Origin of the sequence: Helicobacter pylori (assembly GCF_003637665.1) — a bacterium.
In the GTDB taxonomy this organism is placed as follows: Bacteria; Campylobacterota; Campylobacteria; order Campylobacterales; family Helicobacteraceae; genus Helicobacter; species Helicobacter pylori_CK.
In genome coordinates, this window is sequence record NZ_MVWR01000009.1 from 1 (window position 1) to 57671 (window position 57671).

The window sequence follows — 57671 nt, forward strand, 5'->3', positions numbered from 1 at the left end:
ATACTATAACATAGACTTGAAACCGGACGAGTTGTTAGTTAGAGTGCCACACAACCGACTAAACAACACCGAGATCAACAATTTAGCGGCTTCAAGCAATCAAGGACGCTTTAATAGCGAGAGCGATCATGCGATAGCGGTTTTAAGCCACTATGAAGCGAAATTGAAAGAATTAAACCAAAAATTAGACGCTGATAGCATTTATTCACTTAAAAACATCGTTGCTAAAAACCTTAATTTTGATAAGGCTACTCATCCTAATGTAGGCGATAGTAATTTAGCGTTGCTTATGTTTAACATGCCAAGGACTAAAACGCAAGGGATAGAATTACTTAACCGCTGGCAGAAAGAATTTTCTAACGACATTAAAAGCTATGAAAAAGTCAAAAAAATGTTTGTAGATAACGCCGGAAGCTTTCATAATTTAATCCACGATATGAATTTCCCTAAGGTAAGCCTGAACGCTTATTTAAGCGATATTATGGATCGCAGTTTTGCCAATTTAAAGAATTATCAAACAACAAGCGAAAGCCTGAAAGATTTGAGCGAGAAATTTTATAAAACGAGTTCTTTAGAGATGTTTGAAAAGAGCGATCAAGCGACTAGTGATATCAGCGAGATTTTAGGAGGAGCGATCGCACGATTTGCGAGGTTTGATGATCCGAGCAAAGCGTTATTTGAAGCCTTAAGAAGCGATAACATTAAAAAAGGCTTGAAAGAATTTAAGATCGCAGATGTTACGAAGGATATGTTTAACCCTGATAGTAAAGAGTTTAAGGATATTGATATTTACGATTTTGCGCATTACCTTTTAATGGCCAATAGAGATCCGAACGAAAATAACCATACCTTAAAACGCTTGATAGAAGCCGTCAAGGACATGCAAAAAGAGAGCGAGAAAGGGAGTAAAAAACCAAAACTTGAAACGCAATGGGGACCTAATTATAGCGAGTTTAAAAATGATGGATTAGGAGCGATTAACAAGCTTTTAGAAACTAAAAAAGGTTTTGTAGCAGGAGCGTTTTATAAAGAAGGTTTAGGGTATATTGATTTAGTTTGGGGAACGCCAAAGACTAAAGAGAGCAACGGTTATGGATTAGCGCACATCTTAGAAAAGAGAGAAAAACAATACACAAGATTAGGATTAAACACAGAGAAAATTAAAGAAAGAACCGATGAGCTATTAAAATCTATCCCTGAAGTCATTGAGAACGGAACATTATTAAAAGACGATTTAGGGCGCGTTCGCGTGGAATTAAATAACATAAGAGTGTGGCTAAAAAACACATGGGATAATAACAACCTAAATAATCATTTTGTGGTTACTAGCTACGAGAGGGATGGAAAAGTATTAAGGGAGTTAGAAACCAAACCGCCACTTTCTAACGATTATAAAGACAATAGCAACTATAGTGCCTTAAACCTTAATGAAAACAATCCTACTAAAGAAAGCTTAGCGAGTCAAGAACCGCCCTTATCTATATTAGAAAAAAGCCAACTAGAGAAGAAAAAGAAACTAGAAAGCGAAAGATTAGCTAAAGCAGAAAAAGAACGCGCCCAAAAGATTAAAGATAAAGAAGAAGCCGAATTGAGAGATAAAATCAGAGCGCAAAAAAACGCCACGCTAGGTAAAAGCGAATTAGACAGAGAAATCGCCAAAAGTGAAAACATACCTTATAAAGAGCCAGAAAACGCCCCTAAAACGAGCGTTAGCTTAAACGATGATGAAATACACCCCTTAAAGTTTGTAATCGTCAATAAGACCGATTTAAAGCCCAATTTCAAAAACACAGGTACGCAAACACGCACCTCAGTGGATAGCAAGAAAGTAGAAGAGATAGCCAAGCGCTTTGATCCTAAATTGATTATAGGACGCGGGGGTTTTGATGATTTGCCCATTATCTTAAGAGACGGGCAAGTGATCGCAGGAAACCACCGCATCCAAGGCATGCTAAACTTTAACGCAGAAAGCCGAAAAAAATACGAACAAGCGATTAAGGAAAATTTCAACATTGAATTGAAGCCTGATGAACTTTTAGTTAGAATGCCAGAGCAGGAATTAAACGATAAAGAAATTTTCAAGTTAGCGAGCAAATCTAACGAAAACCGAGCGAACAGCTTTAGCGATACGCTTTTAAGCGCGATGAGCAGCTATAACGACAAATTGAAGCATTTAGCGCCTAAATTTGAAAGCGACAGCGTGGAGAATTTAGCTAATCAGGTTGCAAGAGTGTTAGAAAGAGACGCTAAAATCCCAAGTCATAACCAAGTAGAAAACGCTAACCTAGCCCTTTTAAGCCATTACGCCAGAAACACCCCTAATAATAGCTTTTTAGAAGTGTTTGATAACGCTTATAAAAATCTAGACAGAGATCAGTTTAAAGCGTTTAAGGAAATGTTTTCCTATAACAGCGCGAATTTTCACAATCTCAATAACGACACCACGATTAAAAATTTCACGATTTCACCTTATCTAACCGATGCGCTAGACACTACCGCTAAAATGCTTGAAAGCGGTAACAGAGCCGATAATTTCAGCAAGTTAGCGCATGATATTGACTACTTAGTCAATAGCACAGATGAAAACGGCATGAATGCTTTCATTAAAGAAAACAAGGACGCTTACCACAGCGTGATAAGCGAATTATTAGGGAGTTCTTTTGCACGCTTTTTGCGCCTTGAAAACCCTAGCGCGCAGTTTTATGAGTTTTTAGTAAAAGCTAAAGACCGAATGATAGAAAACGCAGCCGATATTTTTTCAGGAACGAGCAAGCCTATTCATCAAATCAATATATTTGATTTCATTAAATACGGCATTGAAAGCGGCAAAAGCAGCAAGGAGAGCAGGGAATTACTGGATCTATTGCCAGAGTTAGAAAAAAAGTTTAACGCTCATGAGAAGTTTTTAAAAGGAGATAAAAAATGAATTACCCTAATCTACCTAATAGCACTTTAGAGATTACCGAGCAACCACAGGTCAAAGAAATCACTAACGAGCTTTTAAAGCAACTACAAAACGCCTTACATAGCAACGCGCTTTTTACGGATCAAGTGGAACTAAGCCTTAAAGGCATCGTTAGGATTTTAGAAGTGCTTTTGAGTTTGGATTTTTTCAAGAACGCGAATGAGATCGATAGTAGTTTAAGAAATTCTATTGAATGGCTATCTAACGCCGGCGAGAGCTTGAAATCAAAAATGAAAGAATACGAGCGCTTTTTTAACGAGTTCAATACGAGCATGCGATCTAACGAGCAAGAAGTAACCAACATCTTAAACGCTAACGCTGAAAACATCAAAAACGAGATTAAAAAGCTAGAAAATCAAATGATAGAAATCACGACAAGGCTTTTAACGAGCTATCAAATCTTTTTAAACCAAGCCAGAGATAACGCTAATCATCAAATCACAGAAAACAAGACCCAAAGCCTTGAAGCGATTACGCAAGCTAAAACAAGCGCTAACAACGAAATCAACACCAATAAAACACAAGCGCTAAACAACATTAACGAAGCGAAAGAAAGCGCTACAACGCAAATTAACGCTGACAAACAAGAAGCTTTAAACAACATCACGCAAGAAAAAAACCAAGCCACAAGCGAGATTACTGAAGCGAAAAAAACCGCATTTAACGAACTTTTAGAAACCTTAAAGCCGAAGTTTAGCGGCTTATTCATAGGAGCTTATTATATACGCAATGTTATTTATATCCAAGGCGGATGGGAGCAGAAAATCAAAGACTTGAGCGACTATGCGCTAGATAAAAGCAAGAAAGGAGAGTAAAATTTTAGATTGGGAGATTAATGAAGATTTATTTTGCACGAAATTTAGGGTAACGCTTCAAAAATGCAATGATTTTAGGAAACAAATCACAGAACAAATTAAAACATGGTTTAAAAAAGTTTAAAAATCCTCTCAACAAAGAGGGATTTAAAAGGGTTGTAACATTAACTCTCATTGAGCGTATGGGTGTGAGAAAAATAAGCCTCAAATCCGTTTAAATCTTGGATCTGTTCTCATCAAACATGAATGGCTAAAATTTTTTGACTAACGCCAAGCTCTTTGCTATTGATTGTAAAAAATGTTTTTAGTATTTTAGATTTTATTATCCGTATTTGATGAGAACTAAGCCTTTTTAAAAAGGGCTGTATCAATCACAATGAAATGTAATCCACTTCTTTGGGTCTTTGATGGTTAGCGATGAGTTGCTTGCAGGTCGCAACGCCTTCTGAAGTGCCAACCATTAATAGCTTGGATTCGCTTGCAATGATCGTTTCTCCATCGGGCATAGGGATGTATTTGCCATCTTTTTGAGTGATACCAATCACAAACGCTTTAGCGATCTCTCTAAAATGGGCTTCTTTTAATTTCCTTAACACAAGCCAGCTGGTTTTAGGGACAATCACTTCCTCTAAGTCTAAAAGCGTGTCTTTTTTATTGATAAAGCGCTCTAAGATATTTTCCATATCCGGACGCACCGCCATGGCACTCACTCTCTGCGCCATGAGCTTTGTAGGGGAAACCACCATATCAGCCCCTAATTTTTTTAATTTTTCTAAGCCTTCATCGCTATGCGCGCTCGCAATGATGTAGTAAGGTTTGCGCTTTAATTCCTTTTCAAACAAGCGCACGCTCACCATTAACGCCACATTCACCGGTAAAATCTTAGACAAAGCCACAACACCCCTAGCGCTGCTTAAGTGGGTTTTTAGCATGGCTAAATTGGTGTGCGGATCGCCTATGATGTAGTAGGGGTATTTGTGTTTAATGGCTTCTTCTTCAAAACTAGGGTCATTATCCACGACCACAAAAGGGATTTGAGCGGAGCGGAACTGCTTGCTCAATTCAATGGTGTATTCGTTGTGGTAACAAATCACATAATGATCCTTAAGGCGCGCGATTTTATAAATCATACCTTTCTCCTTAATCAATCTGGTAAGCGTGCCTTTATTGACCACGCTAACTAAAATAGCCACGCTAAAGGCAATGATTCCTGCCCCAAAAAACATTAAAATGGAAGTTAAAAAAATACTTATAGGCCCAAACTGGCTTTCATTTAAAGCGCCAAACCCTGTAGCTGTCATGGTGTAAGTCGTTTGAAAGAAAGCTTGCATAAGGCTATAATTTTCTAGGGCGAAGTATCCCAGAGTGCCTAAAAGCACAAGCAGTTGGATTAAAATAAGCGGAAGTCTAAAGACCTTAAATTGCTCATAGATTTCAGAATTTAAATTGACTTCTGGCTGGATTTCATCGTCTTTTTTGATTTTAAAAAATTTCAACTTTTCAAACAAAACCAATTCCTAGATCAAAATAAATTCTTTTGAAAGCGTTTACCTCTAAATTTAATCAAAACGCTAACCTAATTTAGGCTGTGTTTTAATCTCAAAAAGAAGTTTAGATCTCAAGGGGAGTTTTAAAAAGGTTATCAAAAACACCAAAACCACCCCTACAATCAAAATGGATAGAAATTCTAAAAACTAAGCCCCTTTACGCATGGTTCTTAAAGTGGAAGCAGCCACTTTAATGCGTTTAGTCGTGCCGTCGTCTAATTGGATCTTAATCGATCGCAAGTTAGGGAGTAAGCGACGCTTATTTTTGTTGTTCGCATGACTGACATGATTGCCTATCATAGGCCCTTTAAAAGTTAAAGCGCATCTTTTTGCCATTGTGTATCCTTAATTATTGAAATAAACTTTGCATTATACTTAAAATAGCCTTTAAAAAGACTGATTTTAAGGCTAATTTTTAAATGGTTCGTTTAAGAACTACTTTTTTTGAGGCATAGAACTTTTAAAGCCTTTCATTCTGTCAATAGTATCTCGGTATTTGGCAATATTTTCTTCTGTAAGTTCTGTTACAGCTTTTTTCATGACAACGGCATACATTCTGTTTAAAATCTTATGCGTCGCGTCTTCTTTATTTTTTTCTAAATCTTCATGGATAATGTTGTTTGAAGAATTAAGCCCTCCAGAATTGCTATGCTTGTAAGTATAGGTCATTGCCTGAAAAGTTCCCACTTCCACAGCAAAATCATGGACTACACGATTGCTTTCTGGCTCATAAAAATTAAACCACACAGAGCCTGAGCTTTGATCCACTAGCGTGTCTAAATTAGGATTATTGGGATCTTTTAAATTCATTTTCAAATCTTCTAAGATTCCTACCCACCCTTTCAAATCCAAAACGGAAAAAAGCTTTCTCTTATCTTGCGCGCTTAAAGCCTTTTCATCTTGAAAACGCAACACTTGATAGCCTCTTTTTTCAAAAATAGTTTGGATTTGATTGACTAAAGCGTCTTGAAACTTGTCAATATAGGGTTTTAGATTATCGCTCACTTGAATGTGTGGCGCTAAAATACCTACAACATGATGGTTTTGTGGGGCTTGAACGATATGTATCGGATAATTAAAATCTAGCGGCGTAACATATTCAGAGCTTGTTTTCATTCTTTCATGAGTTTGAACTGGTTGTTGTTTTTTGGTGCCATTTGGTGTTTTTGTTTCAGCGCTTGGATTCACCGTGCAACCGATCAACACGCTTGAAAGCCCTAAAGCAACCAACATTTTAGAATAAACTCTAACTTTTTTAAAAATAAGCGAACGCTCCATAAAAGACTCCTAAAAATTAAATTGGATTTCTATCATACCTTATTCATGCTATTTTTAAGTAAACCAATTGGCGCTACTTTGCGCTACAATTTTCTTTTTTTCTAAATTTCAAGCATGGCGATTTTACCACAAGGGATTTTATGCTCTATTCTTTATTATATGGCTATTTTAATATCAATCTTTTCCAGTATTTGACTTTTAGAGCAGGGTTAGGGTTTTTCATAGCTTTTTTCCTCACGCTTTTTTTAATGCCTAAATTCATTCTATGGGCCAAGGCTAAAAAGGCTAACCAGCCCATTTCTAGCTTCGTGCCAAGCCACCAGAATAAAAAGGATACCCCTACAATGGGGGGGATTGTGTTTGTTTTTGCAACCATTGTTGCGAGCGTGTTGTGTGCGTCTTTGGGCAATCTTTATGTGTTGTTGGGGATAATCGTGTTAGTGGGTTTTAGTTTTGTGGGTTTTAGAGACGATTACACTAAAATCAACCAGCAAAATAACGCCGGGATGAGCGCGAAAATGAAATTTGGCATGCTTTTTATCCTTTCGCTTATGGTGTCTGTTTTATTGAGCCTTAAAGGGTTAGACACTTTTTTATACGCGCCGTTTTTGAAAAACCCCTTGTTTGAAATGCCCACGATGTTAGCGGTTGGTTTTTGGGTGTTGGTTTTTTTATCCACGAGCAATGCGGTGAATTTAACCGACGGCTTAGACGGATTAGCGAGCGTGCCTAGTATTTTCACCCTCTTAAGCCTTTCTGTCTTTGTGTATGTGGCAGGGAATGCGGAATTTTCTAAATACTTGCTTTATCCTAAAGTCATAGATGTGGGGGAATTGTTTGTGATTTCGCTAGCGTTAGTGGGATCGCTCTTTGGCTTTTTGTGGTATAACTGCAACCCAGCAAGCGTGTTTATGGGCGATAGCGGGAGTTTGGCAATAGGAGGGTTTATCGCTTATAACGCTATTGTTTCGCATAATGAAATCTTACTCGTTTTAATGGGATCTATTTTTGTAATAGAAACTCTGTCTGTGATCTTGCAAGTAGGGAGTTATAAAACCCGTAAAAAACGCCTTTTTTTAATGGCACCCATCCATCATCATTTTGAGCAAAAGGGCTGGGCAGAAAATAAGGTGATCGTGCGTTTTTGGATCATTTCCATGCTGAGTAATTTAGTCGCTCTTTTAAGCTTGAAGGTGCGTTAAAATGAAAATCTCTTTATTGGGGCATGGCAAAACCACTCTAGCCCTGGGGCGTTTTTTTAAAAAAAACCCTAACGAAGTCAAATTTTTTGACGATCAATTCACTGCATTTTTTAAGGATAGCGAGGGTTTTCTTTGTTATCCCAGTAAGGATTTTAACCCTAATAATTCCCAACTAGAGATAGTCAGCCCGGGCATTAGTTTCACGCACCCTTTAGTCATAAAAGCCAAGCATTTAATGAGCGAATACGATTATATTGATAGCTTGTTTGATCATTCCTTCACGCCTACGATGATAAGCATTAGCGGCACTAATGGTAAAACCACCACGACAGAAATGCTCACCACGCTTTTAGAAGATTTTAAGGCTGTGAGTGGGGGGAATATCGGCACGCCCTTGATTGAATTGTTTGAAAAACGATCGCCCTTGTGGGTGTTAGAAACAAGCTCTTTTTCTTTGCATTACACTAACAAGGCTTACCCTTTAATCTACTTGCTCATCAATGTGGAAGCCGATCATTTGACTTGGCATTGCAATTTTGAAAATTATTTGGACGCTAAACTCAAGGTTTTATCGTTGATGCCTAAAACTTCGCTCGCTATCCTCCCTTTAAAATTCAAAGAACACCCCATTATTCAAAACTCGCAAGCGCAAAAAATCTTTTTTGACAAAAGCGAAGAGGTTTTAGAGCGTTTAGAAATCCCTTCCAACGCTCTTTTTTTTAAGGGAGCGTTTTTATTAGACGCTGCTTTAGCCCTTTTAGTTTATGAGCAATTTTTAAAAATAAAGAATTTAAAATGGCAAGACTACAAAGAAAACGCCCTTAAAAGACTGAACGCTTTTAAAATCGGCTCGCACAAAATGGAAGAATTTAGGGATAAAGAAGGGCGTTTGTGGGTAGATGACAGCAAGGCCACGAATATTGATGCCACCTTACAAGCCCTAAAAACCTTTAAGAACCAAAAAATCCATTTGATTGTAGGGGGCGATATTAAAGGAGTCAATTTAACCCCCCTTTTTGAAGAATTTAAAAACCATGAAGTAAGCCTTTATGCCATAGGATCAAGCGCTTTTATCATCCAAGCCTTAGCGTTAGAATTTAATGTTTCTTGTCAGGTTTGTTTGGAGTTAGAAAGAGCGGTTCAAGAAATTAAAAGCGTTTTATTACAAAATGAAGTCGCTTTGCTTTCACCCAGCGCAGCCAGTTTGGATCAATTTTCTTCGTATAAAGAAAGGGGTGAAAAATTTAAAGCGTTTGTTTTAAAGGATTAAAGCGCATGCGCCACAACATCTAATTGTGAAATTTTTTGAAAAATCTCGTTCCGTTCTGCTTCGTTTGAAACTTCCATAGAAACATTAAAGCTGTAAAATTTAGCGTTTTTAGAAGTGTTTTTTAATTCCAATGTATAGGGGCGTTGGTAGGTTTCTAAAAGCTCTTTTAGCACGCTTGTATCTTTAGTGGTCATAATCACCCTATAATCCCAAAGGCAAGGGTAAATAATGGTGGGTTTTTCTGAATCAGACGGCACTAAGAAGCTCCTTAAATAATTTAGGAATGGCAATAGGGCTGTATGTAGAGCGGTTGACAAAGCCAAACTTGATTTCTGAAGCAAAGACTTTAAAAGGCTTCATAGGCTCTAAAGAAGCGTTTTGGATGCAATAAATTTCTTGAAAAAGCACCACAAAAACCTTTCTTAATTCTTTAATTTGCGTTCTTATTTCTAAGACCTGGCCAAGGCTTGCGGGGGTGAAAAAATCCGCTTTGATAGAGCGGATGACAAACACGCCTTCTTCATTTTCTGGCAAGACATTTTGTTTAAAAAAAAACTCGCTCCTAGCCCTTTCGCAATATTTCAAATAATTCGCATGATAGACCACGCCTTCAGAGTCGGTATCTTCGTAATATACCCTACAGCGCATTAATTCCCCTTACTTAAATAATGAAATTTTCTTAAAATTATACAATATGTAACTTAACTATAGTATAATCTAGGGGCGTTGCTCTATATTTTTTAGGTATTTTTAAAGTGGGTTTTTTCTTAAATCTTAAGATCTTTAAAGATTTTAAAAAACTGATACAGCAATAGTTGGACGATTAAGGACATCGCTCTTTAATTTTAATCATTGACAAGGAGTTTGGTAGTTAAGATATGGGTAATCATTTTTCTAAATTAGGATTTGTTTTAGCCGCATTAGGGAGCGCGATAGGTTTAGGGCATATCTGGCGTTTCCCCTATATGACTGGGGTGAGTGGTGGGGGTGCTTTTGTCTTATTGTTTCTATTTTTATCTTTAAGCGTTGGTGCGGCGATGTTTATCGCTGAAATGCTATTAGGACAAAGCACGCAAAAAAATGTAATAGAAGCTTTTAAAGAACTTGACCTTAACCCTAAAAAACGCTGGAAATACGCAGGGCTTTTACTTATTTCTGGGCCTTTAATACTGACTTTTTACGGCACGATTTTAGGCTGGGTGATTTATTATTTGGTGAGTGTTAGTTTTAATTTGCCTAACAATATCCAAGAATCTGAACAAATTTTTACTCAAACTTTGCAGTCTATAGGGTTACAATCCATTGGGCTTTTTAGCGTTTTATTCATAACCGGATGGATTGTTTCTAGAGGGATTAAAGAAGGGATTGAAAAACTCAATCTAGTCTTAATGCCCTTGCTCTTTGCCACTTTTTTTGGTTTGCTTTTCTATGCGATGAGCATGGATTCTTTTTCTAAAGCTTTCCATTTCATGTTTGATTTCAAGCCAAAAGATTTGACTTCTCAAGTGTTCACTTATTCCTTGGGGCAGGTTTTCTTTTCTTTAAGCATCGGTTTAGGGATCAATATCACTTATGCTGCGGTTACGGATAAAACGCAGAATTTGCTTAAAAGCACCATTTGGGTGGTTTTATCAGGGATTTTAATTTCTCTTGTGGCAGGGCTTATGATTTTTACTTTTGTGTTTGAATATGGGGCGAATGTCTCACAAGGCACAGGGTTAATTTTCACTTCTTTACCGGTGGTTTTTGGCCAAATGGGAGCGATAGGCGTTCTTGTTTCAATTCTTTTCTTGCTCGCGCTCGCTTTTGCTGGCATCACTTCTACGGTGGCTTTATTAGAGCCAAGCGTGATGTATCTTACCGAAAAGTATCAATACTCTCGTTTTAAGGTTACTTGGGGTCTTGTAGCGCTAATTTTTGTGGTAGGCGTGGTGTTGATTTTCTCGCTCCATAAGGATTATAAAGACTATCTCACTTTCTTTGAAAAAAGTCTTTTTGATTGGTTGGATTTTGCCTCAAGCACCATTATCATGCCTTTAGGCGGGATGGCAACCTTTATTTTTATGGGTTGGGTTTTGAAAAAAGAAAAATTGCGTCTTTTGAGCACGCACTTTTTAGGCCCTAAATTGTTTGCAACTTGGTATTTCTTGCTTAAATACATCACCCCTTTAATTGTGTTTTCTATTTGGTTGAGCAAGATTTATTAAAATATTTGGCATGGGAAAATTTTCTAAGTTAGGCTTTATTTTAGCCACTTTGGGTAGCTCTATCGGTTTAGGGCATATTTGGCGCTTTCCTTATATGGTAGGCCATAATGGGGGGAGCGCGTTTGTGCTTTTATATCTGGTGCTAACCTTGAGTTTAGGCATTGCTATGCTTTTAGTGGAAATGCTGATTGGGAATTTGGGTAAAAAAGATGTTGTTTCTAATTATCAAATCTTAGATCCTAAAAGGAAAAAATATTACCCTTTCACTTCTTTTTTTATTTTAGGCGGCCCTCTCATTTTATCCTTTTATGCGGTGGTGTTAGGCTGGGTGCTTTACTATCTTTTTGTGGTAACTTTTGATTTGCCTAAAGATTTAGAGCAAGCCAAAATGCAATTTAGCATGCTCCAAAATGGCAGTTTAATCTGGCCTGTTATTGGCTTTAGTGCATGCTTGTTGCCGACAATATGGTTTGTTTCTAGGGGGATTGAAGAGGGGATTGAAAAATTAAATGTAGTGCTGATGCCCTTATTGTTTGTGATTTTCATAGGGCTTTTAATCTATGCGATGACTTTAGAAAGCATGCCTAAAGCTTTGCGCTTTTTGTTTAATTTTGAGATTCAAAAGATTGATTTTAAGGTTGTTATGGACGCTTTGGGGCAGATGTTCTTTTCTTTGAGTTTGGGGGTAGGCACGATTATTACTTATTCAGCTTTTACGCCCAAAAAAGAAAATCTGTTCAAAAGCTCTTTATTTATTGTCTTGCCCGGTATTTTAATCTCTTTGATTGCTGGGGTGATGATTTTCACCTTTGTGTTTGAATACCATGCAGATGTGTCTCAAGGGCCAGGGCTTGTTTTTATTTCCTTGCCTTTGACTTTCGCTAAAATGGGGATAAGCGGGCAGATTGTCTCGCTCTTTTTCTTTATGGCGCTTGTTTTTGCCGGGATCACTTCTACGGTTTCTTTGATAGAGCCTTTAGCGCTTTATCTAATCAATCGTTTTAATTTTTCACGCCTTAAAGCGTCGCTATGGATAGGGATTGTTGTGTATGTTTTAGGCGTTTTAGTTATTCTTTCTATGAATGAACGATACGCTAAGTTTTTAAGCCTCGCTCATAAGAGCGTGTTCGGATGGCTGGATTTCATCACTTCTTCATTTTTAATGCCTTTGGGAGGCTTGTTTTCAGTCTTGTTTATAGGATGGATTTTAAATAAAAAGCGTTCTTTTTTAGCCACAAAGCATTTTTTTAATGCAAACGCTTTCAAAGCGTGGCATTTTAGCGTTCGTTTTATCGCGCCTGTAGTGATTTTAGCGATTTTCATCTTGCAATTTAAGTGAAATAAGGATGCTTGATGAAAAGCATTTGGCTCTTTATGATTTTTGTAGTTTGTCAGTTAGAAGGCAAAAAATTTTCACAAGATAATTTTAAGATAGATTATAACTACTATTTGCGCAAACAGGATTTGCACATTATTAAAACGCAAAACGATTTGTCCAATGCCTGGTATCTCCCTCCACAAAAAGCCCCAAAAGAACATTCTTGGGTGGATTTTGCTAAAAAATATTTAAACATGATGGATTATCTAGGCACTTATTTTCTGCCTTTTTATCATAGTTTCACCCCCATTTTTCAATGGTACCACCCCAATATCAACCCCTATCAACGCAATGAGTTTAAGTTCCAAATCAGTTTTAGAGTGCCTGTATTTAGGCATATTCTTTGGACTAAAGGCACGCTTTATTTGGCTTATACCCAAACTAACTGGTTTCAAATTTACAATGACCCCCAATCCGCTCCCATGCGAATGATCAATTTCATGCCTGAACTCATCTATGTTTATCCTATTAATTTTAAACCTTTTGGGGGTAAAATAGGGAATTTTTCTGAAATTTGGATAGGTTGGCAACACATTTCTAATGGCGTGGGAGGCGCGCAATGTTACCAGCCTTTTAATAAAGAAGGTAATCCTGAAAACCAATTCCCAGGAGGGCCTGTAATCGTTAAAGATTATAACGGGCAAAAAGATGTGCGCTGGGGGGGGTGTCGTTCGGTGAGCGCGGGGCAACGCCCTGTGTTTCGTTTGGTGTGGGAAAAGGGAGGCCTAAAAATCATGGTCGCTTATTGGCCCTATGTCCCTTATGATCAATCCAACCCTAATTTGATTGATTACATGGGGTATGGTAACGCTAAAATTGATTACAGGAGAGGGCGCCATCATTTTGAATTGCAACTTTATGATATTTTCACGCAATACTGGCGTTATGATCGCTGGCATGGAGCTTTCCGCTTAGGCTATACCTACCGCATTAACCCTTTTGTGGGGATTTATGCGCAGTGGTTTAACGGCTATGGCGATGGCTTGTATGAATACGATGTTTTTTCCAATCGTATAGGGGTAGGAATACGCTTGAACCCTTAAAAAAGCGTTCTTTTATGCTATAATTAAGACCAAAAATTCAAGGGGATTATTCAGCTATGAAAATCAGTGTTAGTAAAAACGATTTAGAAAATACTTTGCGCTACTTGCAAGCTTTTTTGGATAAAAAGGACGCTTCTTCTATCGCTTCACACATCCATTTAGAAGTCATTAAAGAAAAGCTTTTTTTAAAAGCCAGCGATTCAGATATTGGGCTAAAAAGCTATATTTTTACGCAATCTAGCGATAAAGAGGGTGTTGGCACGATCAATGGGAAAAAGTTTTTGGATATTATCTCATGTTTAAAAGACTCTAACATTATTTTAGAGACTAAAGATGACAGCTTGGTGATCAAACAAAATAAAAGCTCTTTCAAACTCCCCATGTTTGACGCTGATGAGTTCCCTGAATTCCCTGTTATTGAGCCAAAAGTGAGTTTAGAAGTCAATACCCCTTTTTTGGTAGATGCGTTTAAAAAGATCGCTCCTGTGATTGAGCAAACCAGCCATAAAAGGGAATTAGCCGGTATTTTAATGCAATTTGATCAAAAACATCAAACCCTTTCAGTAGTAGGCACGGATACCAAACGGCTCTCTTACACGCAGTTAGAAAAAGTCTCTATCCATTCCACTGAAGAAGACATCTCTTGTATTTTACCTAAAAGGGCTTTATTAGAAATCCTTAAGCTTTTTTATGAAAATTTCAGTTTTAAAAGCGATGGCATGTTAGCGGTGGTTGAAAACGAAACGCACACTTTTTTCACCAAGCTCATTGATGGGAATTACCCTGATTATCAAAAAATCCTCCCCAAAGAATACACTTCTTCTTTCACTTTAGGCAAGGAAGAATTTAAAGAGAGCATTAAGTTATGCAGTTCTTTAAGCTCCACCATTAAACTCACTTTAGAAAAAAACAACGCTTTGTTTGAATCTTTGGATTCTGAACATAGCGAAACGGCTAAAACCTCTGTTGAGATTGAAAAAGGTTTGGATATTGAAAAAGCCTTTCATTTGGGCGTGAACGCTAAATTTTTCCTTGAAGCCTTGAACGCTTTAGGGACAACGCAATTCGTTTTAAAATGCAATGAGCCTTCTTCGCCTTTTTTGATCCAAGAGTCTCTTGATGAAAAGCAAAGCCACTTGAGCGCTAAAATTTCCACTTTGATGATGCCAATCACATTATAAAGGCTTGATTGAATGCAAAATTACCAGAGCCATAGTATTAAGGTTTTAAAAGGCTTAGAGGGGGTTAGGAAACGCCCTGGAATGTATATTGGTGATACCAATGTGGGTGGGTTGCACCACATGGTGTATGAAGTCGTGGATAACGCTGTAGATGAGAGCATGGCGGGTTTTTGCGATACGATTAATATCACTTTGACTGGTGAGGGTTCATGCATTGTAGAAGATAACGGGCGAGGTATTCCTGTAGATATTCACCCCACGGAAAAAATCCCCGCTTGCACCGTGGTTTTAACGATTTTGCATGCGGGAGGCAAGTTTGATAATGATACTTATAAAGTTTCAGGCGGTTTGCATGGCGTGGGCGTTTCGGTTGTGAACGCTTTGAGCAAACGCTTGATTATGACCATTAAAAAAGAGGGTCAAATCTATCGCCAAGAGTTTGAAAAGGGTATCCCCATTAGCGAGCTTGAAATCATTGGCAAAACCAAAAGCGCTAAAGAAAGCGGCACAATTATTGAATTTTTCCCTGATGAAAGCGTGATGGAGGTCGTTGAATTTCAAGCGGGTATTTTGCAAAAACGCTTCAAAGAAATGGCGTATCTTAATGATGGCTTAAAAATTTCTTTTAAAGAAGAAAAAACCCAACTGCAAGAAACTTATTTCTATAAAGACGGCTTGAAACAATTCGTTAAAGACAGCGCTAAAAAAGAATTGCTCACCCCCATTGTTGCGTTTAAAAGCATGGACGAAGAAACGCGCACTTCTATAGAAGTCGCTTTAGCGTATGCTGATGATTACAATGAAAACACTTTAAGCTTTGTGAATAACATTAAAACTTCTGAGGGCGGCACGCATGAGGCGGGCTTTAAAATGGGCTTGTCTAAGGCGATCTTACAATATATTGACAATAATATTAAAACCAAAGAGTCGCGCCCCATCTCTGAAGACATTAAAGAGGGGTTGATCGCTGTTGTGAGCTTGAAAATGAGCGAGCCGTTATTTGAGGGGCAGACTAAATCCAAACTCGGCAGTTCGTATGCGCGCGCGTTGGTTTCAAAATTGGTCTATGATAAAATCCATCAGTTTTTAGAAGAAAACCCTAACGAAGCTAAAATCATTGCCAATAAAGCCCTACTAGCTGCAAAAGCCAGGGAAGCCAGCAAGAAAGCCAGAGAGCTTACCAGGAAAAAAGATAATTTGAGTGTCGGCACCTTGCCTGGAAAATTAGCCGATTGCCAGAGTAAAGACCCCTTAGAGAGTGAAATCTTTTTAGTGGAGGGCGATAGTGCTGGCGGGAGCGCTAAACAAGGGCGCGATAGGGTTTTTCAAGCGATCTTGCCCTTAAAAGGTAAGATTTTAAATGTGGAAAAAAGCCATTTGTCAAAGATCCTAAAATCAGAAGAAATTAAAAACATGATCACGGCTTTTGGGTGCGGCATTCAAGAGAGTTTTGATATAGAAAGATTGCGCTATCATAAAATCATTATCATGACCGACGCTGATGTGGATGGGAGCCATATCCAAACCTTGCTGATGACTTTTTTCTATCGTTATTTACGCCCGCTGATTGAGCAAGGGCATGTTTATATCGCTCAAGCCCCTCTTTATAAATACAAGAAAGGCAAGACAGAAATTTATCTTAAAGACAGCGTCGCTTTGGATCATTTTTTAATTGAACATGGCATCAATTCGGTGGATATTGAAGGGATTGGCAAGAACGATTTGATGAATTTGTTAAAAGTGGCGCGCCATTACCGCTACGCGCTTTTGGAATTAGAAAAACGCTACAACTTGCTAGAAATTTTACGCTTTCTCATTGAGACTAAGGACGCTTTAAGCCTTGATATGAAAGTTTTAGAAAAAAGCATTTTAGAAAAATTAGAGGGCTTGAATTATCAGATCTTACGCTCTTTTGCTACTGAAGAAAGCTTAAATTTGCATGCACAAACCCCTAAGGGCTTGGTGGAATTTAACCTAGATGACAACCTTTTTAAAGAAGTGTTGTTTGAAGAAGCGCATTACACTTACCAAAAGCTTATGGAGTATAATTTAGATTTCTTAGAAAATAAGGATATTTTGGCGTTTTTAGAAGAAGTGGAAAACCACGCTAAAAAGGGAGCGAATATCCAGCGCTATAAGGGGCTAGGCGAGATGAACCCTAATGATTTGTGGGAAACAACCATGCATAAAGAAAACCGCAGTTTAATCAAACTCAAAATTGAAGATTTGGAAAAAACCGATGCAGTCTTTTCGCTTTGCATGGGCGATGAAGTAGAGCCTAGAAGAGCCTTTATCCAAGTGCATGCTAAAGATGTGAAACAGCTAGATGTGTAAGGGATTTTGATTAGAACCCCTAAACATTTAACCAAGCAAGAGAGCGTGAATTTAGGGGCTTACTACACGCCCCCTTATTTAGTGGATTATGCTTACAAGCTTTTAAAAAAGCATGTTGGTATTGAAAACTACACACTTTTAGACACCGCCTGTGGCAATAAAGAGTTTTTAAAACTCCACCACCCTAAAAAAATAGGAGCGGATATTGACCCTAAGTGTGGTGCTTTAATGATAAACGCTTTAGCCAATCCTAGAAGAGAAAATTATGGCGTTAGCCAAGATGAGCCTTTAATCATTGTGGGCAATCCTCCCTATAACGATAGAACCTCCTTTATCAAACAAGATATTAAAAATAAAGATTTCATTTTTGAAATAGACAACGATTTGAAATCTAGGGATTTAGGGATAAGTTTTTTAAAATCTTTCGCAATTTTAAAGCCGGCGTTTATTTGCGTGTTACACCCTTTATCTTACCTCATCAAAGAAGCCAATTTTAAACAATTAAAGCTATTTAAGGATCATTACAGGCTTTTAGACGCTTTGGTTGTTTCTTCTAAATCTTTCACTAAAAGTAACGAATTTCCTATTGTGATAGCTTTATATGAGCGAGGGCGAATGGACTATGCAGATATTAGGCGTTTTATTTTTCCAACTGATTGCGATACGACGCTATGCTTAAACGATTTTGACTATATAGTTAACTATGTGGATAAATACCCTAACGCTAAAAAGGTTGGGGCATGCGTAGGCTATTTTTTCCCTATGCGAGACATTAATGCTCTCAAACGCAACAAAACTTTTTTAAACGCGCCAAGTGCTAATGCGGTGTATATCAGTCAAGACAAATTGATTTATTACCAATATATCCATTATTTTAAGGAAATCGCTCCTAAAATCCCTTATTATTTTGGTAATTTGGATATTATTATTGATCATTTCGCTTTTTTAGAAATTAAAGACGCTTTTTTAAAAGATAAAAGAGCGCGTTTAGAATATTTTAAAAAATTGTTTCAAGGACACCCTTGTGAGTTTGATTAAGATTGATGATGATAAAAAAGCGATTGAGGTTTCTATTCCTTTAACTTCAATTTCAGGCAAAGTGCGTGTGAAAATCAGACATGCCTTTAGCGATTATGGTATTTCAACAGCGACTAGAAAAATCCCTTTTAGTTTAAAACATTATGTAGAGTGGCAAATCGGTTATGATGTCCCCATTAAAGATAAAGAAAAATTTGAGCTCACTACCCTAAAAGATGAAAAATATCATTTTTTAGGGGCTAATAATAAAATAAAAACCCTTTATGAATTGAGCGAAATGATTTATTACGCTAAGCAATTAAATTTAATCAGTTTAGAAAATTTAGAAAATACTTTAAAATATTTAGAAAAACAAAAACAATTTATAGAAGATAATTTTATGATTACAAGAGAAAGATTTAGATCGCATCAATTTGGTGGCATGGATTTTGAACTTTCACGCATTTCTTATCCTTTGCTCATTCATTCTTTTAATGATAATCAATTGAGCGAAATCGTTATTAGAGAGCAACAATATGGCTCTAAAACCCAAGCCATGCTGTATTTTTGCTTTTCTATTTTGGAATTAAAAACCGCTACCCCCTTATTAAATAGAACGGCTGCACTCAAAGAACATGCCCTTTTAACTATCCATAAAACCAACGCTCTTATGTTTTTAGAAATGCTTAAAATTTTTGGACTTTTAAGCCAAGCGCACCATAGCGATGTGTTAAAGATTTTAGAAAAAATACTTCAAAATTAACAATGATACGAATTGTTAGAAAGGGAATATCCAACGCTATAAAGGTCTAGGCGGGATAAAACCATTTATGAGAAACCACCATGCATCAATAAAACGCGCTTCATAAAGCTATAAAAACAAGGTTAGGCTTTAAACTTGTATCGTTTTTCTTTAATGGCTTATGTTATACTAATAAAATATAGATTTGATTGAAGGCATTAAACGACTGCATGGTATTTTTTCATAAGAAAATTATTTTAAATTTTATCTATTCTTTAATGGTTGCTTTTTTATTCCATTTATCCTATGGGGTTCTTTTAAAAGCCGATGAAATGGCTAAAAAGCAAACTTTATTGGTGGGTGAAAGGCTTGTGTGGGATAAGCTCACGCTGTTAGGGTTTTTAGAAAAAAACCATATCCCCCAAAAACTCTACTACAACCTGAGCTCTCAAGATAAAGAATTGAGCGCTGAAATCCAAAGCAATGTTACCTACTACACCTTAAGAGATGCTAACAACACGCTCATTCAAGCCCTTATCCCTATAAGCCAGGATTTGCAAATCCATATTTACAAAAAAGGGGAGGATTATTTTTTAGATTTTATCCCCATTATCTTCACTCGTAAAGAAAAAACTTTGCTTCTTTCTTTACAAACTTCGCCCTATCAAGATATTGTCAAAGCCACCAATGACCCCCTTTTAGCCAACCAATTGATGAACGCGTATAAAAAAAGCGTGCCTTTTAAACGCCTGGCAAAAAACGATAAAATCGCTATCGTTTATACAAGAGATTATCGTGTGGGGCAAGTGTTTGGCCAGCCGACTATCAAAATGGCAATGGTTAGCTCTCGCTCTAACCAATACTATCTCTTTTCCCATTCAAACGGGCGTTATTACGATTCAAAAGCACAAGAAGTGGCAGGGTTTTTACTAGAAACCCCGGTGAAATACACCCGCATTTCTTCGCCTTTTTCTTATGGGAGATTCCATCCTGTCTTAAAAGTCAAACGGCCTCATTACGGCGTGGATTATGCGGCTAAACATGGCAGTTTGATCCATTCTGCTTCAGATGGTCGTGTGGGTTTTATAGGGGTTAAGGTGGGGTATGGGAAAGTGGTTGAAATCCATTTGAATGAATTGCGCTTGGTGTATGCTCACATGAGTGCGTTCGCTAAGGGGTTGAAAAAAGGATCGTTCGTTAAAAAAGGGCAAATCATAGGCAGAGTGGGAAGCACCGGTTTAAGCACCGGGCCGCATTTGCATTTTGGCGTGTATAAAAACTCCCGCCCGATTAATCCTTTAGGCTATATCCGCACCGCTAAAAGCAAATTGCATGGCAAGCAAAGAGAGATTTTTTTAGAAAAAGCTCAGCATTCTAAGCAAAAATTAGAAGAACTTTTTAAAACCCATTCCTTTGAAAAAAATTCATTTTATCTTTTAGAGGGTTTTTAATGTCTTATTTTAAGAATGCTTTCAATCAAAAATCTTTAATAGATGATTCTAGTGTGTATTTAGAGCCTTGTTCTAGCTCTAATTTCATAGAATTAAAACGCATGCATTATAATGAAGAGAATACTAAGAAAACATGGGATATTATTAAGTCTTTAGACAGCGTGGCGGTTTTACTCTATGAAAAAGAATCCGATTGCTTTGTGATTGTGAAACAATTCCGCCCAGCCATTTATGCACGCCATTTTCATTTTAAGCGCGATCAAGATCAAAATATTGACGGATACACTTATGAATTGTGTGCGGGGCTTGTGGATAAAGCTAATAAGAGTTTAGAAGAAATCGCTTGCGAAGAAGCGCTAGAAGAATGCGGTTATCAAATTAGCCCCAAAAATTTAGAAACCATAGGCCAATTTTATAGCGCGACCGGGTTGAGTGGGAGTTTGCAAACGCTCTATTACGCTGAAGTGTGCGCGGATTTGAAAGTTTCAAAGGGTGGGGGGATTGATACAGAAAAGATTGAAGTGCTGTTTTTAGAGCGATCAAAAGCTCTTGATTTTATAATGGATTTTCAATACGCTAAAACCACCGGATTGTCTTTAGCCATTTTATGGCATTTAAAAAAATTTAAAAATGTTTAAAAGGAATTGTATGTTAAGGCTTTTGATAGGACTTCTTCTAATGAGTTTTATAAGCTTGCAATCAGCCTCTTGGCAAGAACCCTTAAGAGTGAGTATAGAATTTGTGGATTTGCCTAAAAAAATCATTCGTTTTCCGGCTCATGATTTGCAAGTGGGGGAGTTTGGTTTTGTCGTTACTAAACTTTCAGATTATGAAATCGTTAATTCTGAAGTGGTCATTATTGCCGTTGAAAATGGCGTCGCAACGGCTAAATTCAGAGCGTTTGAGTCTATGAAACAAAGGCATTTACCCACTCCAAGAATGGTCGCTAGAAAGGGGGATTTAGTCTATTTTAGGCAATTCAACAACCAAGCGTTTTTAATCGCTCCTAATGATGAACTCTATGAGCAAATCAGAGCGACTAACACCGATATTAATTTTATTAGTTCTGATTTGTTGGTTACTTTTTTGAATGGGTTTGACCCAAAAATCGCTAATTTAAGGAAAGCGTGCAATGTTTATAGCGTGGGGGTGATTTATATTGTAACCACGAACACGCTCAATATTTTAAGCTGTGAGAGTTTTGAAATTTTAGAAAAAAGAGAGCTGGATACAAGCGGCGTTACTAAAACTTCTACGCCGTTTTTTTCTAGGGTTGAGGGCATTGATGCAGGCACGCTAGGGAAACTTTTTTCAGGCAGTCAGTCTAAAAATTACTTCGCTTACTATGACGCTTTAGTGAAAAAAGAAAAACGCAAAGAAGTGAGGATTAAAAAGCAAGAAAGAAGGATTGATTCTAGAGAAATTAAACGAGAAATCAAGCAAGAAGCCATTAAAGAGCCTAAAAAAGCCAATCAAGGTGCAGAAAACGCTCCCACTTTAGAAGAGAAAAACTACCAAAAAGCAGAGCGCAAACTTGATTCTAAAGAAGAAAGGCGCTATTTAAGAGATGAAAGGAAAAAAGCCAAAGCCACCAAAAAGGCTATGGAATTTGAAGAAAGAGAAAAAGAGCATGATGAAAGAGACGAAAAAGAGACTGAAGGAAGAAGAAAGGCTTTAGAAATGGATAAAGGCAATGAAAAAATCAATGCCAAAGAAAATGAGCAAAAAATCAAGCAAGAAGCCATTAAAGAGCCAGATAATGGAAATAACGCCACCCAACAAGGCGAAAAACAAAACGCTCCTAAAGAGAACAACGCTTCTAAAGAAGAGAAAAAACCAAATTCTAAAGAAGAAAAACGCCGCTTGAAAGAAGAAAGGAAAAAAGCCAAAGCCGAACAAAGAGCGAGAGAATTTGAACAAAGAGCGAGAGAGCATCAAGAAAGAGATGAAAAAGAGCTTGAAGAGCGAAGAAAGGCGCTAGAAGCGGGTAAAAAATAACATGTTAGACCAACAACACATCCAATATTTTAAAAACTTGGTAGGGGGAGAGGATTTTTTCACCGATTTAGCGCATTTGAACGCTTATTGCTATGACGCTACTAAAGAAAGACATTTGCCTAGCGGCGTGATTTTCCCTAAAAACGAGCAAGAAATCAGCCAGATTTTAAAATATTGCAACGAGCACCGCATCATCGTTGTGCCTAGGGGGGCTGGGAGCGGTTTTACAGGGGGGGCGTTGAGCGTGAGCGGGGGGCTAGTTTTAAGCGTAGAAAAGCATTTGGATAAGATTTTAGAGATTGACACTAAAAATTTAATCGCTAGAGTCGAGCCGGGCGTGATTAACAAGCATTTCCAAAACGAAGTGGAAAAATTGAATCTCTTCTACCCCCCAGATCCAGCGAGTGAAAATCAAAGCACTTTGGGGGGGAATGTCGCTGAAAATGCCGGTGGCATGCGCGCGGCTAAATACGGCATCACTAAAGACTATGTCATGGCTTTAAGGGTGGTTTTAGCGAATGGTGAAATCATAAGGGCAGGCAAAAAAACGATCAAAGATGTCGCCGGTTTTAATGTTGCAGGGCTGATGATCGCTAGTGAGGGGTGTTTGGGCGTGATTTCTGAGATCACTTTAAAGCTTTTAGCCAAACCGCCCCTAAAACAAAGCGCGATGGGGGTTTTTAACCATATTGAAGACGCCATGAACGCCGTTTATAAGACAATGAGCAGCGGCGTTACACCTGTGGCGATGGAATTTTTGGATAATTTGAGCATCAAGGCGGTTGAAGAACGATTCTCTAAAGGCTTACCCAAAGACGCTGGAGCGATACTCATCACTCAAGTGGATGGCGTGGTTAAAGAGCAGATTGCATGGCAACTCAATGAGATAGAAAAGCATTTCAAAGCCAATAGTTGCGTGGATTTTAAGGCCGCTCAAAACGAACAAGAAGAGCAGGATTTATGGTTTTCAAGGCGTAACGCTTCTCAAAGTATTAGCGTTTATGGTAAAAAGAAATTGAATGAAGACGTAACCGTTCCTAGGGCAAGTTTGCCGAGTTTGTTGCAAGAAGTCGCTAAAATAAGCCAAAAATACGGCTTTAAAATCCCTTGTTTTGGGCATACGGGCGATGGCAATGTGCATGTGAATATCATGCTAGAAGATCCTAAAAGGGATTTAGAAAAAGGGCATAAGGCTATGGAAGAGATTTTTCAGGCTGCTATTAGTTTGGAGGGGACTTTAAGCGGGGAGCATGGCATAGGCTTGTCTAAAGCCAAATTCATGCCTTTAGCGTTCAATCATAGTGAAATGGAGCTTTTTAGGAATATTAAAAAAGCCCTTGATCCTAATAATATTTTAAACCCTTTTAAAATGGGGTTGTAAGATTTAAAAGCAAGGAAAGTGCATGAAAATCGGTGTTTATGGAGCGAGCGGTCGTATAGGGAAACTGCTCTTAGAAGAATTAAAAGGGGGGTATAAGGGATTAGCGCTATCTAGCGTGTTTGTCAGGCAAAAATGCGAAACGGATTTCAGTTCTTTTTCACACGCCCCTTTAGTAACCAATGATTTAAAAGCGTTTGTGAGGGCATGCGAATGCGTGATTGATTTTTCTTTACCTAAAGGCGTGGATCATTTGCTAGAGGCTCTTTTAGAATGCCCTAAAATTTTAGTTTCTGGCACGACCGGTTTAGAAACAGAAACGCTAGAAAAAATGCAACAATTAGCCTTAAAAGCACCGCTTTTGCATGCACACAACATGTCTATTGGGATTGTGATGCTCAATCAATTAGCCTTTTTAGCTTCTTTGAAATTAAAAGATGCAGATATTGAAATTGTAGAAACGCACCACAATCTTAAAAAAGACGCCCCGAGCGGCACTGCATTGAGTTTGTATCAAACTTGCGCTAAGGCTAGGGGGTATGATGAAAAAAACGCTCTTATCACTCATAGAGAGGGTTTGCGCTCTAAAGAAAGCATTGGTATAGCCGCTTTAAGGGGGGGCGATGTCGCTGGGAAGCACACGATAGGGTTTTATTTAGAAGGCGAATACATAGAGCTTAGCCACACAGCGACTAACCGATCTATTTTTGCTAAAGGGGCTTTAGAAGTGGCGCTATGGCTTAAGGATAAAGCCGCTAAAAAATATGAAATCAGCGAAATGTTTGGTTGAATGTTTGAACTCTTTTTGTATAGATGACTCACGCTTCTATAATGAAATACCGCCCTTTATTAGCCTTATTAAAGGGCTTTTACTGCTATAAGGGATGTTGCTGACAATCAAGCTGTATTGGAAAGGTTTGTTTTTTTAAGGATTGATCTTGTCTTGTGCGGTTAATAACACAAGGTGGGTGTAACAAGACCTACTATAATTCTAATTCAAGAAGCCTAACCAAAATAAAAGGAGAAATTTCAGTTAGGGCTTTATTATAGCAAAAATTATCAAGGATTACAAAGGGTAGCGTTTCTGGTTGGGATTTAGAGTGCTATTTTAGTTGCTTTGAGTTCCATTTACTTTTTTTTCATAATAAATCTTAATTATCATAAACGCATGATTAAAGTATTTAAGTTATTAAAAAATTTTAGAACAAAAGGATATAAAATGAAAACCATTAGAAATAGCGTGTTCATTGGATCTTCTTTACTCGGCGGTTGCGCTAGTGTTGAGACTTATTTTGACGCTTTGCGTGTCGCTTGCATTAAAGACGCTTGTTTGTAGAGAAAGAAGTGTGCTACACGCCCAAAGATTTTAGTAGCCCTTACCACACTGACTAAACCGGCACTGGGTTTTAGGTGGGTTTCTTAAAAGATAAAAAATACTAAAAGCATTTTTATAATTAAGAATTAAAGAGCTTGATACCAAGTCAGGTGGTATCTTCTTAAGCGGTCTTGGGTTTTTAGGGGTGTTATTTTAGATACCCTCTGTTCCCTTAAAGAAAATAAATTTCTACCATAAAATAAAATCTTAAATTAAGGCGACTAAAACCCCACTTTTAAAAAATTAAAAAGCGTTAAGTAAGACTTATCCAAAAAGCAAAGAAAATCAATTTTTCCAACCACTCTTTTTAAAAATAAGGTATTTTTTCCTTATTCTAAACTTTTAGAGCGAGATTATTAACCCACTCATTGTTTTAGCATGAATAAGTGGTGATAAATTCAAAGGGATGGGGCTTGCTCTCCCATGGGAACACTTCAGCGTTGAATTTAAGAGACTGATAAGCTTGAATAAATTCTTCGCTAAAGACCTGACCTTCTTTCAAATACTGCTTATCGGCTAGCATTTCTTCTAACGATCGCCTTAAAGTGTGGGGCATTTGTTTGATACCTTTTTCCCTAATTTCATCTAAAGTCAATTTGAAAAGGTTGATATCCATCGCTTCGCCGGGATCAATTTTATTTTTAACGCCATCAATGCCCGCCATTAAAATCGCTGCAAAAGCCAAGTAGGGGTTTGATGAGCTGTCAGGAAACCTGAATTCAAACCTCGCGCTGTTTTTAGAAATCCCATAAGGGATACGCACGCTCGCACTCCTGTTATTAGCCGAATAGGTCAAAATAGATGGGGCTTCATATCCCGGAATCAGGCGTTTGTAAGAATTAGTGGAAGCGTTAGTGAAAGCGGCTAACCCTCTAGCGTGGCGCAACACGCCCCCTAAAAAATGCAACGCCAACTCACTCAAGCCCTTGTAAGTTTCGCCGCTAAAAAGGTTTTCGTTATTTTTCCAAACACTCACATGGGTGTGCATCCCGCTCCCGTTATCCCCGTATAGGGGTTTTGGCATGAAAGTGGCGGTTTTCCCGTTTAAATGAGCGACCATTTTAACCACGTATTTGAGTTTTTGGACATTATCAGCGGCTTCCACTAAATCCCCAAACTTCACGCCCACTTCGCCTTGCGCTTGCGCGACTTCATGATGGACGACAAAAGTTTCTAACCCCACTTGGTTTAAAACTTTCACAATTTCAGTGCGAATATCCATCATCGTATCCGTTGGCGGCACAGGCATATAGCCCCCTTGCTTGCCCGGTCTATGCCCAAAATTCACGCCATTTTCAAAACTCTTATCCCGATTCCATTCGCCCTCTTCGCTATCCACTTCGTAGTATTGGGAATTGGAAGCGTCTTTAATCTTAATGGAATCAAAGATGAAAAATTCGCTCTCTGCGCCAAAATAAGCCACATCGCCCAAACCCGAATCTTTTAAATGCTGTAAGGCTTTTTTAGCGATACTTCTGGGGCATTTTTCGTAAGGCTGGTTTTTATACACATCATACACATCGCAAAACACGACCACGCTCACATCCGCGCTAAAAGGATCAATGAAATAACGCACCAAGTCGGGGGTTAAAATCATATCGGAGTGTTCAATGCCTTGCCAGCCTTTAAAACAACTCGCATCAAAAGGAATCCCCTCTTTAAACATGCCATGCGTTAAAGCCCCAAAAGAATAAGCGATGTGATTCCAAGTGCCTTTAATATCACTGAATCTAAAATCCACAAATTCCACTTCATTTTCTTTGCAAAATTCAAAAAATTCTTTGATCTTGCTTTCACTATTTTGAGTTCTTACTATCATTAACCACCTTTAATTGTTATGAGTAATTGTTATGAGTTTGATTGATAGGGTGATTATAGCATTTATGGGGTAAAAAAGTAAAATTGACGCCCTAAATTTTTAGAGACTAAAAACCACCTTTTTTAAAATTTTGGCATTCTGTTTTCTTTTTTTGTGGTAATATTCGTTCGATAGCTATTAGGTATAGTTAGCCATATCCTAGAAATAGGGGTATGATTTTAAATTTCATATAAGGAAATATTATGAAAAAAAATAAAGATAACTTTACTGTTTCAGATGGCGTTTACTATGATAGATACGGCAACCCTTTAAAAGGTGGTGCTATACAAGTTTGTAGAGCCAAACATTTGAATGGTGGTCTTAAGCAGACTTTAGATCAAAATGAAGAACTTAAGAAAGCACTCTTTTATTCACTTTCTCTTCTTTCTACTATGGGTATTAGATTTCAATAAAAAAGTATCATAGTTAAACTCTTGCATCCACATGGGTGCGAGTTGGTCAAGGCAATTAGCTTTTGTAGTTAAGAAAATGCCTTTAAAGGTTTTTAAATCAATGTTTTGTTGAATATGGAGTTTTTATTTTGACTCCGCTCCAATCAAGCGTTGATAATAAAATTTAAATTAAACAATGGAGAACTTGACTTTAATTTTAATTTTAATTTTAGCCAAGCGATAACTTCTTAAAGCGTTCGTATGGTTTTAGGGGATTTTGAGAGGGGGATTATTTCAAAATACCCAACTACCCCCTTAAAGTTTTATAAAAACATCATTAAAAAGCTTAAAAACAAACTTCTTTCAAAAAAATTAAAAAAATTTTAGCGATCAATATTTGATGAGAATAGAGCCTTTTTTATTATAAAAAGAGTATAATTACAAATTACTTACAACTTAAAGGGGATATCATGAAGGTTCTATTACTAGAAGATGTGAAAAATTTAGGCAAAGCGGGTGAAGTGTGCGAGGTGAAAGATGGCTATGGGAATAATTTTTTAATCGCTAACCAAAAAGCCAAACTCGCCACTAACGAAGTGATCAACAAATACAAAGCCGAAGTTAAAAAGAAAGCGGAAAAAGAAGCCCTAGAAAAGGCGCAAAAATTGCAAATGGTAGAAACTTTACAAACCATCACGCTGACTATCCATAAAAAAGTCGGTGCGAACGGCTCTTTATTTGGAGCGATCACTAAGGAAGAGATCACAGAGCGTTTGAAAGAACAGCATGCGAGTTTAAATTTAGATAAAAAAGACATTGAGCTCAAACACCCGATTAAAAGCACAGGGATTTATGAGATTGAAGTCAAGCTTGGATTTGGGGTTGTGGGCGCGTTTAAAATTGATGTGGTGGCTGAGTAGAAAATGTTTGAAGCGACGACGATCCTAGGCTATAGAGGGGAGATGGGGGGCAAGAAGTTCGCGCTCATTGGAGGCGATGGGCAGGTAACTTTGGGTAATTGCGTAGTTAAGGCCAATGCGACAAAAATCAGAAGCTTGTATCACAACCAGGTTTTAAGCGGGTTTGCCGGGAGTACTGCGGACGCTTTTAGTTTGTTTGATATGTTTGAACGCATTTTAGAGAGCAAAAAAGGGGATTTGTTTAAAAGCGTGGTGGATTTCAGCAAAGAATGGCGCAAAGATAAGTATTTACGCCGACTGGAAGCGATGATGATCGTTTTAAATTTGGATCACATTTTCATTTTGAGCGGCACGGGCGATGTTTTAGAGGCTGAAGACAATAAGATCGCTGCTATTGGGAGTGGGGGGAATTACGCTTTAAGCGCAGCTAGGGCATTAGATCATTTCGCTCATTTAGAGCCTAGAAAACTTGTAGAAGAGTCCTTAAAAATCGCAGGGGATCTTTGCATTTACACCAACACGAATATTAAAATTTTGGAGCTTTAATGTCTAAATTGAATATGACCCCAAGAGAAATTGTCGCTTATTTGGATGAATACATCATTGGGCAAAAGGAAGCTAAAAAGTCTATCGCTATCGCTTTTAGGAATCGTTACAGGCGTTTGCAACTGGAAAAATCCTTACAAGAAGAAATCACGCCTAAAAATATTTTAATGATTGGTTCTACTGGTGTGGGTAAAACGGAAATCGCAAGAAGAATAGCAAAAATCATGGAACTCCCCTTTGTGAAAGTGGAAGCGAGCAAATACACAGAAGTGGGTTTTGTGGGGCGCGATGTGGAGTCTATGGTGAGGGATTTAGTCAATAACAGCGTGCTTTTAGTGGAAAATGAGCATAAAGAAAAATTAAAAGATAAGATTGAAGAGGCGGTTATAGAAAAAAAAGCTAAAAAAATCCTACCCCCATTGCCTAGTGGCGTGAGCGAAGAAAAAAAACAAGAATACGCCAACAGTCTTTTAAAGATGCAACAAAGAATCGCGCAAGGCGAGTTGGATAGTAGAGAAATTGAAATTGAAGTGCGTAAAAAAAGCATAGAGATTGATTCTAATGTGCCGCCTGAAATTTTAAGGGTTCAAGAAAACTTGATTAAAGTTTTCCATAAAGAACGGGATAAAGTCAAAAAAACTTTAAGCGTTAAAGAGGCTAAAGAAGCCCTAAAGGCAGAAATTAGCGACACGCTTTTAGATGGCGAAGCCATTAAAATGGAGGGTTTGAAGCGTGCGGAAAGTTCAGGGGTGATTTTTATTGATGAAATTGATAAGATCGCTGTAAGCTCTAAAGAAGGAAGCCGTCAAGATCCTAGTAAAGAGGGGGTTCAAAGGGATTTGTTGCCGATTGTGGAGGGGAGTGTGGTGAATACGAAGTATGGTTCTATTAAAACGGAGCATATTCTATTCATTGCAGCAGGGGCTTTTCATCTTTCTAAACCGAGTGATTTGATCCCTGAATTGCAGGGGCGTTTCCCTTTAAGGGTGGAGTTAGAGAATTTAACCGAAGAAATCATGTATATGATTTTAACCCAAACTAAAACCTCTATCATCAAGCAATACCAAGCCCTTTTAAAAGTGGAAGGCGTAGGAATTGCGTTTGAAGACGATGCGATCAAAGAGTTAGCCAAACTTTCTTATAACGCCAATCAAAAAAGCGAAGACATAGGCGCTAGAAGGTTGCACACCACCATTGAAAAAGTGTTAGAAGACATTAGCTTTGAAGCGGAGGATTATTTTGGGCAAAATGTTACTATCACTAAAGAATTGGTCCAATCAAAGTTAGAGGATTTAGTGGCTGATGAAAATTTAGTGAAGTATATTTTATAATGAAAACTAAGGCAGGCTTTGTAGCTCTCATAGGCAAACCAAACGCTGGAAAAAGCACTCTTTTAAACACTTTATTAAACGCTCGTTTAGCCCTTGTTTCGCATAAGGCTAATGCGACCAGAAAATTAATGAAATGCATCGTGCCTTTTAAAGATGAAGAAGGGTATGAGAGCCAAATCATTTTTTTAGACACACCAGGGCTCCATCATCAAGAAAAATTACTCAACCAGTGCATGCTCTCACAGGCTTTAAAGGCGATGGGCGATGCTGAATTGTGCGTTTTTTTGGCTTCTGTGCATGATGATTTGAAAGGGTATGAAGAGTTTTTAAATTTGTGCCAAAAACCCCATATCTTGGCTTTGAGTAAGATTGACACAGCCACGCATAAGCAGGTTTTACAAAAATTACAAGAGTATCAACAATACGATTCGCAATTTTTAGATCTAGTGCCTTTGAGTGCGAAAAAATCTCAAAATTTAAACACGCTTTTAGAATGCATCAGTAAGCATTTAAGCCCTAGCGCATGGCTTTTTGAAAAGGATTTGATGAGCGATGAAAAAATGCGCGATATTTATAAGGAAATCATTAGGGAGAGTTTGTTTGATTTTTTGAGCGATGAAATCCCTTATGAAAGCGATGTGATGATTGATAAATTTATAGAAGAAGAACGCATAGACAAGGTGTATGCGCATATTATCGTAGAAAAAGAAAGCCAAAAAAAAATCGTGATAGGCAAAAACGGGGTGAATATCAAACGCATCGGGACTAGCGCTAGATTGAAAATGCAAGAAGTGGGCGAAAAAAAGGTTTTTTTAAACTTGCAAGTGATCGCTCAAAAATCATGGAGTAAGGAAGAAAAGAGCTTGCAAAAACTGGGTTATATCTATCAAAGGAATAGAGATTGAAAAAAATATTACCGGCTCTGTTAATGGGGTTTGTGGGATTGAATGCTAGTGATCGTTTGTTAGAAATCATGCGCCTTTATCAAAAACAAGGCTTGGAAGTTGTGGGTCAAAAGCTGGATTCTTATTTAGCGGATAAATCTTTTTGGCTAGAAGAGCTTCAAAATAAGGATACGGATTTTGGCTATTATCAAAACAAGCAGTTTTTATTTGTCGCTGATAAGTCTAAACCCAATCTAGAATTTTATGAAATCAATGACAACATGCTTAAAAAAATCAACAGCTCTAAAGCCCTCGTAGGCTCTAAAAAGGGCGATAAAACTTTAGAGGGCGATTTGGCCACGCCTATTGGAGTGTATCGTATCACGCAGAAATTAGAGCGTTTGGATCAATATTATGGCGTTTTGGCTTTTGTAACGAATTACCCTAATTTGTATGACACCTTGAAAAAACGCACTGGGCATGGCATTTGGGTGCATGGAATGCCTTTAAATGGCGATAGGAATGAATTGAACACCAAAGGTTGCATTGCGATTGAAAACCAACTTTTAAGCTCTTATGATAAAGTATTGAAAGGCGAAAAAGCGTTTCTTATTACTTATGAAGACAAGTTTTTCCCTAGCACCAAAGAAGAATTGAGCATGATTTTAAGCGCCCTTTTTCAATGGAAAGACGCTTGGGCTAAAGGCGATTTTGAACGCTACATGGGTTTTTATAACCCCAATTTCACTCGCTATGACGGCATGAAATTCAACGCTTTTAAAGAGTATAAAAAAAGGGTGTTTGCAAAAAACGAAAAAAAGAATATCGCTTTTTCCTCTATCAATGTGATCCCTTACCCCAACTCTCAAAACAAACGCTTGTTTTATGTGGTGTTTGACCAAGATTACAAAGCCTACCAGCAAAACAAACTCTCTTATAGATCCAATTCTCAAAAAGAACTCTATATAGAGATTGAAAACAATCAAGTGTCTATTATAATGGAAAAATAAGAAAAATAAGGCTCTGTTTTAATGAGGGTAATCTAAGCGGATTTTTCTAACCCATTCAAAGTCAAGCCTAATACAAGTTTGATTAAAACTACAGAGCTTCCATAGCTTTTTCGTAGCCAAATTCTGCGGATTTTTGTAGGAATTTTTTAGCCCTATTTTTTTGTTTTCTAACGCCAAGCCCTTCTTTATAAGCGATTCCAATTCTATAAAGGATCTCCCCCATTTGTTGTTTGAGTAAAATAATATTGCTTGAAATTTCAGCAATGTCTTCCCAAAGAAGTGTCCTATCTTTGATTTGAGTGGATTTCTTAACAAGTATTCCAAACTTCTTTCCAAATTTTATAGGATTCGCGCTCAAACCTGAAAGATCAATGAATCGCGATCCAATAAGCATACTAGTGAACGCAAGGTTTGGTAATCTAAAATTGTTAGCAAAATAATTTGTGCTTTTATTAGAAAATATGCGAACCACATACCTGTAAGTCTTAAGCGCTTGTTTCAAATCCTTTTTCATCCCTAAACCTTCTGCTTGCATGCGTCCTAAAATTAAAGCGCCCCCTAGCATGCCACTCCCATACCCTTTGATAGCGTTTTGTGCATAGAATTGCACTTTTTTGTAATCCACTTTCACGCCCTTTCCCTCCAAATACATTTTGGCTAAATAAACGCTGCCAAGCCCAATGCTGTATTCTTGCGCCAATTTAAAATCTTTAAAGGCTTGTTTGTATTGGCCTTGATTAAAATGGTCTAAACCATTTTCAAAATAATATGTCTTATGATTTCGTGCAATTTCATCCCACTGATTTCGCGCCCTTTCATCCCAATCATCACTTATGCTAATATATTCATCAGCTATACAAAGTGAAAACGGCAACAATAAAACTAGTAAAAGCAATAAAGGCTTTAAAAAAGAGAGAGTGGTGCGATAAAAATCTTTAAACATTCTAGATCCTTTTACAATTTGAGCCATTCCTTAGCTTGTTTTTCTAGCCAGATCACATCGCCGCTCGCATGAAATTCCACTTTAGGGAATGCGTGTGCATTTTTCTTAAGGGCGTATTTTTGCTGCAAATATCCCACAATAGCATCGCCCGAATGGATGAGTAGGGGGGGCGTTGAAAGGGCAAAATGCTCCATAAAATAGCCCTCAATTTTTTGAGCGATCAAGGGAAAATGCGTGCAACCTAAAATGATCACTTCAGGTAAAATCTTTAAGGGAGTGAAATAATAACGCATGCAAGTCTCTAACAATTCGCCCTCTAAAATATTTTCTTCAATCAAAGGCACAAAAAGAGAAGTGGCTAAATGCGAAACATTCAAATAGCCTTGTTGTTTCAGGGCGTTGTCATAAGCGTTAGATTGAATCGTCGCTTTTGTCCCTAGCACTAAAATAGGGGCGTTTTTATCTTTTACTTGTTGTTTGATCGCTAAAATGCTTGGCTCAATCACGCCCACAATAGGGATTTTGGAATGCTTTTGCATCTCTTCTAAAGCCAGAGCGCTCGCTGTGTTGCATGCCACAATCAATAATTCAATCTTGTGCGGTTTGAAAAAATCCAAAGCCTCTAATCCAAATTGCTTGATCGTGGTGGGGTCTTTAGTGCCATAAGGCACTCTAGCGCTATCGCCATAATAGATGATTTCATCAAATAATTGCGCTTTTAAAAGGCTTTTTAAAACGCTAAACCCTCCCACACCGCTATCAAAAACGCCTATTTTCATGACACTTTTTTTAATTTAATGGGATTTAATGAGGATTTTTATTTTTCATTCATTAAATTTAAAAATTCTTCATTGTCCTTAGTTTGTTGCATTTTAGAATACACAAAGCTTAAGGCTTCTATGTCGTCCATTTGTTGCATCACATTCCTTAAAACCCACACTTTAGTCAAGCGGTCTTTGCCAAGCAGGATATTATCTTTTCGTGTGCCGGATTTTAAAATATCAAAGGCTGGGTAAATGCGCCTGTCCGCAATATTCCTTGCTAAAACGATTTCGCTATTCCCGGTGCCTTTAAATTCTTCAAAGATCACCTCATCCATTCTAGATCCCGTTTCAATCAACGCCGTAGCGATAATCGTCAAACTCCCGCCTTCTTCAATATTCCTTGCGGCTCCAAAAAAGCGCTTGGGCCTGTGCAAGGCGTTCGCATCTACGCCCCCACTTAAAACCTTACCGCTTGAAGGCGTTACGGCGTTATACGCTCTGGCTAAACGGGTGATAGAATCCAATAAAACCACCACATCTTTACCCATTTCCACTCGCCTTTTAGCCCTTTCTAAGACTAATTCAGCGATTCTTATGTGGTTATTGGCGGGCAAATCAAAAGTGGAGCTAAAAACTTGACCTTTAACGCTTCGTTGCATATCCGTAACTTCTTCAGGGCGCTCATCTACTAAAAGGATAATCAATTCCACTTCAGGGTGGTTAGAAGTGATGCCTTGGGCGAGTTCTTTCATCAGCTCTGTTTTCCCGGTTCTTGGTGGCGCAACGATCAAAGCCCTTTGACCTTTCCCCACAGGGCTGAATAAATCCAGCATCCTGCCGGTAACTTTAGTGGGTTCGTATTCTAATTTGATTTGTTCATCAGGGAATAGGGGGGTTAGATTGTCAAATAAAGGGCGGTTTTTAATCTCATCTGAAGGCAAGTAATTGATGGCTTCTATTTTTAAAAGGGCGTAGTATTTTTCCTGATCCTTGGGGGATCGCACTTGACCGGTAACAATATCGCCATTCCTTAAAGCAAAACGCCTGATTTGAGAAGGGCTGACATATGTGTCGTTATGCCCGTCTGAAAAACTCCCATCAAACCCTCTTAAAAAGCCATAGCCATCAGGCATGATTTCTAAAATCCCGGTAAAAAGAATGTATCCGCCCTGCGTAACTTGGGTTTTTAAAATTTCAAACATCAAGTCTTGTCGTTTAAATTCTTGGGGGTTTTCCACTTTGAGCTTGTTAGCGATTTCTAAAAGCTTTTCAGTAGGGTAGGTGCGTAAATCTTCAATGTGATAACCGCTCACTGGCGTGTGTGTTTTGACTTTGTGCGAACTTTTGTGCGTAGGCGCGTTTTCGTTCATTAAATTTCCTTTTAACAAAAAGAGGTTTCTAGTTTGTTGCAATTAAGATAAAAATACAAAAAGCTAAAGCATTCTTTAAAAAATTAGTGTAACCAAAAGATGCTAATAAGTGGCCCATGCCACAAGTGTTGAATTTCGTAATGCTTTGCTATGCTATCATAATTTTTTTAACAAAGTCAAATTTCATTTTAACTTTAGAGTGGTTTTAATTTGTTGTTACTTGTGCTATAATTTTAAGTTTAAATTTAAAAATAAAGGATACTTGATGAAAAAAGGCATTCACCCCGAATATATCCCATGCAAAGTTACTTGTGTAACTAGCGGGAAAGAAATTGAAGTTTTAAGCACCAAACCTGAAATGCGTATTGATATTTCTAGCTTTTGCCACCCTTTCTATACCGGTAGCGATAAGATCGCTGACACTGCAGGGAGAGTAGAGAAATTCAAGCAACGCTACAACTTGAAGTAACTCTTTTAAAAAGCGTGGCTTTTTGTGCTGTATTTTTTGCCCACTCCTATAGGTAATCTCGCTGACATCACGCTACGCGCCTTAGAAGTTTTAGAGCGTTGCGAGGTTTTTTTATGCGAGGATACAAGGGTGAGTAAGAGGTTGTTGCACTTGCTCGCACAAAACCCTATTATTAGCCATTCTTTCCCTAATATCGCTACTAAAAAAAGGGAGTTTATCGCCTTCCATTCACACAACGATCAGGAATTTTTAAACCAAATAGAGCTTTCTTTTTTTGACAAAGAAATCGCTGTGATGAGCGATGCGGGCATGCCAAGCTTGAGCGATCCAGGCATGAGTTTAGCCGCTTACGCTTTAAAACATAACATTCAATACGATGTTTTGCCTGGGGCTAACGCGCTCACTACGGCGTTTTGCGCGAGCGGGTTTTTAGAAGGGCGGTTTTTTTATGCTGGCTTTTTACCTCATAAGAGTAAGGAAAGGCGCTTAAAAATCGCTAAAATTTTAAACGCTTTGGCGTATTTAGAAGAAAAAACCCCGGTGGTTTTTTATGAAAGCCCTCACCGATTGTTGGAGACTTTAAAGGATTTAAACGATTTGGCTCAAGGCATGTGCTTGTTTGCGGCTAAAGAGCTTACTAAACTCCACCAGCAATATTATTTAGGAGAAATTTCTCAAATCACAGAGCGGTTGCAACAAAATAATATCCAAGGGGAGTGGGTTTTAGTGCTTTTGAATGAAAAGAAAATAGAGCCTTGCATGGGGCTATCAGCGTTATTGGAGTTGGATTTGCCTCCTAAAATTAAGGCTAAAATTGAAGCCGCTATGACACAAAAAAACGCTAAAGAGCTTTATTTCCAGCGTTTGTTAGAAGAAAAAAATCAATAAAAGGGGTTTAGCATGCAAGCAGTGATTTATGGCAAGCAGGTGGTTATGCACATTCTAAACTCTCATCAAGAAAAATTGCAAGAAATCTATCTTTCTAAAGAAATAGACAAAAAGCTTTTTTTCGTGCTCAAAAAAGCATGCCCTAATATCATCAAAGTGGATAATAAAAAAGCGCAAAGCTTGGCTAGGGGGGGGAATCATCAAGGGGTTTTAGCTAAAGTAGAACTGCCTTTAGCTACTTCTTTAAAAGAAATTAAAAAAGCTCAAAAGCTTTTGGTGCTTTGTGGCATTACGGATGTGGGGAATATTGGGGGTATTTTTAGGAGCGCGTATTGCTTAGGAATGGATGGCGTTATTTTAGATTTTGCTAAAGAATTGGCTTATGAGGGGATTGTGCGATCCAGCTTGGGGCTTATGTATGATTTGCCCTTTAGCGTTATGCCTAACACGCTGGATTTAATCAATGAATTAAAAACGAGCGGGTTTTTATGTTTGGGCGCGAGCATGCAAGGCTCTAGCCAAGCAGGAAATCTGTCCTTAAAAAAATGCGCTCTTTTTTTGGGGAGCGAGCATGAGGGGTTGTCTAAAAAAATCCTTGCTAAAATGGATACTATATTGAGCGTAAAAATGCGAAGAGATTTTGATTCGCTCAATGTGAGTGTGGCAGCAGGGATCTTAATGGATAAAATCAACTAGGTGGTCAATTGAATGGAACAGAATAAAAAAAGTTTAGAAAATTTAGATCTTTCTGATGTTCAAAACATTTCTAAAGATATTTCTGGTGCGGCTTTGGAAGAATTATCGCTTAAAAATTTAGATAAAAATTTGCAGATTTTAAAAGAAGTTGGAGTGGCAGAAATTTGCAAAGCGACTAAAATCGCTTCTAAAAATATCCATTCTATCTTGGAAAAACGCTATGAGTCTTTATCAAGGGTGCATGCTAGGGGTTTTATACAGATTTTAGAGCGTGAGTATAAAATTGATTTGAGCGCATGGATGAAAGAATTTGATAAGGCGTGCACTTTTAAAGAGGGTGTGAGCGAAGAGCAAAATCAAGAAACAGACCCTGAAGAAAAAACAAAAAACCCTTTGAAAGTTGAGATAGATTACAGCATCAATCAGGCCAATACTTCATTATCCAAAAAATCTTCCAAATGGAAACCCTTTGTTTTGGTTTTAGGGGTGGTTGTCATTGTTTTAGTGGTCGTTATCATTCAAAACAGCTCTTCTTTAAAAGAAGAAAGAGGGCAAGAAAGCGCTATTAAATCCGGCACTAAAAAGAATTCTTTCAATAAAGCTAATCCTACAGAAGAAAACAAACCAGAGCCAACGCCTAAACTAGAAGAAAAACCAAAAGAACAAGACAAGCAAGAAAAAGAAGCGATCAAAGAAGATCCTAATACCATTTATATTATCCCTAAAAAAGATATTTGGGTAGAAGTGGTTGATTTAGATGAGAAAAAAAACTCCTTTCAAAAGGTTTTTAAAAAAAATTATCCTTTAGAAACCAAAAACCACCGCTTGTTGTTGCGTTTTGGGCATGGGCATCTTAGTCTTAAAAACAACCATCAAGAACAAGAATATAACGATGGCAAAACCAAACGATTTTTATACGAGCCAAATAAAGGCTTAACGCTCATCAATGAGGCCCAATACAAAGAACTCCAGCAATGAAAAACCTTTTTTTAGCTTTTATTGTTGGAGGAACGCTATTAAGCGCTGATGCTTTAAACGATAAGATTGAGAATTTAATGGGGGAGCGGGCTTATCAGGTGAACAAGCTTTTTTTAGAGCGTTTGTTTAAAAATCGTAAGGCTTTCTATGTAATGGGGCGTTTGGATTCCTTGAAACTGCTCAACACTCTCAAAGAAAACGGGCTTTTGTCTTTTAATTTTGACAAGCCAAGCATGTTAAAAATCACTTTCAAGGCTTCAAGCAATCCCCTAGCGTTTGCCAAAAGCATCAATAATTCTTTGAGCATGATGGGGTATTCGTATGTTTTGCCCATTAAAATGCAAAGCTCTTTGGGCGAGAATGTTTTTTCATACGAGCTTAAAACGGAATATGTTTTAGACCCTAACATTTTGATAGAGACGATGAAAAGGCATGGTTTTGATTTTGTGGATATTAGACGCATATCCTTGAAAGAGTGGGAATACGATTTTTCTTTACAAGAAGTCAAGCTCCCTAACGCGAGAGCCTTAGTTGTGAGTAGCGATCCTGTGGAGTTTAAGGAAGCGAGCGGGAAATATTGGTTGAGCGTGAATCAGAATGCGTATTTAAAAATAAGCTCTAATAACCCTTTGTGGCAACCCAAAATCATTTTTTATGATGAAAACTTAAAGATCATTCAAGTCATTGCTAAAGAAAACAGACAACAAGAAATCACTCTTAACTTGCTTGATGGCGTGCGTTTTATCCATATCACTGACGCAAAAAACCCTATCATTTTAAAAAATGGGATCAGCGTGGTTTTTGATGCGATGCCTTAAGTAGGGGTAACCCTTATCCAATTGATTGGAATATAAGAAAATACGCTTTCAGGCTTAAAAAAGAGCCTTAATAATAGCGATCCACCCAATATTTACCAAAAAAAATCTTTTGTATCACACAGCCCACCAATAGATCAGCTCCCGCTTCTATAAAAAAGACAGCCCACCAATTAATAAAACCAAACCATACAAAAAACAAATGCGCTGGTAAAGTGCCAAGCAATAGTGAAACGCCGCTCACAATAGAAATTCCAAAGCGGGTTTTAAGGATTTTACTTTTTTTGCCAAACGCCATGTCTGCTACAAATTCCCCACTAAAAGAAATCAAGTGAGAAAAAATACACGCTTGAAGATGCAAAATGCCTACCCCTATTCCTTAAAGACCAATTCCTAGAAAAGCGGCTTTTGATTTTTTCATATATAACCATGGGATTTCTTTCTTTTTTAAAATACCATTAAACCTAACTTCTGTATTGTAAAATAAGAATGCTTTCATCCAATACGCTGAGCATGATGATTGTCTTTTTATATTCAAACAAAAGGATAGAGATAGCAGATTGGTAACACAATGCTGTTTTTTATATGATGATACAAACTATGTAAAATATTCGCTTTTTTCTAAAATAATAGCAAGTAGTGAAAAATTTGGCTTTGTTCTCATTGAGCGTTGGTTATAAAAAAAATATTGCATTTTTTAAGATTGGATAGTAGAGAGTTTGATTTTATTCAAGCGGTATTTTTTAAAGCGGTCTTTAGGGGGATTTTAGTTGGGAAATTATTTCAAAATACCCCTTATCTTCTTATATCTTCTTAAGAGAATGAGTTTAAAATAAACAATTTAAAAGTTAAAGAACCAATTATCAATATTTCATTAACGCAAAGTTTTTTATAGAACTAATTCATGCCCTCCACAAACGAACCAAGCGACATCAATTTTTGATAGCGGTTGTCAAGGAAATGAGGGTCTTGTTGGATAGTCCTTAGAGCGTCTAAAAAATACTCTTTGATCGTGTTAGCCGCTGAGAATTTGTCTCTATGAGCCCCTTTGCTAGGCTCTAAAATAATATCATCAATAAGCCCCGCCTCCTTTAAGTCTCTAGGCGTGATTTTCATCGCTTTAATAGCCACTTCAGTCTTGCTAGGGTCATCCCAAAGAATCGCCGCACAACCTTCTGGGGATATAACGCTAAAAATGGAATATTCCATCATGGCCAACTTGTCAGCCACCGCAATCGCTAACGCACCACCACTGCCCCCTTCACCGATAATTACAGAAATAGTAGGGACTTTTAATGAAGCGAACTCTTGGAGGTTTTTAGCGATCGCTTCACTCTGGCCTCTTTCCTCTGCGCCAATCCCCGGATACGCTCCGGCTGTATCTACAAGCATTAGAATAGGCAAATTAAATTTTTCAGCAAACTTTGCCATTTTCAAAGCTTTACGATAGCCGCAAGGGTTAGGCATGCCAAAATTCCTTAAGAGCTTGTTTTTAGTCCCTCTGCCTTTTTCTTCTCCGATCACCACAACCGGGACATTATCAATTTTCCCTATAAAACACACAATCGCTTTATCATCGTTATAGTGCCTATCCCCAAAGACTTCATATTTATCTTTTAAGATGAGATCAATGTAATCCATAGCGTAGGGTCTGTCAGGGTGTCTTGCTAATTGGAGTTTTTGAAAATCAGTGAGATTGGAATAAATGCTTTTAACTTCCTTTTCCAATCTTTTTTCTAAGATTTCTTTAGCGTCCTCATCGCCTCTAATAAGGGCTAATTCAATTTCATTTTGAATCTCTTTAATATGATTTTCAAAATCTAAATAAATGGCCATTCAAAATCCTAACTTTGTAAAACTAGGCTTTTTTGAAAATCACAACACCATTAGTGCCACCAAAACCAAATGAGTTGCTCATCACTGCATTTACTTGTTTTTCTCTGGCCGTATTAGGGATATAATCCAAATCGCATTCTGGATCAGGCGTTTCTTGATTGATAGTAGGAGGTAAGATCCCTTGATTCATGGCCATGATAGAAATAACGGCTTCTAACGCACCCGCAGCGCCTAAACAATGCCCAATCTGCCCTTTAGTGGAGCTAACGGGAGGGACTTTTTCTTTAGAGCCAAACACATTTTTTAGAGCGATGCTTTCATACCAATCGTTATAATGCGTGCTAGTCCCATGAGCGTTCACATAGCCTACTTCCACTTTCGCCATTTCTAAAGCCATTTTCATGGCTCTAAAAGCCCCTTCGCCCTCAGGGGCTGGGGCTGTGATGTGGTTAGCATCGCCGCTCTCGCCATACCCGGCAAATTCTGCATAAATTTTCGCCCCTCTTTTTTTCGCGCTCTCGTATTCTTCAAGCACCAAAGCCCCAGCGCCTTCGCCCATCACAAAACCATTGCGATTTTTATCAAAAGGTCTTGAAGCTTTTTTAGGCTCATCATTCCTTGTAGAAAGGGCTTTAATGCTCGCAAATCCGCCAATCCCTACAGGACAAATGGTGGATTCCGCTCCCACGACTAGCATTTTATCAGCCCCATTAAGCAGAATGGTTTTAACCGCTTCAATAATGGCATGAGTGCCTGCTGCACAAGCCGTTACGCTAGAGAGGTTAGGCCCTTTAATGCCAAACTCAATGGAAGTGAAACCTCCAATCATATTCACTAACGCAGAAGTGATAAAAAAGGGATTGACTTTTCTAGGGCCTTTTTCAAAACAAAAAATGGAATTCGCTTCAATATTCCCTAATCCGCCAATTCCAGAGCCAGAGCTTACGCCCATGCGGTTTGCCAATTCTTCAGGGCATCTATTGTGAGCGTCTAAAATCCCACTATCTTTCATCGCCTCTCTTGTGGCTTTCAAGGCTAATTGAATGAAACGACCCGCCTTTTTAACATCTTTGGGATTCATCACCTCTGTAGGGTCAAAGTCAGTGATTTCTCCAGCAATACGCACAGGAAACGCGCTCGCATCAAAACTTTCTATGTGTTTGATACCGCATTCTCCCTTAGCGATCGCTAAAAAAGAATCTTCTTTATTTAAACCTAGCGAATTGATCATTCCCATTCCAGTTACTACAATCCGACGCACCAATAGCTCCTCATTTCAAAAACTTTCATTCAATAAAACTAGATTTTTAGCTAAAGCTAAATTTTTGACTAAAACCTGGAGACAAACGCTCCAAGTTAAAAAGATTAAGCTAGTTTATTATCCTCAATATACTTCACCACATCGCCCACATTGACGATTTTTTCCGCTTGCTCATCAGGAATCTCAATGCCAAACTTTTCTTCTAACGCCATGATTAATTCCACGACATCTAAAGAGTCCGCACCCAAATCCTTCACAAATTCCGCCTCTGGCGTAACTTGCGCCGCATCCACATTCAACTGCTCAGCAATAACTGCCTGAATATCTTCAAATAAAGCCATAATTAAAACTCCCTTGTTTTGTAAAAATTAAATCAACCATTCATTGAAGCGTTTATTTTTGCTCCAAAACATCTAAAATCCTATACAACAAATAAATTACAATGAGAAACAATATTAAGTAAATAATCCCCATTTGATAATAACCTCTTTGTTTTAGAATAACCTCATAATGTTAGCATGATTTTTGCTACTTACAAACTTTTATCGCTAAAAGAACCCTTTGTTTAGGACTACATATAAAGCCCGCCATTGACTTTGAGAGTCTCTCCAGTGATGTAACTAGAGTGATCGCTCAAAAGAAACGCTACCGCTTCTGCCACTTCTTTAGCAGACCCTAGCCTGTTTAAAGGAATGTTTTTAACATAATCCGCTTTGAGTTCGTCTTTCAAAGTGGCGTTCATGTCGGTTTCTATAAAGCCTGGCGTTACACAGTTGAAACGAATATTCCTTAAAGCTCCCTCATAAGCAAAGGACTTGCTCATCGCAATCATCCCCCCCTTACTCGCTGAGTAGTTTGTCTGCCCCATATTGCCTCTTTCACCAATGATAGAAGCGACATTAACCACGCTCCCAAAACGACTCTTACTCATCACCTTTAAAGCCTCTCTGCAACCTATAAAAGCTGAAGTAAGGTTATTTTCTATGACATGGTGAAAATCTTCTGTTTTCATTTTGATCGCTAATTTATCGCGTACCACACCGGCGTTATTCACCAAGTAAGACAAACCCCCATCGCTTTGGACAATGGTTTGTATCGCTTCAACAAAATCGCTTTCAGAAGCCGCATCAAATTTAATGACAGCCGCTTTATAGCCTTTTTCTTCAAGCTCATTTTTCAAAGCGTCAGCCACTTCAGCATTGCTGCGGTAATTGATCCAAACTTTCAGCCCCATAGAAGCGAGAGTTTTAGCGATTTCAGCCCCAATGCCTTTAGAAGCCCCGGTAATGAGAACATTTTTCCCTGTGAATTGCATTATTCAATAATCCTTAAATTTTAAATTCGTTCAAGTTCTTATAGTCTTGATTCATAACGCCTTAACATATAAAGACGCTTTAAGACTTTCTTTTTAGCACTGATTTTTTGTTTTTTGCGTTTTTCAGTTTTAGACTCAAAGAACCTTCTAGCGCGGCATTCTGTTACCACCAAATTGCGATCGGTTTGCTTTTTGAATCTCCTATAAGCTTCATCAAACGCATCGCCTTCTCTAACCTTAATCCCTGGCATACTGCTATCACCTCTTTTCCATAGCTTAAAATCATTGCTTAACAATGGCTACAAATGAAACAGCATTATATAAGACGAATTAACTGGTTGTCAAGAATTTTCACTTTTTTCTAGCAATTTTGTTAATAAGGTTATAAGGATCAAAGGCGACCGTCATATACACTTGGTAAGATTCTGACCAAGGCAAGCTCCTATCAAAGCCCCCACGCATCGCATTAAGCACGAAGTTGATCCGAACAGACGCAAAGTCGTTTTTCCAATTGTAATAAAAATCAAAACGATTGTATAAATTAGCTTGAAAGAATGGCACGCCACGATAAATGGGCGTGGGGCAATAAGAGGGCGTGCAATACATTTCAACATACTGGTATTGGTTATAAAAAGGCATTTCTGGGGTCTTGGCGAAGAAAAATAAATTGTGGATGCCAAAGCCTTTGTATTGGATCTCCACATCCAATTGCCCGCCCACGCTATTCATAAAAGGCACATTGTTGTGGATTTGCCTTAATCGGCTTGATTCAGAAACCATGCCAAAACTGGCGTTGAGCTTTTCCATAAAGGGGGCGATGTCTAAAAGGCTTGTCCCTATGTAAGCGTTAAAGTAGAGGCGATCCATAAGATAAATATTATTATTGTCAATCGCCTTTTTTTCATTAAATTTCATGCCATCAGCCCCATTCAAAAGGTATTTGTCTTCGTTGTGGAACAAGACAAAATACCCTCCAATACCCAATAAATCCTTAAAGAAATTATAAGCGACAGAGCCGTTCATTTGAAACCTATCCATTGCGTTCCCATAGGGGTTTCTCCCGAATTTACAAGTGTTGTAACAATTGCCTCCAAACCAATCTAGCATAAACTCCGCATGCCCATAATAGGGTTTTGAAGGCGAATAATGGTTTTGAAATTGCAATAAAAACCCTCTAGCGTTGGGGTCTATAAACCAATAATAAGGGGCAAAAATATTCAAACCATACCTTCCTAAGAGATTTTTTCTAGGGAAAATCCCTCCATAAAAAGTAAAACGCTTTCCCCTAGCCTTATAATACATAGTAGGCCCCCAACGGTAGGGAAAATTAGTGCTGTAGTTATGGAAGTTTTGAAAGAAATACGCCCCCACAGTCAAGCTTTGCTCCACACCTCTTGTATAAAATTGGATCCCAAAATTTGGAGTCAAACGGGTTTTAAGATTGGTGTTAGTATTGACCCAATAAGGCGTTGAGCCTTCATGGTCCATGATGAACATATTGAAACCCAGATTGTATTTAAAAATATTCCAATCAAAAGCGTAAGAATTAACCGCTAACAAACAGACTAAAAAAGAATGTTTTAAAAAGGTGTTTATTGCCACTTGTTACCCCTATGTCATCATTTTTTTGATAAAAAAGCTTATCTTGTAACAAATGGGTATTCTAGCACATCTAAAAATATTTTTCTTTAGATTTAATATAAAATGGCGTTTATTTCATGTTAGAATAGCCACTATGATGTTACAACATACTAACTAAAAAAGGAAATTTTAATGGAATTAGGAAATAAAAATATAAAACCCGGTCGCAAGCGTGTCGCTGTAGATGAGCTGAAACGCAATTTTTCAGTTACTTTTTATCTCTCCAGAGAAGAGCATGATGTTTTAAGACGACTAGCTGATGAAGAAGTAGAAAGCGTCAATTCCTTTGTCAAACGCCACATTTTAAAAACAATCATTTATAAAAAAGGCGCTAACCAAGATCTTTCTATTAATTGTGATTCTTCTAGTAGGCTTTAAGCCTACTTTAAGGTATCAGCTCTTAAGAGCAACACCCACTAGAGCATTTAGTCTTAATCCCTACCGATGAGCGATCCATCAAGCAAAACCCTTTCCCCTCCAAATAGCGTTTCGCATCAAATCCCGCCACAAACAAGCCTCCAGCAAATAACGCCAAGTCTTTAACCACTAGCCTTCCAGCCCCAGAAAGCCATGGGAAATGCTGATTGACAAACACTTCTGGCGTTGTGAATAAAAAAGATAGAGTCGTGATCGTCATTCCAGCGACAAGCAAGCCCCCAATCACGCCCATTAAAGGCATCCAAAGCCCTAAAAGCACCAAAATACCTAGGATCATAATCGTGATCCCTAAAGCTTCAGCCACTAAATAAGTGCGGTTTTCTTTATGCCATTCTTTGTTTTCAACGATTTTAGGGTCATCTTGCATTTCTTCTTGCATAGACTGGGATTCAGACATTTTGTGTTGTTTGTATGCGGGTTTTTCAAATTTATACATGAAAGAAAAGAAAGGGGAATTAGCCACAAAAGGAGCGATCCCTTCAGCTTCATACGGCACAAACTTAAGCCCTCCAATCCAAATAAAAATGATGAAAATAGCTATATGCATCAAATAGCCGCCTAAATTTTGAAGTTTTGTAATCACTTCAAGCAATGATTTTAACGCTTGCATGGTTTTATTCCTTTAGGATATTTTTTATATTGCTAAAAACAACTCGCAAATGATAGCGCATTATGTTTAATTACAATAAAATCATTTTGATTACTACTATAAGAAATAATGATCAAAAACACCCATTTTCAAAAACACTGCCCAAAACGCTCATGCCAATATAACGCACCGCGCCCTTATAAAAAATCCCATCATTTTTTAAAGAAAGCTCTAAAGATTCGTTGCTTTTAGGGATGAGAGTGGCTTTTTTAGGCGTGTTATAAAAAATGCACGCGGCGATAAAAACCGCTGCCATGCCTGTCCCGCAAGCTAGCGTGAAATCTTCAACCCCTCTTTCATAAGTTTGTAAAAAAATCGTCTCTTTATTTTCTATAAAAGCGATGTTAATATTAGCGTTAAATTCATGCCTTAAAGCCCTTAATTCCAGTGTGTTAAGAGAATTTAATAACCTTTTATTTTTCACAAATCCCACTAAATGCGGCACTCCTGTATCTATGAGGTAGAAAGTAGGGATATTTTCTAAAACGCTGTCGCTAGTAAAAAATTTTTTGCATTTTAAGGCGGGTATGGTGTCTAGGATTTTGTAGTTACCGAGATTGCTCTCTATGATATTGGGTTCTTCTATGCGAATAGAAATCTCTCTTTTCCCGGCTAAAAAAACATGCTCTTTAGGGGCTATAGCATGTTGGTAGGCAAATAACCCCACGCAACGGCTCGCATTCCCGCACATGCCAGCTTTAGAGCCGTCTGAATTGTAAAAATCCCATTCGTAGTCATAATCCTTACTTGGTAAGACGACTACAAGCCCATCAGCCCCAAAACCCTCATGCCTATGGCACACCTGTTTGGCTAAATTGGAAAAATCTTTTTTTTTAAAACTTTGCGTGATTAAAAAATCATTCCCGCTCCCTGAATATTTGTAAAACACCATCTGTAAAAGCCTTTTTGATTTTAATTATAAGTTAAAAGAGGTTTTTTATCCTTAAAAGAGCGTTTTTTAGCTAACATTTGATAATTTTTGGTTCAGTTTAATAGGGATAATTTCATGAAAGCTCAGTATTTCTTTTGGATTCTTTTTTTGATTGGTTTTTATTGGATGATCTATCTGTATCAAGATTTTTTAATGGATGCATTGATCGCTGGGCTTTTGTGCGTGGGATTTTTTCAAGTGAAAGTTTTTTTAGATAAGCGCTTTTTCAATATTGTCAGTTCGTTTTTATGCGTTTTAATTTTAGCGAGCGTTTTGATCGTGCCGTTGTATTTTATTGTTTATAAAAGTTCTAATATTATTTTTGAAATCAATTTTGAAAAATTTTCAGCCCTAATCAAATGGCTTAAGGGGACAATCACCGAAAATTTGTCGCATTTTCCTGCCATTCATGATGGGGTGAGCAAGTTTTTAGAAAATTTTAGCGCCGCTTCCATCACGGGTTATTTGTTGAAAATAAGCAGCTATGTGGGAAGATACAGCTTGAAACTCATTACAGACGCTTTGTTTATCTTGGGGCTGTTGTTTTTCTTTTTTTATTATGGGGAGAGATTTTATCGTTATTTTTTAGGGGTCTTGCCTCTTGGAATGAATCAAAGCAAAAAGATTTTTGAAGAAGTGGCTGGGATTTTACGCATCGTGCTTTTAACTTCCCTCATCACGGTTATTTTAGAGGGCGTGGCGTTTGGGGTGATGATCGTATGGTTTGGGCATGACGGCTGGTCTTTAGGGATTTTATACGGCCTAGCGTCTTTGGTGCCGGCTGTTGGGGGGGCTTTGATTTGGATCCCTATAGCGATTTATGAGCTTTATCATGGGAATGTGAATGAGGCGATATTTATCGCTTTGTATTCCATTTTATTGATTAGCGTGCTGATTGATAGCGTGATCAAGCCAATTTTAATCGTCTTTATCAAAAAAAGAATCTTTAAAACCACCCTTAAAATCAATGAAATGCTGATTTTCTTTTCTATGATTGCTGGGATTTCACAATTTGGTTTTTGGGGGATTATTGTAGGGCCTACTATCACGGCGTTTTTTATTGCGTTACTGCGATTGTATGAAAATTACTTTATCCAAAACGATCAAAAAGCATGCTAGTGTTGAATGAAATAACGCAAAACAACTAAAAAGCGTGGAAATCAAAGAGTGGGGTCAATTAGTGTTTTTGAATGGCATCAAGAGAAGCCCACGATTTTTCCGACCCCGCAAGCTATTACAAAAGAAAAGGACCTTAATTCTTTAAGCTCTCTTGCTCATCCTACCATATTAACCTTTAAATTTTTGACAATTCTATCGGTACCAACCCAAACATAAAAGATAAGAATATAAAGAGTAAAAGCTTTTAATCGCTGTTCATTACTGAAGCGAACTAAACGCCATTACAATTGCAAAACCAATGACTAATGAGCTATTGAAAGGATTACAAAATGCACTAAAAATAACAGCCTTTTCAAGGAATAAGCAGGGCTAATCCCTAATGGAGTGGTTTCATTTTTTATAGCGGATCAAAGGGTAGGAGCAGTTTTGGCATAAAAGTTCTAGTGCTTCGCCCTTTAAAAAATGGGTTTTGATAGCCATAGCTTTTTGGCTGTTTAAAATATCTTTTAGGGGCATATGGTTTAAATCGCCAAGGTTGATATTAGCTTGCGTGTCCATGCAGCACGGCACGACAACGCCATTAGATAAAATAGCGATTTGCTTGATCAAGCCGTAACAATAGGGGATTTTTGATTCTTGGTTTAAAGGATTTGGAGCGTTCAAATTCGGCCATTTAAAGGTCTTTTGGATATTCAAAAAACTTTTTTTAAACAGACGAGCGCGGCCTTGCGATTTTAGAGTCTCTAAAGAAACGCATTCAAAGCTTTCTAAAAAAGGCTTGATCAAATTCTGGTGTTTTTCAAGGGTGCTGTCTTGAATGCGTAAATTCAAAAACACTTCGCTATTTTTTTCACATTTGTAGCGGCAAAATTCTAAAATTTTTTGGATGTAGCGGTGCTGGTTGAGTTTATTGTGATGGTCTAGCCCTGCGTCTAAAGAAATAGAAATTTGATAGATTGCATCTTGTAGGAGTGTTTCAAAATCGTGCAAATACACCCCGCTAGTTACCAAATCCACTTTCAAAGAAAAGCGTTTAGCGACATTGAGATAGCGGTTTAAATTTTTGAGCTTGCAAGGATCACCTAAGACATGCAAGGTGATAATTGGGGTTAAGGGGGCCACTTCTTTGCAAACTTTTTCAAATAATTCTAAAGGCATCACGCCTCTGATATTTTTAGGGTTAGGGCAAAAACTGCATTGCAACCCGCAAATATCGCTTAATTCTATATAGATTTTTTTAAAAAGTTTCTTGTTGGGTGTCAATTCTTATGAAAAACTAGTAACGCTTGTTTGAAAAGACACTAGACATTGAAGCGAAAATGCAACACATCGCCATCTTGAACGATATAGTCCTTACCTTCAATGCGTAACGCTCCCTTTTCTTTCGCTCCGGCTTCGCCCTTATAAGCGATAAAATCATCATAACTGATGGTTTCAGCTCTGATAAAGCCTTTTTCAAAATCCTTATGGATCACCCCAGCAGCCACAGGCGCACTAGAGCCTTTTTTAATCGTCCATGATCGCACTTCCTTGACTCCAGCGGTAAAATAATTGATCAAGCCTAATTCCTTAAAACTCAAACGAATGGTTTTTTCTAGCCCGCTTTCTTCGACGCCTAAACTTTGCAAAAATTCTTTGACTTCATCTTCACTCATAGAAACCATTTCTTCTTCTAATTTAGCGCACAAGGCAACAAACTCGCTCTTTTGATCTTTGGCATAATTTTGGACTTTTTTGGCATGCTCATTGAGAGCGTTTAAATCTTCTTCGCCCACATTAGCGGCATAAATCATTTTTTTATGAGATAAAAAGCGCAATTCCTTGTCCAATTCTAAAAAAGCCTCGCTTGTATTCAGGGGGAAAGTTTTCGCCGGCTTTAATTCTTCTAAATGCGTTTTTAAACTCAAAGCGCATTCTAAAAGATTTTTAGCGTCTTTTGAGCTTTTTAAGGCTTTTTGCAAGCGATCGATCCTTTTGTCTAAAGTGGCAATATCCGCTAAAATCAACTCCAATTCAATGGTCTCTATATCATTCAAAGGATCAATTTTGTCGTTCACATGCGTGATATTGTCATCTTCAAAACAGCGCACCACTTGCAAGATCACTTCGCATTCCTTAATATTGGCTAAAAATTGATTGCCTAAACCCTCCCCCTTGCTCGCTCCCTTAATCAATCCGGCAATATCCACAAATTCCACCACAGAATGCAAAATGCGTTCAGGCTTTACGATTTGAGCCAACGCATCAAGCCGTCTATCAGGCACATTCACGATGGCTTTATTGGGTTCAATGGTGCAAAAAGGGTAATTCGCGCTTTGGGCGTTTTGGGTTTTAGTGAGCGCGTTAAAGGTGCTGGATTTGCCCACATTAGGCAAACCCACAATGCCTACAGACAAGCCCATTTCAAGCCTTTTTCAAAAGCTCTTCCACAAAAGCTGTGCAAGCCCTAACCCCAGCCCCACTCGCTCCAAAACTATTCACATCCCATTCTTTTTCCACATAAGCAGGGCCTGCAATGTCAATGTGCAGCCATTTGTCTTTAAATTCATCTCTAATAAATTCATTTAAAAACAAGCCCGCTGTGATCGCACCGCCATAGCGTGAAGAAGAAATATTGCACACATCAGCGATTTTAGATTCAATCAATTTCTTTAAATGGCGGTTAAAAGGGAGTTTGGCTAATAATTCGCCGGATTCTAACCCTGAAGTTTCAAAGAGATTTTTTAACTCTTCATTATGCCCCATGATCGCTGAAGTGAATTCGCCTAAGCCCACAACGCATGCCCCAGTAAGGGTCGCAAAATCCACGATCACATCAGGGCTTAAATCTTGAGCGTAGCTCAAACAATCCGCTAAAACCAAACGCCCTTCAGCGTCAGTATTACGAACTTCTATGCTCTTGCCTTCTTTGGAGATTAAAATATCATCTGGTTTATAGGCAGCCGGGCCTATCATGTTTTCTGTAGCCCCAATAATGCCATGCACTTCAGCTTCCACGCCTAGTTTGGCTAATGCGTTTAAAAGCCCAATCACCGCAGAGCCACCGCCTTTATCCGCCTTCATGGTAACCATGTAATCGGCCGGTTTCAAGCTCAAACCCCCACAATCATAAGTCAAGCCCTTACCCACTAAAGCGATTTTTTTCTTCGCTTTTTTAGGCTTATAGACTAAATGGATCAAGCGAGGAGGATTGATAGCAAGAGAGGCTTTATTGACCGCTAAAAAGGCGTTCATTTTCTTTTCTTCTAAAAATTTTTCATCATGAACATGGATTTCCAAATGGTTTTCTTTAGCCACTTTTTGCGCCACTTCAGCCATATAAACTGGGGTGCCAATCATAGGGGGGGTATTGACTAGATCTTTAACGATATTCAAGCTTTCTGTCATGATTTCAGCGTATTTTAAAGCTTCTTTAGCGCTCTTTTCTAAAGAATTCGTGCAAGTTTTTTCGCAAGGTTTGTGCAATTCTAAAGCGACAATGGCTTCTTTTAAAACGCTTTCTTTTTTGTTGGATTTAAAAGTGTCGTATTCATACAAGCCTAATTTTAAGCCCAAAAACAACGCTTTCAAATTTTCTAAAAGCACATTATCTTTAGAATGCGTCCCGCAAGTATAAACGCCCACTTTAACGCTTTTAAAAGCGAGTTTTTTAAGGGTGCGAACGGCTAAACACGCACTCTCTCTCAATAAATGCACATCATCTTCTTTAACGCCCGCATACAGGATTTTATTTTCTTGGTCTAAAAATACGCCTTCGCCTTCGTATTTAAAGGTTTCTAGCAATTCTTTATTTTTGACCCAAGCATGATCAAAATCCTTATTGACAATAAAAACTAAACTGCATTCAGCTTTTGCGTTTTCAAAAGTGGTTTTTTCTAATTTGATTTTTAACATAAAGTCTCCTTTTTTAATTTCATATCTTTCAAGAATTGTATTGCACTCTAGCGGTTTTTCTTACTATAGTATTGGAAATACCACAGCACTAACGCCAAGAAAGATACTAATAGTAATATTAGCGCATAAGGGTGTTTTTTAAGCCACCCTAACGCATGCAATAACTCTTCTCCTAAATACCACGCTAGAATAATGGTAATGCTTGCCCACACCATCGCGCTAATGAGGTTGATGATAGCGAATTTTAAAGCGCTATAACGCGTGAGGCCTATGCTAATGGGAATGATGGTGCGCATGCCATACATGTAGCGTTGGATAAAAATGATAAACCAGCCGTGTTTTTGCAACAATAAATGGGCTAGGGCTAGTTTTCGGCGTTGTTTTTCTAGCTTTTTTTGGATGTAAGCTTTATTGGTGCGCCCGATGTAAAAATAGATCTGATCCCCCACAAAGCCCCCAATCCCTGCGACTAAAATGGCTAACCCTAAATGCATATGACCGGTATAGCTGGCAATCCCTGCTAAAATCAACCCGATTTCGCCTTCTAAAATGCTCCACCCGAATAAAATGAGATACCCCCAAGTCGCTGCATGCTGATTCCACAAATCAATGATGTATTCTTCCAAAACTCACCCTTATCCTAGCACTCTAACAAACAAAAAGTCTTCACTCGCTCTTCTAAAAGTTGGATGCCCGGTAATTCTTTTAACCCTATCAAAAAGCATGCTTCTACGCATTCAGCTTGTAGGGCTTTGATAAGCTCAAGGCTCGCTAAAGCTGTGCCTCCAGTGGCTAATAAATCATCAATCAACACCACCCTTACCCCCTTAATTCCCCTAAAAGCGTCAGAGTGGATTTCTATGCTATCGCTCCCGTATTCTAGGCTGTAGCTTTGAGACAAGGTGTGCGCAGGGAGCTTGCCCTTTTTCCTCACAGGCACAAAACCCACCCCAAGCGCATAAGCTAAAGCAGAGCCTAAAATAAACCCCCTCGCTTCAATGCCCACGATAAAGTCTGTATTGAGAGCGAGATAGCGTTTTTTGAGCGCGTCAATGAGTTTGTTAAAGAGTTTAGGGTAGTTGAGTAGCGTGGTAATATCTTTGAATAAAATCCCTTTTTTAGGGTAGTCTTTCACTTCTCTGATGCTTTGTAAAAGTTCTTCTTTGAGCGTTTCATTCATTTTGATTTCCTTTAATATAACGGATTGGTTGTAGAATTTTGGTTTATTATAGCGTTTTTAAAGGAGAGCTTCTATTTTTTGCTCCAATTCTTTAATACGATTTTTATATTTATCCGATTCGCCTTTGTATTCAGAGTTGCGCTGTTTAAGGGCTTTTAATTCCGTTTTTAACGAGCTCATTTCTTGGGTAAGAATATCAATATTGCCTAAAGCCCTTTGGAGTTGCAACTGGTGTTTTTGGATCAAAATTTCAGCTTCTTGTAAGGTGAGCTTCATGGATGCGTTGGTGCGTTCTTGCCGTTTAGCCACGGTTTTAAAAAAGAAAGTGCGTACACCCATATAAAGGATAAAAACAATAGCGATAGTGAGAATAAACCATTGGGTAAACATTCTATTAAAATATCCTTTTAGCGAAACGATGTAATTATACTACATTAGGTTGATGATTTCAGCGATTCATCTAGTTTTTGGATGCGCAACACATGGCGGCCTTGTTCAAATTCTGTAGAGAAAAACGCTTCTAAAATGCTTTCTGTTACGCCAATACCGCTAATCTTTTCACCCAAGCACAAGACATTAGCGTTATTGTGCAAGCGAGTCATTTTAGCCATGTAAGCATCAAGGCACAAAGCGGCTCTAATACCCTTAAAGCGATTAGCGCCCATGCTCATGCCTATCCCTGTAGCACACACTAAAATGCCATAGCTTTGCGGATTTTCTAAGACCTTTTGGCACACTAATTTGGCGTAATCAGGGTAATCCACTCTCATAGTGGGTAAAAAAGCTTGGATCTTAAAATCCTTGTCTTCTAAAAAATGTTTAACAAATTCTGCAAGATGCAACCCTGCATGATCGCTTCCTATAAAAACTTGAGCAATATTCAAAGGCTTATTCATCAGCCCTCCTTGATAAAAGATTAAGAAAGGAGTAAGGAAAATAAAAATCTTGTGGGCGCATGGATAAAAAACTCCGATAAAGGGGGGATAAACAAAAAGACAAACGCTACCAACATGCCGTAGCGTTCCATTTTAGAAAACCATTCCAATAGAAACGCGCTTTTAAAATGCAACGCCAAAAAGCCTAACGCTTTGGAGCCGTCTAAAGGCGGGATAGGGAGGCTGTTGAAAACGCCTAAGACAAGATTATAAAGAATGCCTTGAATGAGAAAGGTTACTAAAGCGAGCTGATAAAGATTCAATTCATCAATGCTTAAAGCGTTGATCCCTAGTTTTTGGAAGCTCCAATGCGTGATGGAAGCGAGCAGAACGGCTAGGGTGAAATTATAAGCCACCCCGGCTAAACTCACCACTACGCATGCCAAAGAGCCTTTTTGAGAGACAATATAGCGCATATCCACAGGCACGGGTTTAGCCCACCCAAACAAAAAAGGGGCTTGAAAAATGAGTAATAAAGCCGGTAAAAGCACCGAACCCATCATGTCTAAATGCCTGATAGGGTTTAAACTCAAACGCTTAGCGTCTTTAGCACTCCTATCCCCAAATAAAAACGCGCTCAAGCCATGCATGATTTCATGCCCTATAATAGCGATTAAAAGGGCTAGGATTTTCATTAAGGTGGTAATAAAACTTTCTAAAGAGAAATCAAAAAATTGCACAAAAAACCTTAATGCGTTGCGTTTTCTTTTTTAATGATTTTTTCTAAGCCTTCAACGCTTTTAAACATGCGTTCCCAACGCACCAGATAGCGTTTTTTAGGGTTATTTTCTGCATCCATTTCCAGGCTATTTTTTAAACTCAAACTGAAATAAACAAACCAAGGCGAACCCACGATATTTTTATAAGCCACACTCCCCCAAAAGCGCGAGTCGCTAGAATTATCCCTGTTATCGCCGATCATGAAAAATTCATCGTTATTGATTTTCTTATAAAACACCTTTTCGCCCTCCATTTGAATGAGTTGCATGCTGATATTAGCTTCTGCGCCTTGAGTGGCTAACTGCTCCATTAAGTGGAAAGTTTCATTGTCTTTTTGGTAATGGATACCCGGATGCTTATTTTTATAAGGGTTTAAAACAAAAATTTTACCCATAAATTCTTTGGTCATGGCGTTAGGGTAATGTTTAGCGATGTAATTTTTGTTGTTGTCGCTCTCAAAAGGGTGCAAATAAAACCCCTCATTAGTGAATAACACCTCATCGCCCCCAATAGCAAAATTCCTTTTGACATAGTAAGATTTTTTTTCATGGGGAGGGATAAACACCACCACTTCGCCACGCTTAGGGCGATCCCCCTCTATCAAATGCCCGTTATTTTTAAAATCAGGCATAACAGGAAGCTCAATCCAAGGGATTTTAGGAATGGGTATGCCGTAAGAAAACTTTTTGACAAAGAGCATGTCGCCCTCATAGAGCGTGCCTACCATAGAGCGAGAGGGAATGATAAAGGCTTGCGCGATAAAAAAGATAACCAACAGCACAATAATGATCGTCCCTACCCAACTGGAGCAAAATGCATAAACAGAGCGTAAAAATTTCATTTAAAATCTCTTCCTTTGTTGTTTTTCAAAAGCGATTAGAGTGTTTTCTAAAAGCGAGACGATCGTCATAGGCCCCACGCCTTTAGGCACGGGGGTGATAAAACCGGCCACTTTTTGTGCATTTGTGAAATCCACATCGCCCACGATACGCCCATCATTCAAATGATTGATCCCAATATCCACCACTACAGCCCCTTTTTTTAACATGCTCGCTTTAATCAAATCAGGCTTACCCACGCCCACGCAGACAATATCAGCGTTTTGGGTGTAAAAACTAATGTCTTTAGTCAAAATATGGCACACGCTCACGCTAGCCCCAGCGTTTAACATGAGCATGCTTAAAGGTTTTCCAATGATATTGCTCGCCCCGATAATCGCCACATCCTTGCCCTTGATTCCAATATGATAATGCTCTAAAAGACGCATCACGCCCATAGGGGTGGCTGGCAGAAACGATTCTTTTTGGGTGCAGAGTTTGCCGATATTAAGGGGGTGGAAACCATCCACGTCTTTGTTTGGGTCAATGGCTTCTAAAATCATTTTAGTATCAATGTGTCTGGGCAAAGGGAGCTGGACTAAAACGCCTGAAATGTTTTGATCGGTATTGTAATCTTTAATCAAGGACAGCAATTCAGCTTCAGTAATATTTTCTTGGAGGGTTTTTAAATCAAAATCCATGCCCACCCTTTGGCATGCTTTGATCTTCATATTGACATAAGTGATACTCGCATGGTCTTTTCCCACTAAAATCACGGCTAGTTTGGGGCGTTTATGCGTTTGCACGGTTATTATTTGGATTTTATTTTTCAAATCTTTTTCTATATCATAAGCTAGCGCTTGCCCGTCTAATAAAACAACGCCCCTATTTGGCATGCCTATTTATCCTTTACCAATTAAAATCCTATTATTGTAGCAAAAATCATGCGTTTAATGGAATAAAAACCCAGTTTGTCAATCTTTAAGATTGGCCCCATGATAGAGCAAGTAATAACTGAGAGCTTTTAAGGATTCTAATTGCTGGTAAAACTTGGAAGCTTCTATTTTGTCGTTTTGTTTCTTGTCGTTTTGTTTATCCTTTGGCTCTTTAGGGCTTTCGTTCAAATACCTTAACCCCAAACTCGGGTTATAAAAATAATCTTTGGTAGCGATCGCTTCATAACCTAGCGCGTAATTGGGGTGGCTTGGAGGGTTTGTTGTATTGTTAGAAAATAAAGGCTTTCCAAAACTCACAAATTGAAAACCTTTAGGAGCGACTAATTCAACAATCGTAGGGGCGATGTCTAAATGCGATCCGACTTGACTGATTGTTTCAGGCTTTAAGGTAGGGGTGAACAAAATAAGCGGCACGGATTTGATTATATATAAATCGTTTTTAGCGTATTCATAGCTCCTGTCAAAATGATCCCCTGTGATGATAAAAAGCGAGTTAGGGAATTTTTGGCTAGCTTTTTTGATGAAATTGACTATCACTTTGTCATACCAGTAAATATGCCCTAAAGAATTAGCATCCGGTAGATTTTCTGATTTGGGGGTTTTTTCCACAAATTTTTGGATTTTTTCTAAAGGCACGCCAAAGGCTTTGAGATTCACATTTTTGATCGCATGATTGCTTAAAGTCATGACCATGCTAAAAGTTTTTTCATTGGGGTTGGTGTTTTCTAAAATATAGTCAAATAAAATATTATCATGCACTCCCCAATTGCTCTCTATGGGCTTAGGGTAGGGCTTATTTTTGGCAAATTCTAAGAGATGGTTATTGAAATAAAGGGCGTGAAAACCTTGTTTTTTGGTGAAACTGGTTAGTTTGTTCCAAATCCCGCTACCCCCATAATAAAAGTTGTTTTTATACCCCAGAGTTTTTGTGAT

General features: G+C 38.2%; 58 protein-coding genes and 2 pseudogenes (1 of these 60 running past the window's edge). 31 read left to right on the forward strand and 29 right to left on the reverse strand.

Features of this window, described 5'->3' with window-relative positions:
* Together EAL49_RS06170 and EAL49_RS06175 are read left to right on the forward strand one after the other, a co-directional pair.
* Positions 1-2926: putative barnase/colicin E5 family endoribonuclease (locus EAL49_RS06170; protein ID WP_423750155.1), on the forward strand; the 2926-nt coding region annotated here is incomplete at its 5' end.
* Complete coding sequence (locus tag EAL49_RS06175; protein ID WP_120829514.1) at positions 2923-3780, forward strand: ATP synthase subunit B family protein; 858 nt, start codon at positions 2923-2925, stop codon at positions 3778-3780. The genes EAL49_RS06170 and EAL49_RS06175, both read left to right, overlap by 4 nt.
* A gap of 371 nt (positions 3781-4151) precedes the next feature.
* On the opposite strand, the gene EAL49_RS06185 is transcribed toward EAL49_RS06175, so the two are convergent.
* The 3 genes from EAL49_RS06185 to EAL49_RS06200 form a co-directional block, all read right to left on the reverse strand.
* Entirely contained in the window at positions 4152-5288 is a 1137-nt protein-coding gene (locus EAL49_RS06185; protein WP_000461980.1) for a potassium channel family protein, read from the reverse strand.
* Positions 5289-5474: 186 nt separating this feature from the next.
* Positions 5475-5663, reverse strand: a complete 189-nt coding sequence (rpmB, locus tag EAL49_RS06195; protein WP_001118998.1) for a 50S ribosomal protein L28 — start codon at positions 5661-5663, stop codon at positions 5475-5477.
* Positions 5664-5762: 99 nt separating this feature from the next.
* Complete coding sequence (locus EAL49_RS06200; RefSeq protein WP_120829515.1) at positions 5763-6605, reverse strand: HpaA family protein; 843 nt, start codon at positions 6603-6605, stop codon at positions 5763-5765.
* 140 nt (positions 6606-6745) lie between these two features.
* Here EAL49_RS06200 and mraY point away from each other — a divergent pair, with 140 nt between their 5' ends.
* Both mraY and murD read left to right on the forward strand, forming a co-directional pair.
* Complete coding sequence (gene mraY, locus EAL49_RS06205; protein WP_120829516.1) at positions 6746-7807, forward strand: phospho-N-acetylmuramoyl-pentapeptide-transferase; 1062 nt, start codon at positions 6746-6748, stop codon at positions 7805-7807.
* Between the two features lies 1 nt (position 7808).
* Positions 7809-9077, forward strand: coding sequence for a UDP-N-acetylmuramoyl-L-alanine--D-glutamate ligase (gene murD, locus EAL49_RS06210; protein WP_120829517.1), 1269 nt, complete (start codon positions 7809-7811; stop codon positions 9075-9077).
* Here the strand turns inward: murD and EAL49_RS06215 are convergent.
* Both EAL49_RS06215 and ybgC read right to left on the reverse strand, forming a co-directional pair.
* Positions 9074-9334, reverse strand: coding sequence for an HP0495 family protein (locus EAL49_RS06215; RefSeq protein ID WP_120829518.1), 261 nt, complete (start codon positions 9332-9334; stop codon positions 9074-9076). The two genes, murD and EAL49_RS06215, sit on opposite strands and share 4 nt — an antisense overlap.
* Positions 9324-9725, reverse strand: coding sequence for an acyl-CoA thioesterase YbgC (ybgC, locus tag EAL49_RS06220; protein ID WP_001203800.1), 402 nt, complete (start codon positions 9723-9725; stop codon positions 9324-9326). The genes EAL49_RS06215 and ybgC overlap by 11 nt, the downstream gene beginning before the upstream one ends.
* Positions 9726-9955: 230 nt before the next feature.
* On the opposite strand from ybgC, the gene EAL49_RS06225 reads away from it, so the two are divergent.
* From EAL49_RS06225 to EAL49_RS06290, 14 genes and pseudogenes are all read left to right on the forward strand, one after another.
* The gene (locus EAL49_RS06225) at positions 9956-11284 is read left to right on the forward strand and encodes a sodium-dependent transporter (RefSeq protein WP_120829519.1); all 1329 of its coding nucleotides are present in this window, start codon (positions 9956-9958) and stop codon (positions 11282-11284) included.
* Positions 11285-11294: 10 nt separating this feature from the next.
* The gene (locus tag EAL49_RS06230; RefSeq protein ID WP_120829520.1) at positions 11295-12623 is read left to right on the forward strand and encodes a sodium-dependent transporter; all 1329 of its coding nucleotides are present in this window, start codon (positions 11295-11297) and stop codon (positions 12621-12623) included.
* 14 nt (positions 12624-12637) lie between these two features.
* Positions 12638-13705, forward strand: coding sequence for a phospholipase A (locus EAL49_RS06235; RefSeq protein ID WP_120829521.1), 1068 nt, complete (start codon positions 12638-12640; stop codon positions 13703-13705).
* 56 nt (positions 13706-13761) lie between these two features.
* A complete protein-coding gene (dnaN, locus tag EAL49_RS06240) occupies positions 13762-14886 on the forward strand; it encodes a DNA polymerase III subunit beta (protein WP_120829522.1) in 1125 nt (374 codons plus the stop codon).
* Between the two features lie 12 nt (positions 14887-14898).
* Positions 14899-17220: a DNA topoisomerase (ATP-hydrolyzing) subunit B gene (gyrB, locus tag EAL49_RS06245; RefSeq protein ID WP_120829523.1), complete on the forward strand. Its 2322-nt coding sequence runs from the start codon at positions 14899-14901 to the stop codon at positions 17218-17220.
* Positions 17221-17265: 45 nt separating this feature from the next.
* Positions 17266-18258 (forward strand): adenine methyltransferase, encoded by a 993-nt coding sequence (locus EAL49_RS06250; protein ID WP_120829551.1) that lies wholly within the window; start codon positions 17266-17268, stop codon positions 18256-18258.
* The gene (locus EAL49_RS06255) at positions 18245-19000 is read left to right on the forward strand and encodes a R.Pab1 family restriction endonuclease (RefSeq protein ID WP_120829524.1); all 756 of its coding nucleotides are present in this window, start codon (positions 18245-18247) and stop codon (positions 18998-19000) included. Before EAL49_RS06250 ends, EAL49_RS06255 begins: the two co-directional genes overlap by 14 nt.
* Before the next feature lie 209 nt (positions 19001-19209).
* Positions 19210-20430, forward strand: coding sequence for a peptidoglycan DD-metalloendopeptidase Csd3 (csd3, locus tag EAL49_RS06260; protein WP_120829525.1), 1221 nt, complete (start codon positions 19210-19212; stop codon positions 20428-20430).
* A complete protein-coding gene (locus tag EAL49_RS06265; protein ID WP_033741661.1) occupies positions 20430-21068 on the forward strand; it encodes an NUDIX hydrolase in 639 nt (212 codons plus the stop codon). The genes csd3 and EAL49_RS06265 overlap by 1 nt, the downstream gene beginning before the upstream one ends.
* Positions 21069-21078: 10 nt before the next feature.
* Complete coding sequence (pgbA, locus tag EAL49_RS06270) at positions 21079-22428, forward strand: plasminogen-binding protein PgbA (RefSeq protein WP_120829526.1); 1350 nt, start codon at positions 21079-21081, stop codon at positions 22426-22428.
* Position 22429: 1 nt separating this feature from the next.
* Positions 22430-23809, forward strand: coding sequence for a glycolate oxidase subunit GlcD (gene glcD / locus EAL49_RS06275; protein WP_120829527.1), 1380 nt, complete (start codon positions 22430-22432; stop codon positions 23807-23809).
* Between the two features lie 22 nt (positions 23810-23831).
* Positions 23832-24596, forward strand: a complete 765-nt coding sequence (gene dapB, locus EAL49_RS06280; RefSeq protein ID WP_120829528.1) for a 4-hydroxy-tetrahydrodipicolinate reductase — start codon at positions 23832-23834, stop codon at positions 24594-24596.
* A pseudogene (locus EAL49_RS08475) lies at positions 24571-24761 on the forward strand (hypothetical protein). The gene dapB and the pseudogene EAL49_RS08475 overlap by 26 nt, the downstream one beginning before the upstream one ends.
* A 264-nt stretch (positions 24762-25025) precedes the next feature.
* A pseudogene (locus EAL49_RS06290) lies at positions 25026-25198 on the forward strand (urease-enhancing factor).
* A gap of 356 nt (positions 25199-25554) precedes the next feature.
* Here the strand turns inward: EAL49_RS06290 and glnA are convergent.
* Positions 25555-27000: a type I glutamate--ammonia ligase gene (gene glnA / locus EAL49_RS06295; protein WP_120829530.1), complete on the reverse strand. Its 1446-nt coding sequence runs from the start codon at positions 26998-27000 to the stop codon at positions 25555-25557.
* A gap of 242 nt (positions 27001-27242) precedes the next feature.
* Between glnA and EAL49_RS06300 the strand changes: the two genes are divergently transcribed.
* From EAL49_RS06300 to csd6, 6 genes are all read left to right on the forward strand, one after another.
* Positions 27243-27452, forward strand: a complete 210-nt coding sequence (locus EAL49_RS06300) for a hypothetical protein (protein ID WP_000739617.1) — start codon at positions 27243-27245, stop codon at positions 27450-27452.
* Positions 27453-27901: 449 nt separating this feature from the next.
* Positions 27902-28351, forward strand: a complete 450-nt coding sequence (gene rplI, locus EAL49_RS06305) for a 50S ribosomal protein L9 (protein ID WP_000866287.1) — start codon at positions 27902-27904, stop codon at positions 28349-28351.
* A gap of 3 nt (positions 28352-28354) precedes the next feature.
* Positions 28355-28897, forward strand: a complete 543-nt coding sequence (hslV, locus tag EAL49_RS06310; RefSeq protein ID WP_000461052.1) for an ATP-dependent protease subunit HslV — start codon at positions 28355-28357, stop codon at positions 28895-28897.
* On the forward strand, positions 28897-30228 hold the full coding sequence (hslU, locus tag EAL49_RS06315; RefSeq protein WP_120829531.1) for an ATP-dependent protease ATPase subunit HslU: 1332 nt from the start codon (positions 28897-28899) through the stop codon (positions 30226-30228). Before hslV ends, hslU begins: the two co-directional genes overlap by 1 nt.
* Positions 30228-31133, forward strand: coding sequence for a GTPase Era (gene era / locus EAL49_RS06320; protein WP_162973125.1), 906 nt, complete (start codon positions 30228-30230; stop codon positions 31131-31133). Before hslU ends, era begins: the two co-directional genes overlap by 1 nt.
* Positions 31130-32122 (forward strand): cell shape-determining L,D-carboxypeptidase Csd6, encoded by a 993-nt coding sequence (csd6, locus tag EAL49_RS06325; RefSeq protein ID WP_120829533.1) that lies wholly within the window; start codon positions 31130-31132, stop codon positions 32120-32122. Before era ends, csd6 begins: the two co-directional genes overlap by 4 nt.
* An 88-nt stretch (positions 32123-32210) precedes the next feature.
* On the opposite strand, the gene EAL49_RS06330 is transcribed toward csd6, so the two are convergent.
* From EAL49_RS06330 to rho, 3 genes are read right to left on the reverse strand one after another with little or no spacing between them, the layout of a single operon-like run.
* Complete coding sequence (locus tag EAL49_RS06330; protein WP_120829534.1) at positions 32211-33065, reverse strand: SEL1-like repeat protein; 855 nt, start codon at positions 33063-33065, stop codon at positions 32211-32213.
* A gap of 11 nt (positions 33066-33076) precedes the next feature.
* On the reverse strand, positions 33077-33844 hold the full coding sequence (gene murI, locus EAL49_RS06335) for a glutamate racemase (protein WP_120829535.1): 768 nt from the start codon (positions 33842-33844) through the stop codon (positions 33077-33079).
* A gap of 38 nt (positions 33845-33882) precedes the next feature.
* Complete coding sequence (gene rho, locus EAL49_RS06340; protein ID WP_001004709.1) at positions 33883-35199, reverse strand: transcription termination factor Rho; 1317 nt, start codon at positions 35197-35199, stop codon at positions 33883-33885.
* Between the two features lie 265 nt (positions 35200-35464).
* Between rho and rpmE the strand changes: the two genes are divergently transcribed.
* Genes rpmE through EAL49_RS06365 form a run of 5 tightly spaced genes read left to right on the forward strand, consistent with a single transcriptional unit; the run spans position 35465 to position 39048 of the window.
* On the forward strand, positions 35465-35668 hold the full coding sequence (gene rpmE / locus EAL49_RS06345) for a 50S ribosomal protein L31 (RefSeq protein ID WP_000715278.1): 204 nt from the start codon (positions 35465-35467) through the stop codon (positions 35666-35668).
* A 24-nt stretch (positions 35669-35692) separates the two neighbouring features.
* Positions 35693-36556 (forward strand): 16S rRNA (cytidine(1402)-2'-O)-methyltransferase, encoded by an 864-nt coding sequence (gene rsmI / locus EAL49_RS06350; RefSeq protein WP_120829536.1) that lies wholly within the window; start codon positions 35693-35695, stop codon positions 36554-36556.
* 12 nt (positions 36557-36568) lie between these two features.
* Positions 36569-37252 (forward strand): 23S rRNA (guanosine(2251)-2'-O)-methyltransferase RlmB, encoded by a 684-nt coding sequence (gene rlmB / locus EAL49_RS06355; protein ID WP_120829537.1) that lies wholly within the window; start codon positions 36569-36571, stop codon positions 37250-37252.
* Positions 37253-37264: 12 nt separating this feature from the next.
* Positions 37265-38230, forward strand: a complete 966-nt coding sequence (locus tag EAL49_RS06360) for a sialidase (RefSeq protein ID WP_120829538.1) — start codon at positions 37265-37267, stop codon at positions 38228-38230.
* Positions 38227-39048, forward strand: coding sequence for a hypothetical protein (locus EAL49_RS06365; protein WP_120829539.1), 822 nt, complete (start codon positions 38227-38229; stop codon positions 39046-39048). Before EAL49_RS06360 ends, EAL49_RS06365 begins: the two co-directional genes overlap by 4 nt.
* Positions 39049-39115: 67 nt before the next feature.
* On the opposite strand, the gene EAL49_RS06370 is transcribed toward EAL49_RS06365, so the two are convergent.
* The 7 genes from EAL49_RS06370 to EAL49_RS06400 all read right to left on the reverse strand — a co-directional run bounded on the left by EAL49_RS06370 (position 39116) and on the right by EAL49_RS06400 (position 45059).
* On the reverse strand, positions 39116-39343 hold the full coding sequence (locus EAL49_RS06370; RefSeq protein ID WP_120829552.1) for a hypothetical protein: 228 nt from the start codon (positions 39341-39343) through the stop codon (positions 39116-39118).
* A 599-nt stretch (positions 39344-39942) separates the two neighbouring features.
* Entirely contained in the window at positions 39943-40881 is a 939-nt protein-coding gene (gene accA / locus EAL49_RS06375; protein WP_001029408.1) for an acetyl-CoA carboxylase carboxyl transferase subunit alpha, read from the reverse strand.
* Between the two features lie 22 nt (positions 40882-40903).
* Positions 40904-42142: a beta-ketoacyl-ACP synthase II gene (locus EAL49_RS06380; RefSeq protein WP_038418418.1), complete on the reverse strand. Its 1239-nt coding sequence runs from the start codon at positions 42140-42142 to the stop codon at positions 40904-40906.
* A 104-nt stretch (positions 42143-42246) separates the two neighbouring features.
* Positions 42247-42483 carry an acyl carrier protein gene (gene acpP / locus EAL49_RS06385; RefSeq protein WP_001163091.1) on the reverse strand — a complete coding sequence of 79 codons (237 nt, stop codon included), beginning with the start codon at positions 42481-42483 and terminating at the stop codon, positions 42247-42249.
* A gap of 230 nt (positions 42484-42713) precedes the next feature.
* Positions 42714-43457 (reverse strand): 3-oxoacyl-ACP reductase FabG, encoded by a 744-nt coding sequence (gene fabG / locus EAL49_RS06390; protein ID WP_120829540.1) that lies wholly within the window; start codon positions 43455-43457, stop codon positions 42714-42716.
* A 38-nt stretch (positions 43458-43495) separates the two neighbouring features.
* Entirely contained in the window at positions 43496-43708 is a 213-nt protein-coding gene (gene rpsU, locus EAL49_RS06395; protein ID WP_001117778.1) for a 30S ribosomal protein S21, read from the reverse strand.
* A gap of 100 nt (positions 43709-43808) precedes the next feature.
* Complete coding sequence (locus tag EAL49_RS06400; protein ID WP_120829541.1) at positions 43809-45059, reverse strand: hypothetical protein; 1251 nt, start codon at positions 45057-45059, stop codon at positions 43809-43811.
* 171 nt (positions 45060-45230) lie between these two features.
* Between EAL49_RS06400 and EAL49_RS06405 the strand changes: the two genes are divergently transcribed.
* Entirely contained in the window at positions 45231-45476 is a 246-nt protein-coding gene (locus tag EAL49_RS06405) for a ribbon-helix-helix domain-containing protein (RefSeq protein WP_120829542.1), read from the forward strand.
* A 22-nt stretch (positions 45477-45498) separates the two neighbouring features.
* Here the strand turns inward: EAL49_RS06405 and EAL49_RS06410 are convergent, their stop codons facing one another.
* Both EAL49_RS06410 and dapF read right to left on the reverse strand, forming a co-directional pair.
* The gene (locus EAL49_RS06410) at positions 45499-46146 is read right to left on the reverse strand and encodes a YkgB family protein (RefSeq protein ID WP_001148292.1); all 648 of its coding nucleotides are present in this window, start codon (positions 46144-46146) and stop codon (positions 45499-45501) included.
* Between the two features lie 112 nt (positions 46147-46258).
* Positions 46259-47077, reverse strand: coding sequence for a diaminopimelate epimerase (gene dapF, locus EAL49_RS06415; protein ID WP_038417488.1), 819 nt, complete (start codon positions 47075-47077; stop codon positions 46259-46261).
* A gap of 114 nt (positions 47078-47191) precedes the next feature.
* Between dapF and EAL49_RS06420 the strand changes: the two genes are divergently transcribed.
* Positions 47192-48235, forward strand: coding sequence for an AI-2E family transporter (locus tag EAL49_RS06420; protein ID WP_120829543.1), 1044 nt, complete (start codon positions 47192-47194; stop codon positions 48233-48235).
* A gap of 390 nt (positions 48236-48625) precedes the next feature.
* Here EAL49_RS06420 and EAL49_RS06425 read toward each other — a convergent pair whose 3' ends face one another.
* From EAL49_RS06425 to EAL49_RS06475, 11 genes are all read right to left on the reverse strand, one after another.
* Positions 48626-49498, reverse strand: a complete 873-nt coding sequence (locus EAL49_RS06425; protein WP_038417490.1) for a radical SAM/SPASM domain-containing protein — start codon at positions 49496-49498, stop codon at positions 48626-48628.
* A gap of 38 nt (positions 49499-49536) precedes the next feature.
* Complete coding sequence (gene ychF / locus EAL49_RS06430; protein ID WP_038417491.1) at positions 49537-50637, reverse strand: redox-regulated ATPase YchF; 1101 nt, start codon at positions 50635-50637, stop codon at positions 49537-49539.
* Position 50638: 1 nt separating this feature from the next.
* Positions 50639-52129 (reverse strand): leucyl aminopeptidase, encoded by a 1491-nt coding sequence (locus tag EAL49_RS06435; protein ID WP_120829544.1) that lies wholly within the window; start codon positions 52127-52129, stop codon positions 50639-50641.
* 47 nt (positions 52130-52176) lie between these two features.
* Positions 52177-52755 carry a DedA family protein gene (locus EAL49_RS06440; protein ID WP_000393406.1) on the reverse strand — a complete coding sequence of 193 codons (579 nt, stop codon included), beginning with the start codon at positions 52753-52755 and terminating at the stop codon, positions 52177-52179.
* 14 nt (positions 52756-52769) lie between these two features.
* Entirely contained in the window at positions 52770-53309 is a 540-nt protein-coding gene (gene apt, locus EAL49_RS06445; protein WP_001006130.1) for an adenine phosphoribosyltransferase, read from the reverse strand.
* A 57-nt stretch (positions 53310-53366) separates the two neighbouring features.
* Positions 53367-53699 carry a hypothetical protein gene (locus tag EAL49_RS06450; protein ID WP_000495094.1) on the reverse strand — a complete coding sequence of 111 codons (333 nt, stop codon included), beginning with the start codon at positions 53697-53699 and terminating at the stop codon, positions 53367-53369.
* Positions 53700-53743: 44 nt separating this feature from the next.
* On the reverse strand, positions 53744-54205 hold the full coding sequence (rpiB, locus tag EAL49_RS06455; protein WP_001039809.1) for a ribose 5-phosphate isomerase B: 462 nt from the start codon (positions 54203-54205) through the stop codon (positions 53744-53746).
* Positions 54206-54225: 20 nt separating this feature from the next.
* A complete protein-coding gene (locus EAL49_RS06460) occupies positions 54226-54924 on the reverse strand; it encodes a site-2 protease family protein (protein ID WP_120829545.1) in 699 nt (232 codons plus the stop codon).
* 8 nt (positions 54925-54932) lie between these two features.
* Complete coding sequence (gene lepB / locus EAL49_RS06465; protein ID WP_050852522.1) at positions 54933-55805, reverse strand: signal peptidase I; 873 nt, start codon at positions 55803-55805, stop codon at positions 54933-54935.
* Complete coding sequence (gene folD / locus EAL49_RS06470) at positions 55806-56678, reverse strand: bifunctional methylenetetrahydrofolate dehydrogenase/methenyltetrahydrofolate cyclohydrolase FolD (protein ID WP_162973126.1); 873 nt, start codon at positions 56676-56678, stop codon at positions 55806-55808.
* A 78-nt stretch (positions 56679-56756) separates the two neighbouring features.
* Positions 56757-57671 carry the end of an LTA synthase family protein gene (locus EAL49_RS06475; RefSeq protein ID WP_120829547.1) on the reverse strand. Its footprint extends 1131 nt past the window's final position, so 915 of the gene's 2046 nt are visible here — the last part of the coding sequence; its start codon lies beyond the right edge, outside the window; it ends in the stop codon at positions 56757-56759.

What these genes read in the sequence shown, in the direction of transcription:
- EAL49_RS06175 (WP_120829514.1), top strand. Translation starts at nt 2,923, where the DNA reads ATGAATTACCCTAATCTACCTAATAGCACTTTAGAGATTACCGAGCAA.
- rpmB (WP_001118998.1), bottom strand. Translation starts at nt 5,663, where the DNA reads ATGGCAAAAAGATGCGCTTTAACTTTTAAAGGGCCTATGATAGGCAAT.
- EAL49_RS06200 (WP_120829515.1), bottom strand. Translation starts at nt 6,605, where the DNA reads ATGGAGCGTTCGCTTATTTTTAAAAAAGTTAGAGTTTATTCTAAAATG.
- mraY (WP_120829516.1), top strand. Translation starts at nt 6,746, where the DNA reads ATGCTCTATTCTTTATTATATGGCTATTTTAATATCAATCTTTTCCAG.
- murD (WP_120829517.1), top strand. Translation starts at nt 7,809, where the DNA reads ATGAAAATCTCTTTATTGGGGCATGGCAAAACCACTCTAGCCCTGGGG.
- ybgC (WP_001203800.1), bottom strand. Translation starts at nt 9,725, where the DNA reads ATGCGCTGTAGGGTATATTACGAAGATACCGACTCTGAAGGCGTGGTC.
- EAL49_RS06225 (WP_120829519.1), top strand. Translation starts at nt 9,956, where the DNA reads ATGGGTAATCATTTTTCTAAATTAGGATTTGTTTTAGCCGCATTAGGG.
- EAL49_RS06230 (WP_120829520.1), top strand. Translation starts at nt 11,295, where the DNA reads ATGGGAAAATTTTCTAAGTTAGGCTTTATTTTAGCCACTTTGGGTAGC.
- EAL49_RS06235 (WP_120829521.1), top strand. Translation starts at nt 12,638, where the DNA reads ATGAAAAGCATTTGGCTCTTTATGATTTTTGTAGTTTGTCAGTTAGAA.
- dnaN (WP_120829522.1), top strand. Translation starts at nt 13,762, where the DNA reads ATGAAAATCAGTGTTAGTAAAAACGATTTAGAAAATACTTTGCGCTAC.
- gyrB (WP_120829523.1), top strand. Translation starts at nt 14,899, where the DNA reads ATGCAAAATTACCAGAGCCATAGTATTAAGGTTTTAAAAGGCTTAGAG.
- csd3 (WP_120829525.1), top strand. Translation starts at nt 19,210, where the DNA reads ATGGTATTTTTTCATAAGAAAATTATTTTAAATTTTATCTATTCTTTA.
- EAL49_RS06265 (WP_033741661.1), top strand. Translation starts at nt 20,430, where the DNA reads ATGTCTTATTTTAAGAATGCTTTCAATCAAAAATCTTTAATAGATGAT.
- pgbA (WP_120829526.1), top strand. Translation starts at nt 21,079, where the DNA reads ATGTTAAGGCTTTTGATAGGACTTCTTCTAATGAGTTTTATAAGCTTG.
- glcD (WP_120829527.1), top strand. Translation starts at nt 22,430, where the DNA reads ATGTTAGACCAACAACACATCCAATATTTTAAAAACTTGGTAGGGGGA.
- dapB (WP_120829528.1), top strand. Translation starts at nt 23,832, where the DNA reads ATGAAAATCGGTGTTTATGGAGCGAGCGGTCGTATAGGGAAACTGCTC.
- glnA (WP_120829530.1), bottom strand. Translation starts at nt 27,000, where the DNA reads ATGATAGTAAGAACTCAAAATAGTGAAAGCAAGATCAAAGAATTTTTT.
- EAL49_RS06300 (WP_000739617.1), top strand. Translation starts at nt 27,243, where the DNA reads ATGAAAAAAAATAAAGATAACTTTACTGTTTCAGATGGCGTTTACTAT.
- rplI (WP_000866287.1), top strand. Translation starts at nt 27,902, where the DNA reads ATGAAGGTTCTATTACTAGAAGATGTGAAAAATTTAGGCAAAGCGGGT.
- hslV (WP_000461052.1), top strand. Translation starts at nt 28,355, where the DNA reads ATGTTTGAAGCGACGACGATCCTAGGCTATAGAGGGGAGATGGGGGGC.
- hslU (WP_120829531.1), top strand. Translation starts at nt 28,897, where the DNA reads ATGTCTAAATTGAATATGACCCCAAGAGAAATTGTCGCTTATTTGGAT.
- era (WP_162973125.1), top strand. Translation starts at nt 30,228, where the DNA reads ATGAAAACTAAGGCAGGCTTTGTAGCTCTCATAGGCAAACCAAACGCT.
- EAL49_RS06330 (WP_120829534.1), bottom strand. Translation starts at nt 33,065, where the DNA reads ATGTTTAAAGATTTTTATCGCACCACTCTCTCTTTTTTAAAGCCTTTA.
- murI (WP_120829535.1), bottom strand. Translation starts at nt 33,844, where the DNA reads ATGAAAATAGGCGTTTTTGATAGCGGTGTGGGAGGGTTTAGCGTTTTA.
- rho (WP_001004709.1), bottom strand. Translation starts at nt 35,199, where the DNA reads ATGAACGAAAACGCGCCTACGCACAAAAGTTCGCACAAAGTCAAAACA.
- rpmE (WP_000715278.1), top strand. Translation starts at nt 35,465, where the DNA reads ATGAAAAAAGGCATTCACCCCGAATATATCCCATGCAAAGTTACTTGT.
- rlmB (WP_120829537.1), top strand. Translation starts at nt 36,569, where the DNA reads ATGCAAGCAGTGATTTATGGCAAGCAGGTGGTTATGCACATTCTAAAC.
- EAL49_RS06360 (WP_120829538.1), top strand. Translation starts at nt 37,265, where the DNA reads ATGGAACAGAATAAAAAAAGTTTAGAAAATTTAGATCTTTCTGATGTT.
- EAL49_RS06365 (WP_120829539.1), top strand. Translation starts at nt 38,227, where the DNA reads ATGAAAAACCTTTTTTTAGCTTTTATTGTTGGAGGAACGCTATTAAGC.
- EAL49_RS06370 (WP_120829552.1), bottom strand. Translation starts at nt 39,343, where the DNA reads ATGGCGTTTGGCAAAAAAAGTAAAATCCTTAAAACCCGCTTTGGAATT.
- accA (WP_001029408.1), bottom strand. Translation starts at nt 40,881, where the DNA reads ATGGCCATTTATTTAGATTTTGAAAATCATATTAAAGAGATTCAAAAT.
- acpP (WP_001163091.1), bottom strand. Translation starts at nt 42,483, where the DNA reads ATGGCTTTATTTGAAGATATTCAGGCAGTTATTGCTGAGCAGTTGAAT.
- fabG (WP_120829540.1), bottom strand. Translation starts at nt 43,457, where the DNA reads ATGCAATTCACAGGGAAAAATGTTCTCATTACCGGGGCTTCTAAAGGC.
- rpsU (WP_001117778.1), bottom strand. Translation starts at nt 43,708, where the DNA reads ATGCCAGGGATTAAGGTTAGAGAAGGCGATGCGTTTGATGAAGCTTAT.
- EAL49_RS06405 (WP_120829542.1), top strand. Translation starts at nt 45,231, where the DNA reads ATGGAATTAGGAAATAAAAATATAAAACCCGGTCGCAAGCGTGTCGCT.
- EAL49_RS06410 (WP_001148292.1), bottom strand. Translation starts at nt 46,146, where the DNA reads ATGCAAGCGTTAAAATCATTGCTTGAAGTGATTACAAAACTTCAAAAT.
- dapF (WP_038417488.1), bottom strand. Translation starts at nt 47,077, where the DNA reads ATGGTGTTTTACAAATATTCAGGGAGCGGGAATGATTTTTTAATCACG.
- EAL49_RS06420 (WP_120829543.1), top strand. Translation starts at nt 47,192, where the DNA reads ATGAAAGCTCAGTATTTCTTTTGGATTCTTTTTTTGATTGGTTTTTAT.
- ychF (WP_038417491.1), bottom strand. Translation starts at nt 50,637, where the DNA reads ATGGGCTTGTCTGTAGGCATTGTGGGTTTGCCTAATGTGGGCAAATCC.
- EAL49_RS06435 (WP_120829544.1), bottom strand. Translation starts at nt 52,129, where the DNA reads ATGTTAAAAATCAAATTAGAAAAAACCACTTTTGAAAACGCAAAAGCT.
- apt (WP_001006130.1), bottom strand. Translation starts at nt 53,309, where the DNA reads ATGAATGAAACGCTCAAAGAAGAACTTTTACAAAGCATCAGAGAAGTG.
- EAL49_RS06450 (WP_000495094.1), bottom strand. Translation starts at nt 53,699, where the DNA reads ATGTTTACCCAATGGTTTATTCTCACTATCGCTATTGTTTTTATCCTT.
- rpiB (WP_001039809.1), bottom strand. Translation starts at nt 54,205, where the DNA reads ATGAATAAGCCTTTGAATATTGCTCAAGTTTTTATAGGAAGCGATCAT.
- lepB (WP_050852522.1), bottom strand. Translation starts at nt 55,805, where the DNA reads ATGAAATTTTTACGCTCTGTTTATGCATTTTGCTCCAGTTGGGTAGGG.
- folD (WP_162973126.1), bottom strand. Translation starts at nt 56,678, where the DNA reads ATGCCAAATAGGGGCGTTGTTTTATTAGACGGGCAAGCGCTAGCTTAT.